General features: G+C 44.3%; 50 protein-coding genes (1 of these 50 running past the window's edge). 3 read left to right on the top strand and 47 right to left on the bottom strand.

All coding sequences use genetic code 11. The features are described 5' to 3' along the window. Positions 1-564 (top strand): AI-2E family transporter (locus tag C7Y66_RS05740; RefSeq protein WP_146149740.1); only part of this gene is annotated, 564 nt, incomplete at its 5' end. A gap of 159 nt (positions 565-723) precedes the next feature. Then, positions 724-2,412: a glycosyltransferase family 39 protein gene (locus tag C7Y66_RS05745; protein ID WP_106544825.1), complete on the top strand. Its 1,689-nt coding sequence runs from the start codon at positions 724-726 to the stop codon at positions 2,410-2,412. Between the two features lie 858 nt (positions 2,413-3,270). Here the strand turns inward: C7Y66_RS05745 and C7Y66_RS05755 are convergent. From C7Y66_RS05755 to rfbF, 39 genes are all read right to left on the bottom strand, one after another. After that, a complete protein-coding gene (locus tag C7Y66_RS05755) occupies positions 3,271-4,227 on the bottom strand; it encodes an NAD(P)-dependent oxidoreductase (protein ID WP_106544826.1) in 957 nt (318 codons plus the stop codon). A gap of 169 nt (positions 4,228-4,396) precedes the next feature. After that, the gene (locus C7Y66_RS05760) at positions 4,397-5,716 is read right to left on the bottom strand and encodes an NAD(P)H-dependent oxidoreductase (RefSeq protein WP_106544827.1); all 1,320 of its coding nucleotides are present in this window, start codon (positions 5,714-5,716) and stop codon (positions 4,397-4,399) included. A 91-nt stretch (positions 5,717-5,807) separates the two neighbouring features. After that, complete coding sequence (locus C7Y66_RS30895; protein WP_158265872.1) at positions 5,808-5,975, bottom strand: hypothetical protein; 168 nt, start codon at positions 5,973-5,975, stop codon at positions 5,808-5,810. Positions 5,976-6,460: 485 nt separating this feature from the next. After that, positions 6,461-7,795: a GDSL-type esterase/lipase family protein gene (locus C7Y66_RS05765; protein ID WP_146149741.1), complete on the bottom strand. Its 1,335-nt coding sequence runs from the start codon at positions 7,793-7,795 to the stop codon at positions 6,461-6,463. 136 nt (positions 7,796-7,931) lie between these two features. Continuing rightward, on the bottom strand, positions 7,932-9,263 hold the full coding sequence (locus C7Y66_RS05770; protein WP_146149742.1) for a GDSL-type esterase/lipase family protein: 1,332 nt from the start codon (positions 9,261-9,263) through the stop codon (positions 7,932-7,934). A 2-nt stretch (positions 9,264-9,265) separates the two neighbouring features. Further along, a complete protein-coding gene (gene rfbC / locus C7Y66_RS05775) occupies positions 9,266-9,814 on the bottom strand; it encodes a dTDP-4-dehydrorhamnose 3,5-epimerase (RefSeq protein WP_106544830.1) in 549 nt (182 codons plus the stop codon). Positions 9,815-9,902: 88 nt separating this feature from the next. Then, positions 9,903-10,652 carry a DapH/DapD/GlmU-related protein gene (locus C7Y66_RS33225; RefSeq protein ID WP_106544831.1) on the bottom strand — a complete coding sequence of 250 codons (750 nt, stop codon included), beginning with the start codon at positions 10,650-10,652 and terminating at the stop codon, positions 9,903-9,905. Between the two features lie 191 nt (positions 10,653-10,843). Further along, positions 10,844-12,025, bottom strand: coding sequence for a glycosyltransferase (locus C7Y66_RS05785; RefSeq protein WP_106544870.1), 1,182 nt, complete (start codon positions 12,023-12,025; stop codon positions 10,844-10,846). Positions 12,026-12,177: 152 nt separating this feature from the next. Continuing rightward, complete coding sequence (gene hepA, locus C7Y66_RS05790; protein WP_106544832.1) at positions 12,178-14,028, bottom strand: heterocyst formation ABC transporter subunit HepA; 1,851 nt, start codon at positions 14,026-14,028, stop codon at positions 12,178-12,180. Between the two features lie 160 nt (positions 14,029-14,188). Further along, positions 14,189-15,016 (bottom strand): class I SAM-dependent methyltransferase, encoded by an 828-nt coding sequence (locus C7Y66_RS05795; RefSeq protein ID WP_015152801.1) that lies wholly within the window; start codon positions 15,014-15,016, stop codon positions 14,189-14,191. Positions 15,017-15,059: 43 nt separating this feature from the next. Next, positions 15,060-16,757 (bottom strand): GMC oxidoreductase, encoded by a 1,698-nt coding sequence (locus C7Y66_RS05800; protein ID WP_106544833.1) that lies wholly within the window; start codon positions 16,755-16,757, stop codon positions 15,060-15,062. Between the two features lie 65 nt (positions 16,758-16,822). Further along, a complete protein-coding gene (locus tag C7Y66_RS33230; protein ID WP_015152803.1) occupies positions 16,823-17,590 on the bottom strand; it encodes a DapH/DapD/GlmU-related protein in 768 nt (255 codons plus the stop codon). 4 nt (positions 17,591-17,594) lie between these two features. Continuing rightward, complete coding sequence (locus C7Y66_RS05810) at positions 17,595-18,437, bottom strand: beta-1,6-N-acetylglucosaminyltransferase (protein ID WP_233222544.1); 843 nt, start codon at positions 18,435-18,437, stop codon at positions 17,595-17,597. 285 nt (positions 18,438-18,722) lie between these two features. Then, entirely contained in the window at positions 18,723-19,583 is an 861-nt protein-coding gene (locus C7Y66_RS05815; protein WP_106544835.1) for a glycosyltransferase, read from the bottom strand. A 173-nt stretch (positions 19,584-19,756) separates the two neighbouring features. Further along, a complete protein-coding gene (locus C7Y66_RS05820; RefSeq protein ID WP_106544836.1) occupies positions 19,757-21,400 on the bottom strand; it encodes an FAD-dependent oxidoreductase in 1,644 nt (547 codons plus the stop codon). After that, complete coding sequence (locus C7Y66_RS05825) at positions 21,390-22,556, bottom strand: thioesterase domain-containing protein (protein WP_106544837.1); 1,167 nt, start codon at positions 22,554-22,556, stop codon at positions 21,390-21,392. Before C7Y66_RS05825 ends, C7Y66_RS05820 begins: the two co-directional genes overlap by 11 nt. A 93-nt stretch (positions 22,557-22,649) precedes the next feature. Beyond that, positions 22,650-24,287, bottom strand: a complete 1,638-nt coding sequence (locus tag C7Y66_RS05830) for a class I adenylate-forming enzyme family protein (RefSeq protein WP_106544838.1) — start codon at positions 24,285-24,287, stop codon at positions 22,650-22,652. 92 nt (positions 24,288-24,379) lie between these two features. Further along, entirely contained in the window at positions 24,380-26,071 is a 1,692-nt protein-coding gene (hutH, locus tag C7Y66_RS05835) for a histidine ammonia-lyase (protein ID WP_106544871.1), read from the bottom strand. 507 nt (positions 26,072-26,578) lie between these two features. Then, positions 26,579-26,767 (bottom strand): hypothetical protein, encoded by a 189-nt coding sequence (locus C7Y66_RS30435; RefSeq protein ID WP_106166118.1) that lies wholly within the window; start codon positions 26,765-26,767, stop codon positions 26,579-26,581. Between the two features lie 99 nt (positions 26,768-26,866). Further along, on the bottom strand, positions 26,867-27,850 hold the full coding sequence (locus C7Y66_RS05840) for an alpha/beta hydrolase (protein ID WP_233222545.1): 984 nt from the start codon (positions 27,848-27,850) through the stop codon (positions 26,867-26,869). Positions 27,851-28,083: 233 nt separating this feature from the next. After that, positions 28,084-28,932 carry a polysaccharide lyase gene (locus C7Y66_RS05845; protein ID WP_106544840.1) on the bottom strand — a complete coding sequence of 283 codons (849 nt, stop codon included), beginning with the start codon at positions 28,930-28,932 and terminating at the stop codon, positions 28,084-28,086. Between the two features lie 120 nt (positions 28,933-29,052). Continuing rightward, a complete protein-coding gene (locus C7Y66_RS05850; RefSeq protein WP_106544841.1) occupies positions 29,053-30,288 on the bottom strand; it encodes a polysialyltransferase family glycosyltransferase in 1,236 nt (411 codons plus the stop codon). A 23-nt stretch (positions 30,289-30,311) separates the two neighbouring features. After that, complete coding sequence (locus C7Y66_RS05855) at positions 30,312-30,878, bottom strand: HAD family hydrolase (RefSeq protein WP_106544842.1); 567 nt, start codon at positions 30,876-30,878, stop codon at positions 30,312-30,314. A gap of 1 nt (position 30,879) precedes the next feature. Then, positions 30,880-31,716 (bottom strand): 3-deoxy-8-phosphooctulonate synthase, encoded by an 837-nt coding sequence (kdsA, locus tag C7Y66_RS05860; RefSeq protein WP_106544843.1) that lies wholly within the window; start codon positions 31,714-31,716, stop codon positions 30,880-30,882. 149 nt (positions 31,717-31,865) lie between these two features. Beyond that, complete coding sequence (locus tag C7Y66_RS05865; protein ID WP_106544844.1) at positions 31,866-33,266, bottom strand: nucleotide sugar dehydrogenase; 1,401 nt, start codon at positions 33,264-33,266, stop codon at positions 31,866-31,868. 71 nt (positions 33,267-33,337) lie between these two features. Beyond that, positions 33,338-34,105, bottom strand: a complete 768-nt coding sequence (gene kdsB / locus C7Y66_RS05870) for a 3-deoxy-manno-octulosonate cytidylyltransferase (RefSeq protein WP_106544845.1) — start codon at positions 34,103-34,105, stop codon at positions 33,338-33,340. Between the two features lie 114 nt (positions 34,106-34,219). Next, positions 34,220-35,215 (bottom strand): SIS domain-containing protein, encoded by a 996-nt coding sequence (locus C7Y66_RS05875; RefSeq protein WP_106217418.1) that lies wholly within the window; start codon positions 35,213-35,215, stop codon positions 34,220-34,222. A gap of 131 nt (positions 35,216-35,346) precedes the next feature. Next, on the bottom strand, positions 35,347-36,612 hold the full coding sequence (locus tag C7Y66_RS05880) for a glycosyltransferase family 4 protein (RefSeq protein WP_106544846.1): 1,266 nt from the start codon (positions 36,610-36,612) through the stop codon (positions 35,347-35,349). Positions 36,613-36,643: 31 nt separating this feature from the next. Further along, on the bottom strand, positions 36,644-37,510 hold the full coding sequence (locus tag C7Y66_RS05890) for a 2OG-Fe(II) oxygenase (RefSeq protein ID WP_106544847.1): 867 nt from the start codon (positions 37,508-37,510) through the stop codon (positions 36,644-36,646). 86 nt (positions 37,511-37,596) lie between these two features. Then, a complete protein-coding gene (locus C7Y66_RS05895; RefSeq protein ID WP_106544848.1) occupies positions 37,597-38,712 on the bottom strand; it encodes a DUF563 domain-containing protein in 1,116 nt (371 codons plus the stop codon). 139 nt (positions 38,713-38,851) lie between these two features. Next, positions 38,852-39,826 (bottom strand): glycosyltransferase family 2 protein, encoded by a 975-nt coding sequence (locus tag C7Y66_RS05900; protein ID WP_106544849.1) that lies wholly within the window; start codon positions 39,824-39,826, stop codon positions 38,852-38,854. A gap of 105 nt (positions 39,827-39,931) precedes the next feature. Then, a complete protein-coding gene (locus tag C7Y66_RS05905; RefSeq protein ID WP_106544850.1) occupies positions 39,932-41,587 on the bottom strand; it encodes an FAD-dependent oxidoreductase in 1,656 nt (551 codons plus the stop codon). Positions 41,588-41,622: 35 nt separating this feature from the next. Next, positions 41,623-41,805, bottom strand: a complete 183-nt coding sequence (locus C7Y66_RS05910; RefSeq protein WP_106544851.1) for a hypothetical protein — start codon at positions 41,803-41,805, stop codon at positions 41,623-41,625. Positions 41,806-41,843: 38 nt separating this feature from the next. Continuing rightward, positions 41,844-42,878, bottom strand: a complete 1,035-nt coding sequence (locus C7Y66_RS05915) for an NAD(P)-dependent oxidoreductase (RefSeq protein ID WP_106544852.1) — start codon at positions 42,876-42,878, stop codon at positions 41,844-41,846. A 43-nt stretch (positions 42,879-42,921) separates the two neighbouring features. Beyond that, positions 42,922-44,196: a DUF563 domain-containing protein gene (locus tag C7Y66_RS05920; RefSeq protein ID WP_106544853.1), complete on the bottom strand. Its 1,275-nt coding sequence runs from the start codon at positions 44,194-44,196 to the stop codon at positions 42,922-42,924. Between the two features lie 157 nt (positions 44,197-44,353). Next, positions 44,354-45,580, bottom strand: a complete 1,227-nt coding sequence (locus C7Y66_RS05925; RefSeq protein WP_106544854.1) for a DUF563 domain-containing protein — start codon at positions 45,578-45,580, stop codon at positions 44,354-44,356. Between the two features lie 54 nt (positions 45,581-45,634). After that, positions 45,635-46,837 (bottom strand): DUF563 domain-containing protein, encoded by a 1,203-nt coding sequence (locus C7Y66_RS05930; protein ID WP_233222547.1) that lies wholly within the window; start codon positions 46,835-46,837, stop codon positions 45,635-45,637. A gap of 143 nt (positions 46,838-46,980) precedes the next feature. Further along, positions 46,981-47,811, bottom strand: a complete 831-nt coding sequence (locus tag C7Y66_RS05935; protein ID WP_106544856.1) for a heparin lyase I family protein — start codon at positions 47,809-47,811, stop codon at positions 46,981-46,983. A 10-nt stretch (positions 47,812-47,821) separates the two neighbouring features. Next, positions 47,822-48,595: a glucose-1-phosphate cytidylyltransferase gene (gene rfbF / locus C7Y66_RS05940; protein WP_015152830.1), complete on the bottom strand. Its 774-nt coding sequence runs from the start codon at positions 48,593-48,595 to the stop codon at positions 47,822-47,824. 893 nt (positions 48,596-49,488) lie between these two features. On the opposite strand from rfbF, the gene C7Y66_RS05945 reads away from it, so the two are divergent. Continuing rightward, positions 49,489-50,307, top strand: a complete 819-nt coding sequence (locus C7Y66_RS05945; protein WP_106544857.1) for a polysaccharide lyase — start codon at positions 49,489-49,491, stop codon at positions 50,305-50,307. A gap of 115 nt (positions 50,308-50,422) precedes the next feature. On the opposite strand, the gene C7Y66_RS05950 is transcribed toward C7Y66_RS05945, so the two are convergent. The 8 genes from C7Y66_RS05950 to C7Y66_RS05985 all read right to left on the bottom strand — a co-directional run. Next, a complete protein-coding gene (locus C7Y66_RS05950; RefSeq protein ID WP_106544858.1) occupies positions 50,423-51,100 on the bottom strand; it encodes a class I SAM-dependent methyltransferase in 678 nt (225 codons plus the stop codon). Positions 51,101-51,136: 36 nt separating this feature from the next. Next, the gene (locus C7Y66_RS05955) at positions 51,137-51,628 is read right to left on the bottom strand and encodes a glycosyltransferase (RefSeq protein WP_106544859.1); all 492 of its coding nucleotides are present in this window, start codon (positions 51,626-51,628) and stop codon (positions 51,137-51,139) included. Between the two features lie 30 nt (positions 51,629-51,658). Beyond that, entirely contained in the window at positions 51,659-52,108 is a 450-nt protein-coding gene (gene pssD / locus C7Y66_RS05960; protein ID WP_106544860.1) for a PssD/Cps14F family polysaccharide biosynthesis glycosyltransferase, read from the bottom strand. Between the two features lie 152 nt (positions 52,109-52,260). Further along, positions 52,261-53,520 (bottom strand): glycosyltransferase family 4 protein, encoded by a 1,260-nt coding sequence (locus C7Y66_RS05965; RefSeq protein ID WP_106544861.1) that lies wholly within the window; start codon positions 53,518-53,520, stop codon positions 52,261-52,263. Positions 53,521-53,531: 11 nt separating this feature from the next. Next, positions 53,532-54,566 (bottom strand): glycosyltransferase, encoded by a 1,035-nt coding sequence (locus C7Y66_RS05970; RefSeq protein ID WP_106544862.1) that lies wholly within the window; start codon positions 54,564-54,566, stop codon positions 53,532-53,534. Further along, positions 54,563-55,771, bottom strand: a complete 1,209-nt coding sequence (locus tag C7Y66_RS05975; RefSeq protein ID WP_106544863.1) for a glycosyltransferase family 4 protein — start codon at positions 55,769-55,771, stop codon at positions 54,563-54,565. The genes C7Y66_RS05970 and C7Y66_RS05975 overlap by 4 nt, the downstream gene beginning before the upstream one ends. Then, complete coding sequence (locus C7Y66_RS05980; RefSeq protein ID WP_106544864.1) at positions 55,756-57,114, bottom strand: O-antigen ligase; 1,359 nt, start codon at positions 57,112-57,114, stop codon at positions 55,756-55,758. Before C7Y66_RS05980 ends, C7Y66_RS05975 begins: the two co-directional genes overlap by 16 nt. 14 nt (positions 57,115-57,128) lie before the next feature. Then, positions 57,129-57,671, bottom strand: the 3' portion of a protein-coding gene (locus C7Y66_RS05985) for a tyrosine-protein kinase domain-containing protein (RefSeq protein WP_106544865.1). It continues 1,527 nt past the right edge of the window; only the last 543 of its 2,070 coding nucleotides appear in the window; its start codon lies off the right edge, out of view — the gene reads right to left on this strand; the stop codon is at positions 57,129-57,131.

A 57,671-nucleotide genomic window follows, 5' to 3' on the forward strand; every position in this document is an offset into this window, starting at 1 on the left:
AATTTTCTCAATTTAATTCTGATTGCGGTAGTTTCCTTTTTTATGCTGCTCGACGGTCAACGGCTTTGGAGCCTAATCTTAAAGTCTGTACCGAAAAATCGGCGGGCAAGATTTGAACTTATTGTGAAGCGGAAATTTTCTGGTTTCGTACAAGGTCAACTCATTTTAATGTTATTCTTAACGACTTCTAGCTTTATAGTTTTCTTAGTATTAAATGTACCTTTTCCTTTAATTTTAGCAGCAATTGTAGGGGTATTTGATGCAATTCCTGGGATTGGAGCAACTTTAGGAGTTGGAATTATTTTTCTAATTGTTTTATCTCAAAATGTCTGGCTGGCATTAAAAGTATTAGCTGCTTGTATTATTTTGCAGCAGATTCAAGATAATTTAATTTCTCCTAGAGTGATGCAAGGTTCTTTAAACGTTAATCCAGTCGTCATCTTTTTTGCTTTATTAGTAGGAGCAAGAGTAGCAGGATTATTAGGTGTTTTTCTAGCTATTCCGATTGCTAGCGTGATTGTCAGTTTGTTTGAAATTGATGAAATGAAAGCAGAAGTGTCTTGAATGTCATTGGTCATGGGTCATTTGTCATTTGTGACGAGTTTTTATCGTAGGATGGGCATCGTCCACGCTACCAGTAACATAAAGATTTTTAAACTAGGGGATGTGACAACATGAAACCATACGTCTTTAGATGAAAATCTAATATATAACGGTTTTTTAATGCATCGTTCCCTCACTAGCAAAAATTCCACTTGGTTGCAGAGGTTTCTCGTAGCTATTTTAGTTTTAGGTATATTTTTTCGCTTAATTAACCTCGATCGCAAAGTTTACTGGTTTGACGAAGGCTTTACTTCTTTAAGAGTTGGCGGTTATGTGATTCGAGAAGTCGTACAGCAGACTTTTAACGGGAACATTATTGATGTTAGCGAATTTCGGCAATATTTAAGTCCAAATCACAACCGCAATTGGCTAGATACGATCGAATCGTTAGCAATAGAAGATCCACAACATCCACCACTTTATTATTTAATGTTGCGTCAGTGGATGCAATGGTTTGGTAATTCGGTGACAGCTATCCGCAGTTTGTCGGCTGTTACTAGCTTACTTGTATTTCCTTGCATCTATTGGCTGTGCCGAGAATTATTTCCATTATCGCCCTTAACGGGATGGATGGCGATCGCTCTAGTGGCTATTTCTCCGTTTCACGTCCTCTATGCTCAAGAAGCGCGACAGTATAGTTTATGGACTGTAACAATCTTACTTTCTAGTGCTGCTTTATTACAAGCAAAGCGCTGCTACAGTCGGTTGAATTGGGGAATTTACGCGATCGCGATCGCATCTGCTCTATATACATTTTTATTTTCTGCTTTTGTAGCGATCGCGCACGGAATTTATATATTTGTAAGTGAAAATTCGAGTCGAAGGTGGCGCTGGACAAAAACAGTTCGAGCTTATTTATTTGCGACAAGTATAGCATTAGCAATCTTCACCCCTTGGATCGCGATCGCCATTCATAACTATGGCAGATTGAGAGATTCAACGAACTGGATATCCGCAGCTAAAATATCTGCTTGTCAGCTAGTCTTTTCGTGGGGAAATACGGTAAAACTAATTTTTTTCAATGTCACTAATTTAGACTTTTTAATCTTGCCATTGACTCTGATTTTAGTCGGATATGCAGCCTATTTCACCTATCGGTTTTCCGAACGTAAAGTTTGGTTGTTTCTGTTCACTCTATTTGGAGGTACAGCCTTATGTCTGGCAATTCCAGACTTTATCACTCAGGGACAAAGAACGCTACAAGCTCGATTTTTAATTCCCTGCTATCTCAGTATTCAAATTGCTGTTGCTTATCTTTTTACTACTAAAATTGCTTCCCCCCATTTTCCTCAATGGCAAAGAAAAATGTGGTTATGGATAGCGATCGCTGTCTTCACAGGTGGGATATTTTCTTCTACTAAAATTGCTTACTCAGAAACTGCATGGAATAAAGGTAAAAATCAAAACGATCTTGAAATTGCTCGAATTATCAATCAGGCTGCTCGTCCGCTAGTCGTTGTCAGTAATTATCAATCTCTGTACGATTGTAATGCTACTTATTTATTTTCTTTTAGCCATTTTCTAAATCCAAACGTTAAGCTTTTGCTAGTCAATCAAAAAAATATTGAAATCAATGCAGATCAATTCAGTAATGTATTTTTATATAATCCCTGCGGTTTGACAGATTTTAAATCTAGCTTTGCCAGGGAGTTTTTAGCGCTGATAGCTCAGCTTAAAACAGAGCAAAATTATATAATAGAGCCAATAAATGTCGAACAGTCTAATGTTATTTGGTCATTAAAATCCGTGCAACGAACTATAGAGGGCGCACAGCCGTGCGCCCCCTACAAATGTATTTTACCTGCATAAGAAACGCTATAATTATAGCCTAGCCCTTCTTAAAAGATTCAGCCCCTAGATTTGACTTTTAACCTTGTAATCTGTCCTCAAAACTTCCGAATAGCCAGTTGTTAATTTTGCTGTATTGATTGTCTGTTGTTTTGTAGTTTTTGGCATGTTGAAAAAAAAGTTTGTGAAAAGCCTAAAGCAGTAAATAGGAATTAGCAAAACCCAGAAAATAGTTGCTACAATTAAAATTGTAAAAGCTAAAAATCTATCTTCCACTGAAGGATTGGGCTGGCGATGAAAGAAGGTCATCCAATTCATCAAAAAGTAGCAACTGCCAGCTAAGAAAATGCAAATTGATGCTGCAATGATAGTGTTCATGCCAAATTTCACGGTTTTAGGTTAAACAGCGGTCACAAATAGTTCTTGAGATTTGCTATTTTGACGGTCATGCGTCATTTGCTAATTGCTCATATATTTCTCATCAGGGCTTTTCAGCTTAAATGAGACGTTAGACTTAGCAATCTGAGATAACTTGAAAATCGCTAGCAATCGCGTTATTGAATACACGTCATCGGCTTTTTATATTGTTTTTATTATTACTAACAACAATCGAGCGATAACTCTCCTTGCAAACAGTTTATGACAGATGAAGTTGCGATCGACTCAAATTAACTTCAAATTAACTATTTTATGATTTGGCAGCAACCGCAAATTTGCCGATCGGTGAAATTATCTATATTTGTAATCGGGTGAAATTACGGAAAATCTAAAATTTTTAGAAAGATTGCTGAAAATTGACATGTGTGAACTCAGGGAATAACCGTAAGGGAGCAGAAAGATAGAAATACTCGCTACTCCTTCACGAAAACCCTCATTGCTTTAGGCTATTGACACAGTATGGAAAGGATAGTTGTCTGACCGATGGTAGGGCGATCGCGTCAATGTAAAGTGACTTTGGATCGAATCGGTAAGAGTAAAGAAATTTAATAATTGTTCCGCACCTTGCCGAGGATTCCAACCACATTGAAAATCAGGGAAAAACTGATGAATCTTGTCAAAAGTCATAAATAGACCGCGATCGCCAAAACCATGATGCCCAAAGCTAAAATTCTCAACTTGAAAAACTTCTGCTACCATAGCAGCAATTTCTATCAGTTGATAGTTATGATTTGTATCACCAACATTAAAAATTTGTTGATGAACGAGAGGACGCGGTGCTTGGAGAATGCAATTGATAATTTGGCAGATATCTAGAACGTGGACGACAGGACACCAAGATAGACCCTTGCCAGGAATATTAATCTTGTTAGCCGTCCAAGCTAATCCTGCCATATTGTTGAGAACGACATCGAAACGAATGCGGGGAGAAGCACCGAAAGCTATTGCCGGACGGAGAATTGTCGGCGAGAATTCTGCCGAGGCGATCGTCAATAGATCGCTTTCAATCGCAGCTTTATAAGTAGCAGAAGGAGTTTGAGGACGAACGGGAGATTCTTCCGTGACATATTCTTCCTCACCCGCACCATAAACGCTACAGGACGACAAATAAATAAAGCGACTGACTCCAGTAGCTTTGGCTAAGTTTGCCAAGTGCATAGCATCTCTGTAGTGGATGTTACAGGCGATTTGCGGATGCAAGGCTGGATTCCCGCAGATTTCTCCCGTATGTATGACTGCGTCAAAATTTTGCAAGTCGGTGACTGCCAGCTCAATCAAAGATAAGGCAGCGCCACCGTTCGCTTGACTGACGCTAATCACCTCATGACCTTGTTGTGTGAAGCAGGCAACAACAAGGGAACCTACATATCCTTCAGGATCGGTAACGAGTATTTTCATGGTTTTCCGATAGCACCCTTGAATATCAGTTGTCAGTTGTCGTAGGGGCGGGTTTAACAAATAGATAGACAACTCAGGCAGTTTTTCTTCAGTCAAAACCCGCCCGTACAGTCGTAGTCGCAAATCACAACTAATTCCGAATTCCGAATTCCGAATTCCGAATTCTCCTTTACACTGCTACAGGAGATTTTGCGGTTGGCTGAATGCCGAAATACGCTTCTTGTTCTGCCCGTAATTGGTCGCACAGTCTACCTGTGGGGAGTTCTACATCGTCGTAAGTGAGAACTTTATCTTTTGGCAGATCTCGCTTCAAGCGACAACCAACAGCCAAACCCATCGGTAAAAGATTTTGCGATCGCACCACGTCGGCATTTTCGCATTGTCCGTAAGTCATGTACTCGCCAATGCCATCGAGAGTTTCTCCAGCTTTGAGGTCGATCTTGGCAGTGGTAACAACTTCGACTACAGCACCAGCAATCGGAGCCATAACAGGATCTTGACATAAAACCGCCCGCGCTACTGACAAGGGAACTTCAAAGTGGCAGAGATGGTAGGGAGTGTAAAAACTGTAGAGAGGACCTTCACCCAACTTGTAGAGATTGAGATAGTGTCTCTGTTTTGGGTCGTCGTGGGTTCCAAAGACATATACCCCTGGACCAGGTTTAGCACCAACGGCATAATCGACAATCCCACCTAATGCTTTTAATTGGTCAAGATCGTATTTATTGGTCATTTCGTCTACATGACCGTCATGATAGTAGCCCAACATCCCGCGCTTGGCAACTTGCATACCTGTAGCATTAGCCACGATCGCCTGCTCGAAAGAAATCTTGGTTCCGTCAGCAAAACTCGTTACCATACAAGGGTTTTGTCCCCAACGCTGAGCAAAACCAGCTTGGGTGGTAGGATTGCGGTAAGGATCTTGCAGTCCTTTAATGTTGCCGCAGACGAGCGGAGTTAAACCGATACTCTTGACAAAACGGTAAAGATTCATCTGCACGCCTGGTTGGTCGCCATCGCAAGCAGATAAGATAACCCCAGCGCGATCGGCATAGACTTTGAGGATAGGACCGATCGTCCCGTCGAGTTCCGCATTCATCATAATTACATGCTTGCGGTGGGCGATCGCCTTCATGACGACATGCGCCCCAAATTCTACCGCGCCCGTGACTTCAATCAAAGCATCAATGCCCGTAGCTTGACACAACAGCATTGCGTCATCTGTGACGGCATACTGTCCGGCGGCGATCGCTGCTTCTAAGCCAGATACAGTCTGGACGGCTTTTGCGTCATCTATTCCCGCTTCCCGATAAGCACGCATGGCTTTATCGACATCGCGGTTAAAAATCGCCACCAGTTCCATACCTGGGACGGAATTGATAATTTGGTTGGCAATACCTCGTCCCATAAAGCCAGCACCAATCATCCCCACCCGAACGGGGTTACCTGCTTCTGCCCGTGCTTGTAAAGCGCGATCGACAATGATCATGATGTATGTTCCTTAAGTCAGTTATCAGTTATCAGTTGTTGTAGGGGCGGGTTGAGCCAATCGATGAACGACTGAGATAGTTAGTCTTCGGTCAAAACCCGCCCGTACCAGTAGGGGTGGGTTGAGCGACAAGACTCACACTCACAGCGGTAAATTTTTGCTCATAGCGGTTTTCAATTGGATGCAATACACGTCTGGTAGGGGCGCACAGCTGTGCGCCCCTACAAATGTCATCCACACAATCGAGAATTGCTATCAAAACCCGCCCTTGCAGTAATGTAAAGGAATATTTTCATAGTATTTCTACAGGAGATTTTGGCATTCCGGTCTTACATGAAATTGCATTATAGTTATCGTTTACACGTCTCTAACATAGACAGGAGTTACGCACTTGAAGTTACAGATCTCGACGATCCCTCCTAACCTCCCTTAAAAAAGGAGGAATAAAGCCCCCTTTTTAAGGCAATACGGTTCAGTTAACCGCGATCGCTCCTCGAAGATCCAAACTTGTCCTCCTTAAAAAGGAGGGAATCATCGCCCCCCAATTTATCGGGGGGTTGGGGGGATCGTCTTATCTGAACCGTATTGCTTTTTAAGGGGGTTGGGGGAGCGACTGCGTAACTCCTGATAGATTGAAAGTGGTTTTTGGTTTATGGTTCCCAGGCAGTGTAGCTTTAATGATGAAATACAAAAAAAGGAGCAAAAAGCCCCTCCTGTAAGAGTTTTACTCAGCGATCGCCTCAATTACGCCACTATACTAATTTGAGTTGGACTGAGGTTAGGCAAGCCACTGAACTGAGCGATGGTGACAGCTGAGTTCACTCCAATACCATCCGCATCAAAACTCAATATGCCCGTAGCGGTATCGTATAAAAAGTTAGCATTATTGCCGAGAGATTGGGGATTATTGCCACTAACAAACGTACCAGTAGCAGCAGCAGTTAAACTTAACATTGCCCCAGCTGTTAAACCACCACCGAAACCGCTAGCAGAGAATTGAATTAAATCGTCGGTGGCGTTAAAGTCAGTAATCGTATCGCCGCCATCTGTATAGGAGCGATACACGAAAACATCTCTCCCACCGCCACCAGTTAGCACATCCGCCCCAGCGTCACCCGCGATCGCATTTCCCACCGCATTCCCGATCAGCGTGTCATTGTAGCTAGAGCCGTCAATGTATTCGATATCAACGAGCGTGTCGCGATCGACCGCGAACGTGCCTTGGCTGATACCTAAATCTTGTAGGGCTTCGTACCATAAACTAGCAATCTTACTGTAACCCGTCGTTGTGGGATGCAGCCCGTTATCATCTGGTGGTCTAGAAATATCGTCCGTCGTCAGAGAACTCATATCGACGAACTTAACTTTTTTGCCCTCTGCTAGCTTTTGCTCTACAATCCCAGGAATGGCTGCATTATACTCCGCTATCTTTTGTACCCGTTCCTGATTGTTAGCTGGTGGAATGGTGGCTACAAATACATAAGTATCTGGGGAATACTGGACGATTTTGTCAATTAAATTGCTCAGTTCTTGGGACATTTGCCCTACAGAATCTCCGTAGGTGTCATTTGTGCCAATTGTTAATAGAACAACATCTGGTTGGGCAGTATTCAGCCACTCATTAACTTTGCCGTCGATCTGGTCAATCGTCCAGCCACCATGTCCTTCATGGTCTTTATCGCGGAGAGTTGTAGGTCCATTAGACAGGGAACCAACAAAATCTATACTAATTCCATTAGCCTGCAATAACTCCGACAACTTCAGGCGATAGCCGCCTGAATCAGGATTGACATCACTGACAAAACCATAAGTAATTGAGTCACCCAGGGGCATTAACTTGGCTGTGCGCGTCGCTATGCCTGCATTGAGGTCAACAGTAACACCACTGGTAGCGTTGAAATAACTAACCGTGTCGATCCCCGCGCCACCATCTAAAGCGTCTTTGCCCGTACCACCAATTAAAATGTCATTGCCAGTTCCTCCAACCAGCGTGTCATCGCCTTCCCAGCCATAGATGATACTGTCCTGGGCATTGCCTTGTAAATTGTCAGCAGTTTTAGTACCAAATATTTCCGGCAAAACTCTACTCCCCACACTAACTGGTTGACTGTTCTATCCGCACAATTACACCTATAGATAGATGTAACAGCTAGATAGCTACAGAATCAACACGGCGAAGAGTATTTCCGCACCTTATGCTTTAGTTTTACCGAAATTAAGCAATAATTTGGATTTGCTGCCAATTCAAACTAGGTAAGCTCCTGAGTCTGGCTATGGTAATAGCTGCATCAATCCCAACTCCATCTTGGTCAAAACTCAGGATGCCCGTGGCAGTATTGTAGAGAAAGTTGGCGCTTGTACCCAGAGCGAAGGGATTATCGCTACTGACAAAAACACCTGTTGCTGCTTCTGTCAAGCTCAAAGGCGTACCTGCAATTAAGCCACCACCAAAATTAGCAGCAGAGAATTGAAAAAAGTCATCTGTACCAAAATCGGTAATGGTGTCGCTACCATGATGAGACGAGCGATAGATAAAGGTATCTATACCCCCACCTCCAGTCAGAATATCCCTACTTGCACCACCTTCTAGGACGTTATTACTAACATTACCTAATAATTTATCCCTATAAGCCGTACCAATAACGTTTTCGACACTGCTTATGGTGTCGCGCTCCACGATCGCGTCATACCATTTATTCCCAATTTTTTTGTAGCCTTGAGAACTGGGGTGAACGCCATCTGACCCGAGATCGTCAATGGTTAAACTACCCTCTGCATCTACAAAAGCGACTTTTTTACCTTGGCTAACTTTATTGTTAACCAGTTGGGGAAGCAGAGCGTTAAAGTCTTCAGCGTTTTCTGCTGCTTCTGGTTTTACACCTTTAGATCCATTTGGATCGATCGGTGCAATGGAGGAAACAAAAATCTGCGTGTTGGGTGACTGTTGCGCAATGCGATCGATCAGGCGGCTCAGATCGCCATACATTTCATTGACAGAACTCGATCCCGTATCGTTCGTGCCAATCGTTAGTAGTATGATGTGCGGCTGATAGGTTTTGAGTATACCCGTGTCGAGTAAAGCAGAAATCTCATCAGTCGTCCACCCGCCATGTCCCTCATGGTCTTTATCGCCAAGACTAGTAGATCCATTGGATAGCGAACCCACAAAATCTATGCTCAAACCATCCGCGACAAAATTTTGCCATAACTGAATTCGGTAGGCTCCTGGAGTCGGTTCGACACTGTGTCCGCCTGCGGTCTTGGAATCGCCAAGAGGCATAATTCTCGGCGTTCCTGACGTTCCATATATCGGTGCTAAAATAACACCTCGATTGAGATCGGCTACAATCCCCCTGGTGGATTGGCTGTAGTCTACGGTATCGATACCGTCACCGCCAATCAGACGATCTTTTCCCTTACCTCCGATGAGAATATCGTTACCTGCTCCACCATCAATAGTATCGTCACCCCCAGCTCCATTGATGATGTCATTTTGGCGATCGCCACGCAAAGTTTCGGTAGCTTCAGTACCGTTAATCGCGCTCAACTCTAGACTCCTACACTCACGGGTTCTAATAGTAAAGACCAAGTTGCATCCTTAGGCGAAATCTCGGTCACAGGTAAGCGCCACTCAATCGCCAGCGCCGGATCGTTGTAGCGCAGTCCTTTTTCGTAACCTGGAGTGTAAAATTCGCTCACTTGATACACGACTTCAGTATTAGGCGTGAGGGTCTGATAGCCATGAGCAAACAAATCCGGTACGTATAAAGCTCTGCGATTCTCTGCCGAGAGTTCTACGCCAATATGTGACAAATATGTCGGAGAATCAGGACGCATATCGATAATTACGTCGTAAATTGCACCTTGAGTACACCGGACTAACTTAGTTTCTGTAGCTGGGGGAGTTTGATAGTGCATCCCCCTGAGCGTGCCTTTTTTGTGGTTAAAAGACAAATTACACTGAGCGACAGTTGGCTTTAATCCGTGGTCGATAAATTCCTTCATGCAAAAAGTTCGAGCAAAGAAACCTCTGCTATCAACTCGCTCGTCTAAGTCAATAATGAATGCGCCTTTGAGTTTTGTTTCGATAAATTTCATGAATTTCTCCAAAAAAATTGCAATGAATGTCTATAACTAAACCCGAACTCTCCGTCCTCATCTTGAGATTTAAAGCAGTGCTTTATCTCTACAATTTGTTGTCAGCATCATGTCGTTGAGAAATTACCTTAGCAGGTACACCCACTGCCACAGAGTAAGGTGGAATATCTTTAGTTACCACAGCTCCTGCTCCAATGACACTTCCTCTACCAATGGTTACTCCATCAACAACTCTGACTCCACTACCCAGCCAGCAATCATCCTCAATGACAATTCCCTTTTCTTTGTAAATAATTCCTTGTCCTCTGATGGGACGAGTGCAATCCGAAAAATTATGATTGCCAGCATAAATTCCGCCATGAGAAGCAATCAAACAGTTGTTGCCAATGCTGATAGATTTACCAGACAAACAGGTATAGGGACCGATGTGAGTATTTGCGCCAATCTCAATCGTACCCATACGATGAACTTTGATATCAACTCCACGTTCAATTAATGTCCCATCTCCGATCCGAATTCTGCTGTTGTGAGCGGAGCTTTTTAAGCGAACGCCAGACTCAAGGGTAACCGAATCTCCAATCCAGATTTTGCTCGTTTTCCCGACGTTTTTTAAGATAACTCCAGACTCAAGCGTAGTTCTGTTTCCAATTTCGATTCCATGAGGACGTAGAAGTTGAACGCCTCGATGAATTTGAGCAGATGTACCTAATCGCGCAAAAATAGTGCGATAGATCGGCATTTTTAAGATCGAAAATGGAATCCATTCTATTAATTTAGTTGCTAAAGCTTCTTTCCTATAGAGCCACTTTGAAAAAGACAGATCGTTGACGAAATCCATGATGCTGTATCTCTCTACTGAGTTCTAGTTTGCCTATTTTTCCCATCCAATCTTTCACCATTGAAATTTTTCGTTGCCTGACAGCGCATTTATGATTGGAATAGCTAGTGAGAAATTCTATAACTTTGCTTCAAGATACTACATAACTCTTTAATTTTAGGCAAAGAAGCATTGACAAACGAACACTTAATTTAATTAAGTGCAGCCCGACCAGTTGTTAATTCTCCACTTTCAGAATTTTGAGTTTCTTTCGGTGACAACTTAGGAGTAGCCTTGCTTAATACCTGTTTCAAGACTTCTTGATACCGCACAGCATTGAATGTGTTTGTAACTTTTTGACGACTCTGTTCCCAGTCCACAGGATAAGCTACACCGTGAATAATATTTAAAATTGACATGACAATAGAGTCAGCCGAAGGTTCGCACGTCCAAAAGTCTACTTCAGGGTCAAAAAATTCGGTCAAGGCAGGAGCATTCATAGTTAAAATTGGAAGTCTCATAGCAAGAGCTTCATTCAATTTATTTGGGAGAGCATGGCGTGCTGCATCTCCATCTCCGAAGATACCTAATGCTAGATCGCAGTTCTCGACTAAATATTTAGGTAAAGAGCCATCAGCAAAGTTGAGATCTTTTCTGAGAAAAACACAATCTCCAAGATTGGCTTGCTGAATCTTCTCAGCATAAGTGGAAAAAATAGGTCGATCTACACCAAATAAATTGCAAGTAAACTTAACTTCTTTTTCCTTTAAAGTTTGCATTGCTTGCAAAATTTTGTCTATGCCGTGCAGTGGAATAAACGTTCCCCACCAGCAAATTCTAAGTACGCCATCCTGCATAAAACTTCTTTGATGCAGTAGCGTGGTAGAAGTATTGCAGTTAGGAGCGATAAAAACCTTACTGCGATCGACCTGAATGTCGAGTAGTTTTTCCCAATATACTAATTCGTAATCGGCGCTATGGATCAAATAATCCGATTTAGTAAGAGCCAAAATATCGAGTTCCTTAAAGGTTTTGGCTCTTCGATCGTCAACTTCAATCATCTTGTATTCTTTTACATAATTGTCGTAAAGCGAGATATGCATTTCTACGATTAATTTTTTACGCAGCAGCTTAGCAACCCAAAGAACATTTTTGATATAAATGGTATTTTTGGGCAGCAAATATATCGCATCGGCAAAGATAGCCTTAACAAAAAAGTCGATCCAAGAAAATAGAGTTAAGAACTTGTTGCTCGTCCAATAAAAGTCGGGATTAAATTGAGCAATACAATATTGCGATCGCTGAAGCAGATCGATTAAGACCTTAGAACGATAATTGACCGGAAAAGATTTTCCATATAGTAGAATTTTGATTGCCCTTGTGTTAGTTGACACAGTTGTTTCAGTCCTGAGTTGAAATAGAGTGTAGGGTGTGAGGACAAGTCGCTCTTTCGCAAGTCGCAAGTCGCAATTAATTGATAACTGATAACTGTTAGCTAACCACCACCAATTACCAATTACCAATTACCAATTACCAAAATCTGGTGTTAGCTCATCTGACTGACTTCATGTTGCATTTGGTGATACTTCCAGAGATTGCCGCGCTGTTGCAGCAACTCTTGATAAGTTCCTTGTTCGAGAATTCGTCCTTGTTCTAGCACGACAACCTTATCGGCGCGAACGATAGTAGAAAGCCTGTGAGCGATCGCAATCACCGTGCGCCCTTGAGATAGCTTTTCTAATGATTCTTGAATCAGCCGCTCGGAAACGGAGTCTAAAGCACTTGTCGCCTCATCTAAAATCAAAATATCTGGGTCGCGTAACAAGGCACGGGCGATCGCCAATCGCTGGCGCTGACCTCCAGATAATCGTACTCCCCGTTCTCCCAATTGAGTATCAAAGCCTTCAGGTAGTTTATGGATAAATTCCAGTGCGTTAGCGAGTCGAGCCGCTTCCCAAACCGCTTCTTCATCTACTTCTTCTAAAGCGTAGGCAATATTGTCTCGCACGGAAGCATTGAAAATAAATGTATCCTGACTGACTACAGCTAGCTTGCGACGCAGCGATTTAATATCATATTCTTTCAAGTCAATGCCATCAATGAAAACTTGCCCTTGAGTTGGGTCGTAAAATCGCGGAATTAAATCTGCCAACGTCGTTTTGCCAGCACCAGAAGATCCAACTAATGCCGTCATCTCACCACGGTTAATTGTCAGCTTGATGTTATGCAATACTGAATGTTGCTTGTCGTACCCAAAATCTACAGACACAAACTCAATTGCTCGCTGTAACTTGGAAAACTGAAGTTTGCCATTGCGTAAATAGGTTTTGTTATCAGTCCGCAATAGCTCTTTAATATTGCTGAACGATCCCTGAAAACTACTGAACTTCGCCCTGGCTCCATCTAATTGACGGCGAATTGGCATTAGACGTAACAAGACAAACAGAAATGTCAGCAAACCTGCTGGTTGCAGTTGTCCGTTTGGGATTAAGACAGCAAATGCTAAGAACAAAATGCCAAACAGGATAAAAGTAGCTATCCCTTCCGAGACAGGTTCTACTAATGCTTGGGCAGCTCTAGATTTAGTACTAGCTTGCAATAGTTGCAAACTCGCATCGTGAAATCGCTTGCGCTCGAAGTCTTGGGCAGCGAAAGCTTGAACGGTGCGAATTCCATTGATAAATTCCAACGCTACTGAAACATACCAGCGTCGAGCCTTTGTGGTAGCAAAACTCGCTTCTCGGATCTGCCCTAATAGACTGGTTATCCCCACCGATAGTAAGCCGAACAGCATGGCTGTAATTGCCGTCAGCTGCCAGGACAGCATGAACATGGAGATCGTATATGCGATGAGAGTCGAACCCCGCGTGAAAAAAGTAGCCAGGACATCAAAAGCCAGCGTAATTTGATTGACTTCGCTCGTCAGGCTGTTAACTAAATTTCCCGCACGGGTCTTGGTGAAAAAACTCAAGCTGAGTGCTTGCAACTGCTCGAAAACTTGCAAGCTTAACCGATATCCTAAAGTATACTGAGCCGTAAAAACGTAAAGCCGTCCTAAGTAGGTCAAGCCCAACCGCAGTAGAGTTGTGAGCAGAACTAAAGCAGACGAGCGGAAGAGTCGCTCGCTAGTAGAAGCATTGACCGCTAAAATCCACACATCAAACCAGCCCACCCCAGTTTGAATTGGTTTGGCGTTGGGATTGAGTACGCTATGTAAGACAGCTAAGATAAACCCAACTCCAAAGCCCTCCAATACTGCCGCTGACAAGGTGAAAACTGCTGCCAGAATTGCAATTTGTCGAAAGTGCTTGAACTCGCGCAGGATAAAATAATATTCTTTCCAAAAGCTCGTAGCTACTAGAAAATTGCGAACTGGCGTGGGAAGTTTGATGTGCATGTGCTTTCTAGATATAAGTCAGAAGTCAAAAGTCAAGATGGTAATGGGTAATTGGTAATGGGTAATTGGTAATGGGTAATTGGTAATTGGTAGTTGTGCGTGGTGCGTGCTTCAATTGCGACTGCGAAAGAGCGACTTGCGACTTGATAGCTGCTCCCTGCTATTTAGCTATTAGCCAATTAGAAAAAAGCCTACGTAGTTTATTCAAACCATGCTGCGGCTGAGCAAGATAAAGGGTTGTATGGTAAACAAAGCTCACCATGCCGCGTTCGTCTGCCCAACGAGCGTGTAATTCCTGCAAATCCACAAGTAGTTGTCGATGCGCTGCTCCCTCTTGAGGGACAAATGATTTACTGAGCGCGTAACCGACTGTCCCCACCAAATCTAACTCGTGCTTGTAAGTAAAAGTATGGCGACGGACGCGCCCGAAATGCGAACTCGACATCAAGATCCGAGCGACTGAGTTTTGCGGCTTGGTCGTTGGTAGCTCGCTCATTGATGCTTTCACGAGGCGATCGAACTCTACAGAAAATTCGTCATCTGCTGCTCGTTGATTCCAAGCGATCGCCAGTCGTCCAGATGGTTTGAGAATGCGGTGAAACTCTGCTAGGGTTGGCTGAGGATTAAACCAGTGAAAAGCCTGAAAAGATGTAATTAGATCGACCGATGCGGTTGGGAGATGAGTTTGTTCGGCGCTAGCATCGCAGAATTTCACCAAAGGATGATTTTGGGCGGCGGTTCGCATTGAAGTATTCGGCTCGATCGCCCAGACGTGGATACCGCGCTCTGCTAGCAACCGCGAGGCTATACCCGTACCAGCTCCAACATCTGCTGCTGCTAGCTGCGATGGTTCACCCAGTTCTCTCAAAATAGTATCGATGACGTTGGGTGGGTAAGTCGGTCGATACTTGGCATAATCTACTCCGCGCTCGGAAAATGCGCTGAGTGGATCGATCTCGTAATATGCTGAATTATTTGCAATCGTCATGAAATTGCTTAGTTTGTAAAAATGTAGTTGTATTTGTTGTTCGCTACTGGACGTGCAACAACTGCTCGTTGCCTATGGCGATCGCATCTAGTTTCATCACATGTTTAATCCGATCTGCCAGTCGCATTGCTAAAGCAACAATAGTCAGAGTTGGATTGGCAGCACCCCCAGTAGGAAAAACAGAACTGCCTGCGACGTACAAATTAGCAATGCCATGAATACAGCAGTTTTCATCGACCACACCTTGTTTGGGATCGACGTGCATTCGCGTTGTTCCCATGTGATGCATTCCACCGTAGTACTTGGGTTTAGTACGTCCGGTCAGTTCGCGCCATGACTGAAACTGACCGAGATCGGCTTGAGCAATTTCTGCTCTAAGGATTTCTTCTACCTGCAAGTTGCTCTGATTTTCTAGCTCGCTCGAATGCCAGCGGATGTGTTGTATTCTTCTGAGTCCCAGGCGATCGCGTTCCTCGCCTAGCGTGACTCGAATGTCTGGATTCGGTATTTGCTCCGTAGCAGCCCAAACTTCAAACGCACCAAATCTTTTTTCATTATTTTGAAAGTACGACCAACCGCCCTCGCTAATGCTATAGGGCGTTTCTTCGATATTAAAAGTGCGTCTATAAATATGAGACTTGATTTCATCTATACCATCAATTGCTACTTGCAAATGCGATCGCGCCTCTGGTACTTTGCCCCGTCGTATTGATGAGAGAAAAGTTTTCAGAGACTTGACAGCAGGTGACTCGTATGATAAAGATTTCGGTACGATAATTAGACTCGTATTTAATAATTGCTGCTGGCGCATCACTGCGTCTGTCAGACTCAGTTTGCCCATAACTAAAATGTTATTTGCCCAGCGGAGATCGTATAATGCTGTTGAATTAAATAACTGTCGATCTTTCGGTCGAAACACGCCAATTTGAAAAATTGGATGTTCCATAAAAAATCTGCCAACCAGATCGTTTTGGTTGCCTAATCCAACATTTTGAGTCTTGTTTGACAGCAGCAACAAGCGAGCATTTTCAATTCCACCCGTGGCAAGAACGAAGATTTTGGCGGCTACCCAAAATTGATTTCCCGACAAACAAGCGACTCGAACGCGAGTTATCGCTTTAGCCGTATCGTTAGTTTCAATCTCGACAACATTCGCATTGAGATAAGTTGTAATGTTTGGCGATCGCGCAATTTCGCTTTTGAGTTCGTGCGTGAAGACGTTGCGCGGTCCAAACTGATACATGGTCGTTTCAAGTCGCCCCTCAGCTAAAGGTAGCCGTGGAGTGCGATCGTCTTCCCAGTCTTCTGCATGGTAAGCGAAGGGTCGCAGTCGGCACAGGTGTTGAGCGCGTTCGTAAAACGGATCGAGGTGAGATTTATCAAACGACCAGCCACTATATGGCAACCAATTTCGCTGTTCAAAATCGATTTTGTCTAGCGGCAGCAGTCTGACGCTGTAGTGGTTTTCTCCGGTGCGATCTCTCCAGCGGTTAGCAGTGCCACCAAACTGACGACAGCGAGACCTGTCAAGCTTTTGTTTAATTTCTTCAACTATTCTGCCCTGGGAGAGAGACTGCGTGGCTTCATCCAACTCGGTTCCCCCGCTTTCGAGCAAACAAACGCGAAAGTTTTGCGATCGCAACTCATGTGCCAGCGTAGTTCCAGCGGGACCAGTACCGATGATGCAAACTTCGCTGTCAATGACTGTATCTTCTGGTAATGTCCTAGCATCAACAAACATAATAAATTTGGCGAATCAAATTCGCGGCTACACAGACAAAACCCGCCATGCGGGTTGAATATCTTCTAATTGCTGGGGCTGGGTACGAGATTTGACTCTGCTAAACTACTGCGCAGTTTCACGACACGGGCAGGCACGCCCAAAGCGATCGCGCCTTCCGGTATATCTTGCGTCACAACTGCACCAGCACCAATGACAGCACCCTTACCAATGCGTACCCCATCTAGGACGATGACCCCAAAGCCTAACCAGACATCATCTTCGATCGCGATACCTCCTTTGGTTTGTAAAGGTTGCTTCGCGATCGGCAGATCTGGTGCGATCGCATGATCGTAGGGATAGAAAGCACAATTGGGGGCAATCAAGACATTGCTGCCAATTTGAATTGCTGACTTGTAGGCTGAAAACTGGCAGCGGGGTTGAACGGATGTATTCTCTCCGATTTGCAAACTGCCACCATTCCCCGTCTGAATGCAAATATCCTGATGCAGGCGCACCCGATCGCCTAACTGAACTGAACCACTATTGCGATCCTCAAAAATCAAAACGCGATCGCTAATAAAAACGTTAGCGCCGAGTTTTAATTGGGAGTGATACACGGTGGCACTAGGCGCGATATATCCTTTTGAGTTGTATTGAGCTAAACGACGACGCTCGTAGTAAGGTGGAATGAACCAGGTAGCAAGCCAAGTAGCAAATCGCCCAAAATAGCCTAATCCAGCAAATTTCATCCAAAAGCGCGACCAGATAGTTACAAGAAAGCTGAGTAATTTATCTGGTTGTCTTATTTTGCCAATTTGAGTCCAGATATTTTGAGTTAAACTGCGATCCATATATTCAGTCACAACTGTTACTCTTTTGAATACGTTCGGGTGCAAGTGGAGAATTATTTAAGGCTTGAGCGTCAAGCAAATCTAATATTTCACTATCTATCTCGGCATCAAATTTTCTGGCAAAATGAAAATTACCGTTGGTGACGATCGGATAATCTTTAACAGTTAGCAACCTAGCATAACCGCCAAGTTCTAGAGGATAGTCATGATAACGCTTGTCATCATTACAAAGATTGAACTGCTGACTATTGACTAACACAGTTTGAACTAGAGATTCTTCAGGACCGATCGTTCTTTTGTAATACCTCAATATGTCAGGATGTTCGTTCAAGTAGTTCATTAAAAACTTGATACAGGCTTGAGAAAGAGTATTCCAGTGCCATCCTCTGTAACATTTAAAATTGCGATTGAACGGAGTTTTTGTTTTCAGTCCGATCATAGAGTATCGCCATTTTACAATCAGCGGTGTGTAGTGTTCAATTTTTCCAGAATACTTTCTTAGTAGCCAAGCGGCTGATTCTGGAAGTTGGATATACTGATTGAAAAATCGCTGAATACTCTTCTCATTCCAAGCGGACTTTTCTGCCAGCGGATCGTAATAGCGGATAAAGCCATCGTATTCAGTTTGAGCCAGAAACTCCTCAGTTTTAGATATGGGTTGAGTTGGGTAATCTTGACCGGAAAGACAAACTAACCAATCAAAATCAGATTTACGAGCGAGTAACCAATTAATTGCATCTAAATAAATTTCTAAAATTGAGGAATTACCTCTTGCAGCCGATTTATTTCTTTTGATTATCTCAACTTCCGAGTAATTACCTACATCTCTTATATCTAAGTTAGACACACTAAAGTCATGATTAACCAAGATTATAGAGTTAGGGCTTTGTTTTTTAATAGTCCGAATTAGACGATAAATTTGCTGTGGATTTCTGTGACTTTGAATAAAGTAACATACCTTCATTTTTCTGCATGGTTAGATAAGTGAACGATGCAGATTGCCCCCCTGACAGAAGCCAAAATAACTTCGCCTTATTTGTGATTTTCATTCTTGTTTGTAGATGCTTACCGTGTAATTAAAATACTATTTCGACATGTAAGGGCGCACAGATGTGCGCCCTTACCCTTTAAACTAAAGGGCTAAAACTTGATACTTGATACAACCTTGCAAGCGTCCCCAGCGGCGAGCAAAATGTGCCACCCATTTCATTCGGTTTTGCTGAGAAAAAATTTGCGGAGATTGCTTTAATATGCGCCACCAAGACTTTAAGCCTGCTTTCCAGGAAAGTTTAGGCATCCCTAGCGCTTTGTATTTTTTGTACAGCAGCACGTTGTACTCCCCTGCAAGGCGCGCCTGACGGTAGATAGCTCTTAAGCGATCGCGCAAGCGGTAATGAACCACTGCTTCTGGGACAAAATGGAGTTTTATGCCAGCAAGTTGCACCCTCCAGCAATAGTCAGTGTCTTGCACTTTGAGCATAGTTTCATCAAATCCACCAACAGCTTCATGGATCGAGCGCTTGATCCCAAGGTTACTACTAGAAGCATGGGGTAGATAAGGGGGATGGCTAGTAAGCAACTCATCTACCTGAGTCAGCGGGCGATACGTGAGCGTCCAAGGTTCGTTGAGTTTTGTGTACTCGCGCTTGCCAGCCACAAAATCGTGCTGGGAGAGCGCTTCGCCCATAGCCGATACCCATCCAGCAGCTACCTCATCATCGGCATCGCAAAACGCCAATGCCTCACCCGCAGCCACAGATGCACCCACATTTCTAGCGTGTGCCGCACCTTGCCGATCGGATGAGTCCACAATCTGTAGGTTAGGTAATCTTTCCTGATATTGCTCGGCGATCGCGACTGTTTCATCTGTCGAACCGTTATCGGAAATAATAATTTCCCAAGGTTGATACCACTGTTGGGTTGTCAGTGCTTCAAGTTGACCGGAAATAGTGCCAGCTTCGTTGTAAGAGGGAATGATTACACTTAGTTTCATAACTCTTTTTAGATGCACCCAGTTTGCGTTTGACGTTTAATCTTGTGCTAGGCGACTTTAAATAGCGATTCTCGTTAGATCGCCATAAATCGTAGGGGCGCACATCTGTGCGCCCCTACTTGCGGATCTCATCCTATGGAATAAGTCGCCGACACAACAACGGGTCGAGCAAGTTATCCGATCGCTCCTGCTGTGGCTTCAGCACGACTCATCTGCTCTTGAATTCGATCTGCTAGCCGAATGGCTAGAGCCACAATCGTGAGTGTAGGATTGGAGAGTCCGCTGGTGGGGAAAACGGAACTACCAGCGATATATAAGTTGTGAATTCCATGCACTTGACAATGCTCGTCAACCACACCTTCCCTGGGGTTGTGACTCATGCGAGTTGTGCCGATGTGGTGGTATGAACCGCGCAGCGATCGCCAGGAAGCGTCATCGTCGCCCATTTCAATTTGCATTTTGCCAAGTCCAGACCGCTCGAATTCTGCCGCAATTAATTGCTGCGATCGCTTAATCGTATACTTGTCAATTGGACTCAAACGCCAGTCAAGCTGGACGCGATTCATCCCTAATTTATCGCGATCGCGGCTGAGGGTAATTCGGCTATCGGGATTCGGTGCTTGTTCCCCAATTAAATGGGTATCGCAACTATTAAATTGTCGCGCCGCAATGGATTGCTGAAACAGTTTTTTCGTCATTCTGTCAGCAAAGCGATTGGGACGGCTAGCGACTTTGATGAAATCTGCGATCGTCGAAGCCTTACCAACGTTCTTCCGTCCTTCTGCAATGGAGGGAAAAGCTTTATGTCGGACTGTCTGTTGAGTTTGCGATCGCAATCGCTTGTAAGCTTCTAACCATTCATCAATGGCTAATAATCTCAAGCCAAAATTCAGAATCTGTTCGCGTTCTTGCACTTCTTTGGACAAGCCTAAGCCTGTTGCCAGAAATGTTTCACCCACGGGAAACTTAATTCGCGTATATAACTCAGCTGAATTGGACAATTCGGCTTTGCCAGAAATTAAATAGGGATGCTCCATGAAGAATCTGCCTACCAAATCGTATTGGTTGCCGACTCCACCACTTTGCACCCGGTTGGAAGCTAGGAGCAAGCGAGGATTTTCAATTCCACCCGCCGCTAGCACGAAGATTTTTGCTGCTACCGAGAACTGTTTGCCATCCGAGCTTGCCACCCGCAGCCGCGTTACGGCTTGAGCGCTGTCGTTGGTTTCAATCTCCAGCACGTTAGCGTGGAGATAGGTAGTAATATTACTCGCCTGCTCGATCTCGGCGCGATAAGCTTCGCCAAAGCGTAAGTGGGTTGATGGAATAATCTGCCACAAATAAGTAGCCAGCTGCTCTGTAGTTGCGGGGACTTGACATTGTTGCGCTAACGCCTCTTGCCAGTATGCCAAATCATATTCAAACGGACCCAAATGACAAGCAGCTTGCGCCCGTTCGTAGTAGGGGTCTAGCTCCGCCTTCGGAAAACACCAACCGCTATAAGGCATCCAGGGACGATGCTCGAAGTCAATTTCATCCATCGGACGGCTCCAACCGCCCCACAAGTTGGTCGAACCGCCGAAATAGCGCCCGCGTGCTTCTTTCAAGGGAAAATAAGCTAGACCAGTATTCTCGCCCGCATACAGCGATTGAATCTGTTCCTCATAGTCAAATCCGCCACTTTCGAGCAAACAAACTTGTTCGGGGCGATCGCGTAATTCGCGTGCGAGCGTAATTCCTGCCGCACCAGCACCGATAATACAAATATCTGTTTCTACCAGACTTTCTGCTGGTAATTTCAAAGCATCAACTAACATGATTACTCCCAGTCAATTCTGCTATATTTAATGCGGCATCTAAGCTAGCTCTTAATTTCTCGGTCAAGCCTGCGACATGAGGCTCTTTGAGCATAGAGCCGTGATGACCGGAAACGTCGTGGCTTTCCACTTCTCCGACGAGATTCCCCCAGCCGTATTGCGGATCTCGGTCGTACCAATCATCGGGTGTGGGAAAATCTCGTCCCATGTAGTACCACCCCATCGGCGGTTCGCTAGCGCGAAACAAAGTCACCTGACCTGGGTATACTTGCGGTACGTAAGCTTTGACTGCACGCCTGATACAAATTCCTATATATCTTCTTTTCCGTTCGTAGGGCCAGTTCAGCCAGTTAATTCTGAATAATTGATATAGCCGACAAACATTTTTGTTGTATACTCTCAGCCATGCACTTCTGAGCATTTTTAAAGGATATTTGGCTCCCAGTCGGAAAAAGTTGCGCCAGTGACGCGCCAGTCTTTCTGAAATTGATACTGGTGGGAAACTGCCAGGCACAAAGGTATCAAACAAGCCTAAAAAAGCGACTTGCTCGCCTTCTGCGTGCAACTGCTGGGCGATCTCATACGCCACCAAGCCTCCAGAAGAAAAGCCGCCTACAAAGTAAGGTCCTTGCGGCTGGACGGTACGCATTTCTTGAATGTAGAAAGCCGCCATCTCTTCAATTCGATCTAGGGCTTCTTCTTTACCATCGACTCCGCGCGCTTGCAATCCATAAAAAGGCTGCTCTGCTCCCAAATGGTTAGCTAATTCGTTAAATACAAGTACGTTTGCGCCATTACCATGAACGCAAAAGAAGGGTGGTTTCGAGCCATTTGGTTGAATTGGCACGAGGGAAGACCAAGAGGGTGATGTTGTTTCACCGAGAACGCTTGCTAGTTGTTCCACCGTGGGAGACTGGAGCAAGGTAGAGAGGGAAAGACTTTTGCCAAATGTTTGCTCGATTTGAGCGAATAAACGGACGGCGAGTAGCGAATCTCCCCCAATCTCAAAAAAATTGTCTCTGATGCTGATGGGCGTAATTTCTAAAAGCTGTTCCCAGATCTCGACCAGTTGAGTTTGGGTAGAATTCTGGGGTGCTACATAGTCTGCTTCTAAATCGGATTGGTCTAATCTAACTGTTTGGGCAGAATGGCTCATAATAGCTGTTGGCGATGGGATGAGATACACGACTTGTAGGGGCGCACAGCCGTGCGCCCCCACAGATGTATGGCAAAAACGCGGTTCAGTGGCTCAATTTCGACGTTTGAAAATATTACCCAACGATTTGAGTACGCCACCGCTCGTATCGTTACTAGGCACTGATGTTGTAGCGACTAAAGGAATTGGTTTGGCGCTGGCTGGGACACCAGCACCGCCTTTTTTCAACGCGGCTTCGTTGGCTGCTTCATCGCGCAAAACTCGCTTCAACACTTTGCCTGTGGGGTTTTTGGGAATGGAATCGACAAATTTAATCGTCTTTGGCATCTTGTAAGCTGCCATTCTCTCGGCGCAGAAGGCAATCATCTGTTTTTCGGTGACGTTACAATCCGGTTTCAGAATGATGTTAGCTTTGACGATTTCACTTTTTTCTAAATCGGGAACGCCATAAACAGCAACTTCGGCAACGGCGGGATGTTCGTAGATCGCGTTTTCGACTTCAGTGGGATATACTTTAAACCCAGCCACGTTGATCATGTCCTTAGAGCGATCGACGATGTAAAAGAAGCCGTCTTCGTCCATGCGTCCAATATCGCCAGTGTAAAACCAACCATTTTTGATCGTTTCGGCAGTTTCAAACGGACGATTCCAATAACCGAGCATGACGTTTGGTCCCCGAATTGCGATCTCGCCTACCTCCCCTGGCTCGACTTCTTTGCCATTGTTGACGACTTTCATTTCCACATTTTCGATCGCCGTCCCAACTGACCCAGGTTTGTAGATATAGTCGTGGTTGTAGCTGGCGCAGGGAGATGTTTCGGTTAAACCGTAGCCTTGATGAATGACCAACCCGTACTTGTCGTACCACTTCTGAGCAACTTCCGTTGGGAGGGGTGCGGCGGCGGAAAAGTAAAACCGCACGGACTTGAGTTGGTCTTTAGGCAGATCCATGTTGAGCAGCACCAGGAAAACTGTTGGCACGCCGAAAAACATGGTTATTTGTTCGTCAGTGACAGATTTCAGGATTTGCGTCAAATCGAAATTGCGATGTAATACCAGCGTGGCACAAGCATTGAGTCCGGCATTCAGGACAGCATTTTGCCCGAAACAATGGAATAGGGGCAGATAAAGTAATATTCGATCGTCAGCCTGCATTCCACAACAATGTTGCTGCGAGTAGCTGTTGGAAATTAAATTGCCATGAGACAGGGTAGCTCCCTTCGGAAACCCCGTCGTTCCCGAAGTATAGACGATCGCAGCCGGAGCGTAGCGATCCATTTCCACCCCACGAGCGCTGGGTGAAGCATTCGCCATCAGTTCGGCGAGGCTAGTTCCTTCACTAGCCGTACCTTCGGCAATCAGAACGTGTTTGAGCTGCGGTAAGTCTTGTTGGGGAACATTTTTCACCAGATCCGCTGTCGTCACCACAGCCTTAGCACCGCAGTCGTCGAGGATAAACTTGACTTCACTGCTTTTGAGCATGGCATTGAGCGAAACGGCGATCGCGCCCAGTTTCAAAATGCCCAAATAGGAGATGATAAATTCGGGAATATTGGGCAAAAACAAGGCAATGCGATCGCTGCGGTGAACGCCTAAATCTCGCAACCCATTGGCGACGCGATTAGCTAGCCGATCTAACTCAGCATAAGTATAAGTCGTGCCTTCAAAAATCAATGCAGGTTTATCGGGAAATAAATGACAACCGCGTTCTATGTGCTGTGTGATGTTCATAACGCTGGTATATTCGCAGTGTTTAATATCCGTTTTCAATCAGACGAGATTCACAATCGTGTAGGGGCGCACAGCTGTGCGCCCCTACCAATTTATTTTTTCAAACTAGACAAAACATTCTGTATTGCTGTAACAATTCGACCACCAGATGCAATATCAGCGGCAATGCGAGCAATATGATCGTCTAGCGGTTGCTCGTTATCGTTGCGGATGTAGGGACGATCTGCTGAAGGTGGAACGCCAACGACCTCACGCACGGCTAAGTATAACTCTCTAGTTGTAGGTGAAACGCACTCGCTTGCGTCGTAATGTTCTGCGATTAATTTTGTCCGCAAGTCTACAGCTTGGACTCCAAACATCAGCGCCACTGCCATATATTGCTGGAAGATCTCGATCGATCGCCGTGCTAAATTGGCGGAAGCAAATCCTTGACTGTTGATATTTTGGTTAAATTGTTCGGCGTGGGTGGGGTAGCGATCGGCGATCGAATTGCCATAGAACGATAGTATGGGCATGATCGAGTTGCCAGTAATTTGCAGTGCCTTCAAGCCCATGTTGACACTGCGCTCTCTGTTACCAACTAAAGACGGTGACAGTCCGTGGTTAAATTCTGGAGCGACCAAAAGCGCAATTTGGACATCAAGATGCTTGGCTAACATCCCCATGTGGTAGCGCAGGCGATCCATTCCCATGCCTACGTACTGTCCGAGGAAGTTGCCACCGTGGTAGCTAGCTTGTTGCTCGGCATCGATCAGGGGATTATCAGTCACCGAGTTCATTTCTTGCTCGATTTGAGTCGTAATCTCCGCCAAACCATCGACGATAGGACCCATATACTGGGGCAAGCAACGCAGGGAATAACGGTCTTGGATCGGATCTCCACCGCGATAGTCATGCGTACCATTTAACTCATCGCGGATTAACAGCGAACCCACCAACAGATCGAGCATTTGACTAGCTGCCCACTTTTGCCCAGGATGCGGTTTGCGATCGTGGATAAACGGGTGGAACGATTGATTCGTGCCATGTAAGCCTTGAATCGCCAGTGCGTGCGCCCCCATTGACAGTGCGAGGAGAACTCTTGCGTCGTAAACGCAATTTGCGGCAATCCCCGTCATTACCGAAGTCCCGTTCATCATCGCCAGCCCTTCTTTAGGTAGGAGTGGCAATGGTTGTAGTCCCAGTCGATTTAGAGCCGTGGGAGCATCGACTTCTTCCCCGTTGAAGTCAACTTTATAACACGTATCGAGTCCAGTAATTGCACCAGTGATGTATGCCAAAGGCGTGAGGTCGCCACTTGCCCCAATCGAACCAAATTCATGTACGTGTGGCGTGACATTGGCATTCAGGAAAGTTTCCACGCGCCGGATCAGTTCCAGCCGAATCGCTGACGCACCGTACATATGGGAATTAGCCCGCAAGAGCATCGCCGCCCGCACATCTGGGTTCGACAACTTTTGTCCCGCGCCTGCCTTGTGATACCAAATCAAGTTATTTTGCAACAGTTGAGCGGATTCAGGCGAGATTACGACGTTCGCCATCCCACCAAAACCAGATGTCACGCCGTAAATTGGCGCTCCCGATGCCACAGCCTCAGCAATATAGTCGCACGATGCCTGAACGCCTTGCAAAACATCTTCGCGATCGCTCAAGCACACCTTTGCGCCATGCCGTGCCACGCTCACGACATCATCTATGGTCAGGCTATTGTCACCGACAACGACAGTCTTGTTTGGCTCGTTAACCAGAAGTGTCTTGTTTGTTTGTAAATCGGCTACGTTCATGTAGAAGTTCTCTGTAGAGGACAAAATCAAGTCGTCAGTCGCAAGCTGTAATTCGCAATTAAATTCAAGTGCGTTCGGCTGATTTAACCAATCGCGCTGTCTCCGTTTAAACCAATACGCTTCAGATAAGACGATCCCCCCTAGCCCCCTAATAACGGGGGAATTGTAGCCCCCCAAAGATCGGGGGGTTGGGGGGATCTTCACCTGTGCGAAATTTAGATATGCAAAAAAGGCGCGAAATTTCGCGCCTTCACATAACTAATATTGAAAATTGTTCGAGTCGTGTTGAGAATGAATCTATGATTCGACCAAGCAGCTCATTTTCAAAAAGTAACAATACTTCTAACTCACTAGGACTGTTAAACTGCACTCTCGGTGTCGTTTCTAACAACCCACAATGCCATGCACTGGGATAAGTAAACTAGTAAGTTGTATATGTTACTTATAACGAAAAGTACTGCGATTGTCAAACAATTATTCCTGAAACAGACTCACTGGGAAGATCGTTCATGCGGTTGGATGCTCGATCGGTTGTGACAATATGTATTTTTCGGGATCGTTCGGAGATGAATCGATCGCGGTAGCACCCGTAGTATTGTTCAAGGAAAATATACCGTGAGTGTAGTCCCACACTAGAGCGATCGCGAAGATCGTAATTATTAGTAAAAATCCCACTAGCAGTAAAATCAACAACATTATTACGCCCTTTCAGCAAAAATTATGCAACTGAATATACGCAAACAGATCGTCACCATAGATACTGTATTGTTTTTTACGATCGAACTTAGTAAAGACTTAATAAAGATGTCGATGAAAAAAGTTTTCCAACTGCGCCAGTAGCAAAGGAGAATCAAATTTTTTCCCGTGTCCGCCGCCTTTCACAATTTCTAATGACACCTCCACTCCCGCCTGCTGTAGCGCCTCAAACAATAATTGACTTTGATTGAGCGGCACTATAAAGTCGTCATCTGCATGGAAAATCGCGAAGGGAGGAGCATCTTGATTAATATAAGCGATCGGGTTTGCCCGCATTGCTTTTTCCTGATTTTCTTCCACAATTCCGCCAATCAACAATGCTTCGGGAGCATCGACCGCGCTATGAGAAACCTGGCGAGGAAAATCATTAATTCTCAAAAAATCTGTAGGAGCAAACCAGTCGCACACAGCTTGGACGCGACTAGAAAAGTTCTCCCAGCCCCCCTCGCCTTCCAATTCTTCAACGCCGCCAGTTGTCCCCAAAAGCGCCGCTAAATGACCACCAGCAGATTGACCCCAAACCCCAATGCGATCGCGATTTAGACGCAACTCTTTCGCATGAGCGCGCAAGAAACGCACCGCACATTTACAATCTTCAATTTGGGCTGGGAAGATAGCTTCATGACTCAAGCGATACTCAATGCTAGCGCATAAATAGCCTTGGCGGGCAAAAGGAAGTAACAGTTCGATTCCTTGCTCTTTATTTCCTTCCAACCATGCTCCACCATGTATCCATATCAGAGCAGGCATGGGCATTTCAGGTAAGATTTTAGAGTGAAGGATGTCCATTTTTAGCAGGCGTTGTCTACCCCGAGTAAACACGATGTCCCGCCGATGAATTAAGTCATGAGGAATTTTAGTTTTCTTGAGTTTGTGGTGAAAAAGAGCGAATTTGGGGAGTCGTAGGGGCGGGTTTCTACAGGATATCCCTGAAACAACCCAGAATTGTGCGGATAAACCCGCCCGTACGGGAGTTGGAAGTCGGAAATTGCTTATTAAGTTAGCTTTTAGATAATTCATCATTAGTAGGGTAGGTAATGTCCACCTTACGCTTATTAACTGTGTTTCCGGTGGGGCATTACCCATATTTAATACTTCAATTTCAACGCTTAAATTTTACTGAATATATATTTTCAACTTTGCCGATTCAAACAATAGTAGTTTGAATCATATTAATTCATCAAATTGGTAGATGCAGCCCGTGAAACTGAGCCATCTCAATCATAGTCTTTATTCGCTCCTGAGTCATCTTCTACTCAATCGCGCGGAGCAATATCTTCGTATCTAGCGTTAGCATCTCCAACCCTAACTTCATCAAAATAAAGTTCTCTTTCGCTAACGATCGATTTGTCTGGCTGGTTTTTCCAATCACCCTTATATATTCCAATTTTGAGATATGGTCCCCTCGCATCATTATAGTTATTCGGTCCATTTCTACTCACAACTAATTTGCCATCTTGCCAAACCTTCAATCGACCATTTGATCCACTAGACCACTTAACATGAAACACGAAGTCTGTCCACTTTCCAGTTTGGTAAAGACCTAAATCTATCGTCTCTTTATCTTCTGGTACATTATTTACTGTGAGCCGCTTTGAATCCCATCTTCTGTTAACAAGAAATCTACCGTTATTTGTACTGAGAGAAAGAGCTGGAGATTTCCATTTTTCTCCTAAGTTCTTATCTGGTAGATCGTGCCATTGAGCGATGATTTCACTAGATGGATCTTGATGATAGTTAGTAGGTAAGAAAACACTAAAACCGTACCATATTTCTGAATCTGGCGGAACTTCTCCCAGCCTCAATTCCGCACGCTTCACACCATCAATACGAGTGTCTGCTTTTTTCAAAAGAAACTTAATAGCCTGTTTTCCGGCGCGTACGGGAGAGTTCACAAGCTGAGCTGAGTATTCGTAGCGAAATTCTGCTCCCCACTCAGAAAATCCTGATTCAAAATCACTCAGAAAAACTAGAGTATCGCTGTTGACTTTGCTACTGAAAGGAATTAACCAAACTGATATAAAGACTAAAAGTAACGTAGTGGCTGAACTTAAAGTTATAAAATCTAACCACTTTCGATATTGTTTGTACTTATTTTGAGACATTCTCTAACCTCTAAATGATTGCAAGTGAAATGACTCCACTTTTTCAATGGATTAGTAGAAATGCTGAGGTGATTTGACATAATTCCTCTCCCTGATTTGTAATCGTAGGTTCAAATGCGATTAGACGAGAACGGAATTTAAGTTTCTAATTTCCTGAATTGTAGATAGGAGATCGGCTTCGTGTTGGCTTCTACTTTCTACATGGTCGGGATAAAAGAATTGTTGTACTATGTCGCTACCAAAGCCCAGAGTACAACGGGTATCTAAAACAAATTCCAGCGTTAAACAAGCAGAACTAAACGTAAAAACTCTAGGATTTTGCAGATTTTTCAAGTCTGTGTTTAAGAAAACTTCCATGAAAATTAATTCAAATGGAAGATAAAACAAAAAGTCTTCAGCTAGCAGAATTACATCTGCATAAAGAGTGCTAAGATTAGACTTTAATTGCAGTAACTTCTCTCTGGAATTTCTAGGGTGTGGTTTAATTAAGAGAACTTCATCGGGACGAATTCCTCTAGTGACCAAAAACTCTCGATAGGCAGCAATTTCATTTTCTGGCGATATTCTACCCGACTCAGAGAAATTACTCGTGAGTAAAATTGACGTGGAAGCAGTTTGGATGCGATCGCGTAGGTTTTCGATATAACTAATATCGATAAACTCAGATAGCTTGGCGCTTAACTTTTGAAAAGTTTCTCGGTAAACATCTCTGTCAAGAATAATCGTTGGAATTGCCGGTGCTTGTCCAAAAGCAAATGGTAGCGAGAAATAACCAATGTCTAGCTTTTGTTCGCTCAGCGATCGCTTGCGAGGGAGAAATTCTCTGAGTTTGTCCTTTGACGACTTATAGATAAAGTCTAGATAATTACGCGAATCTCTCAATAAATTAGCTTTAGGGAAAGCCGATTGTGCCGTGTAAACTCCAATGCCGTTACCGTAGCAAATCTTTTCGGCATCTTGATAGAGATTCATCACCAACTGGTCTTCAAAATCGTATTCATGCGCTAGAAAAATTTCATCAAAATGCTGACTCCCGGTTAATGCATGAACTAAGTCAGTCACTTTAGATAAACCAGACTGCTTCACTTTTTGGGAAATTGCTTGTTTTTGCTCCAAGGGCATATAAGCAACTTTTTCCCAAGTGCAAATCGATCGAGCCATTTTTTCAATCAAAGCAGCAAATTCCTCACTTTGTCCTTGGGGAGCAAATAGAGGAGTAATTAGCAGGTAGTTTTCGTACTGCAAATTCTGGTCTTGTCGCGTCTTTTCTCGATAATTCATGACTGACAAAACCGTGACGAGTTGAATGCTACCAAAACATACGACAAGCCGCTTAATTGTTTTTGATGTTGACATACTTGATTTCTATGCGAGTGAATTTATTTCACCGTTTGGAGGGCAACAATAAGATCGCAGATCTCGCGAACTGCACCTTGTCCTCCTGGTAATTTAGTGATGTAAAGAGCGCAGTCTTGATTGGCACGCATGGCATCAGCTACCGTTAAAGGACAGCCAACAACGTGCATGACTTCTAGATCGTTAATGTCATCACCAACATATGCCACCTGAGACAAAGATATGTCTAAGTTTTGACACAGATGAATTAGAGTCGGTAATTTATCTTTAATCCCCAGATAAGCGCGATCAATTCCTAAATCTTTGGCGCGATGAAGAGTGGATGAAAAGGACTTAGCTGTAATAATGGCAACTTCTACGCCAGAGTACATCAATCGCTTTAATCCTTGACCATCCTTAATGTTAAATCGCTGTTGAACCTCACCGCTTTCCGAGTAGTAAAGACCCCCATCTGTGAGGACACCATCAACATCAAGAACTAGTAATTTGACTTGCGACAAGCGTGAATTTCTCTCAGAAATATTGTGCGAATCTCCTTGAAAGCTGCTATGCGATCGCACTTCGGGTTCAAATTCAAAAATGGTGGTCATGTTAAACAAGAGCTGGAGTCACTTCTAAACAGTTACGGACGTTGATAATTTGTCTCAACACGGTTTCCAATTGAGCCAGAGGAATCATATTCGGACCATCACTCGGTGCATTGTCTGGATTTTCGTGAATTTCCATAAATAGAGCATCAATGCCAATGGCGGCGGCGGCTCTTGCCAAGTAAGGTACGAATTGGCGCTGTCCGCCAGATTTATCACCTTGACCCCCCGGCATTTGGACGCTGTGAGTCGCATCAAAGACTACGGGATAACCCAGCGATCGCATTTGTGGTAAAGACCGAAAATCTACTACCAAAGTGTTATAGCCGAAACTCGTACCGCGCTCGGTTAAAAGAATGCGCTTGGTTCCAGCTGCTTCTAACTTGCGCACGACTTGCCTCATATCCCAAGGCGCAAGGAACTGACCCTTTTTGACATTGACAACTTTGCCTGTTGCTGCTGCTGCCAAAAGCAGATCGGTTTGCCGACACAAGAACGCAGGAATTTGTAAAACATCAACCACTTCTGCTACCGTCGCCGCTTGGTGGCTTTCGTGAATATCGGTGAGTACTGGGACTCCGACTTCCTCTTTTACCCGTTGGAGAATTTTGAGTCCCGATTCTATCGGTTGTCCGCGAAAAGAATTAATTGAGGTGCGATTGGCTTTATCAAAGGAAGACTTGAAGATAAAAGAAACACCTAAGCGATCGCATACTTTAGCAATTTCCTCTGCCATTTTCAGCGTAAAGTCCCCCGACTCAATCACGCAGGGACCACCAATTAAGGTGAGGGGACAGCCATCACCAATGGAGAGCGTTTTGGAAATTTGGGTTTGAATCATTGTGATTACTGATGGATGAGATACACGATCTGTAGGGGCGCACATTTTTGTAGGGGCGCACATTTTTGTAGGGGCGCACATTTTTGTAGGGGCGCACATTTTTGTAGGGGCGCACAGCTGTGCGCCCCTACGATTGTTTCAAAAACATACTACCTAGCAATGGGCGCAACGTCTTTATTGTTAGCGCGATCGCTGCCCGCAAATGGCAAGATTTTCTTAGCAGGTTGTTTTTTCTGCCAAGAAATCCCTTCATAGTTAGCCAAGCCTGTAACGGCAGACTCGTTGCTCAACCGCACCAAGTCGAGAACGGCAACGTGACTCTTGAGTCCTTGTATGTTGCTGAATTCCGGTCGTTTTTGAGTAATGACTAGAGTTTGGCATTCATTCAACACGCGATCGATATCCGTGCGCAAAATGCGATCGATTTGCGGTAGCTGGCGTTGCAGGTATTCTAAGTTACTGCCCAATAGCACTTCTAGATTTACATCTGGATCGTAGACCGATATTTCTAAGCCATCCTGCCACAACTGACGGATGAGGCTGATAACGGGACTTTCACGCAGATCGTCCGTACCTGCTTTAAAACTCAAACCCAAGATCCCGACGTGCTTAGCACCAGTTTCGTGAATTTTGATCCGCGCTGCTTCAATTTGCAACGTGTTGCTGGGTAGTACTGAGTCTAGAATCGGAATTTCAACCCCCAACTGCCGAGCGTTGAATATCAGAGAGCGCAAGTCTTTTGGTAAACAGGAACCACCAAAAGCAAATCCAGGCTTGAGATAGGCAGGGGAGATGTTGAGCTTAGTATCGGCACAAACGAGCTGCATCAGAACGTGACTGTCTATCCCCAGGCGATCGCAAATCCGACCAATTTCATTACTAAACCCGATCTTGAGGGCGTGAAACGTATTGTTAACTACCTTTAACAGTTCCGCTTCCTCTAGCGCTACGCGGTATAGAGGAGCTTCGATATTGCTGTAGAGTTGGGCGATCGCATCACCCGATTTTTTGTCTAATTCGCCAATTACGGTATAAGGAGGCGCGTGAAAATCCGTGACTGCTTCCGTCTCGCGCAAGAATTCTGGATTGACTACTAAACCAAAATCCTCGCCAGCAGAACGCAGCGAATGCTGTTCTAGCAATGGTAGGAGAAAATCGCGGGTTACGCCAGGAAAAACCGTACTGCGGAGAACGACAACGTGATAGCGTTGCGAATGCTTCAACCCGCTACCGATCTGTTGGGCAACTCCTTTTATATAGTTGAGCATTGGACTACCATCCGCCATGCTAGGCGTACCAACGCAGATGAGCGAAGCATCAGCCTCAGCAACGTATTGTTCGCCATCCGTTACAGCCCGCAACCGTCCTTGAGCGATTCCTTGCTGAATTAACTCATCAAGATCGGGTTCTTTCAACGGACTGCGCCCGCTATTAAAAACTTTTACCTTTTCTGGGTTGAGTTCTACACCTATAACATCATGTCCGGCTTGCGCCAAGCAAGCAGCAACAACTGTACCGACGTAACCTAAACCCCAAACGATAACGCGCATTGTTAATTTCCTATTAAGTGAGTAGGGAGCAGGGAGCAGGGAGCAGGGCAGGGAGGAGTGTGTTTTGACTTTTAACTTTTGACTTTTAACTTTTGACTTACGACTTCTTTAATGGTGCTTTGAGCAATTAAGGCTTGCGCCTGTAGCAGATCGCTCGGCGTGTTGATTTCCAACACGGCTTTTTGAGTTTGACAAACGACGATCGCGTAGCCGTGTTCGAGTACGCGCAACTGTTCTAAACCTTCGCAGTGTTCTAATGGTGTCGGGGTCAACTGAGCGTATTTGGCAAGAAAATTGCGGCTAAAAGCGTAGAGTCCGAGGTGGTGAAATACTGGTGCAGAACCCGCATTGCGATAGTAAGGGATGGGGGAGCGGGAGAAATAAAGCGCCCGATCGCGGCGATCGCACAAGACTTTTACGGCGTTGGGATCGTTGTAGCTCTCTTCATGCAGCGGACAGGCTAGAGTCGTCATATCGGGTGACTCTCCTTGCAAGTAGGGAGTCACAAGCTGCGTCAGCATATCTGCGGTGACGAAGGGTTGATCGCCTTGAACGTTGGCGATCGCCGTCATTTCAGGATATCGTTCTGCGACTTCTGCGACTCGATCCGTACCTGTTTGATGGTCGCTGCGGGTCATTTCTACCACCCCACCAAACCGACGCACGCAGTCAGCGATCGCCGTGCTATCTGTCGCCACCACAACTTGACTGAAAGCCGGACAACGTTTAGCCGCTTCATAAACCCATTGCACCATTGGGCGATCGTCAATTCTGACGAGTGGTTTGCCAGGAAAGCGTTGCGAGTTGTAGCGCGCTGGAATTACAGCCAAAATATTCATAATTTTCAGTTATCAATATTGGGGAACAGGGGAGACAATTCAATTCGCAATTCACAATTGAGACAAGAGGGACAACACAACTACCAATTACCAATTACCAACTACCACTCCCAATCAAATGCCGCTGCGAACTATATCGTGTACCCGAATTAAACCGATGCAACGTTGTTCCTCAACTACGGGCAGGATAGAAATTTGGGAAGGGCGATTTTCCATCAATTCCAAGGCATGGTAGGCAAGTATATCGGGGGCGATCGCAATTGGATTTGCTGTGGCGATCGTCCCTGCTGTCAGCGTTTCCAATTCTTGATGTTTGACTTTTTGCAGCAATCGTCGCAAATCGCCATCTGTAATAATTCCGACTAAATAACCTAGATCGTCTACCACATTGACAGCACCCAAACCACCTTCGCTAATTGCACTCAAGACTTCAATCCAAGCGGCTTCAGGCGAAACAACGGGATTGTGCGCGCCAGCGTGCATTAAATCTCTTACCCTGAGAGTCAAACGTTTGCCCAATCGTCCCGCAGGATGGTTAAATGCAAACGCTTCTGGGGTTAAACCTTTGACGTGCATCAGGGCGATCGCCAGTGCGTCTCCAATTGCCAAGGCGACGGTTGTACTGCTGGTGGGGACTAAATTAAACGGACAAGCCTCGCGATCGACTGCTGCATTGAGACTTACATCAGCATTGTAAGCAAGCGTGGAACGCAGTCTGCCGACGATCGCAATAATTGGGATCTGCCGACATTTAAGATAGGGCAACATGGCAACCAATTCATCGGTTTCGCCACTGTTACTCAAGATCACAGCAACGTCACCTCCAGCCACAATTCCAATATCACCATGCAAGGCATCAGATGGGTGCAGAAAAACCGCTGATGTCCCCGTACTGGTTAGAGTTGCTGCAATTTTCTGGGCGATAATTCCTGACTTGCCAACACCCACCAAGACAACCTTACCGTGACAATCAGCCAACAGCTCAACTGCTCGTTCTATACCTTCTGGTTGTAACTGATTTGCTGTTTTGATAATTGCGTCTGCTTCTTGTTTGAGCAGTTCGACAACTTGTAAAACATAAGTTTTAGGCTCTGGCTCTATGCATTGCATATTTTCAATACCTCGATCGGGTGCGTGGTGCGTGATGAATGGGGTGTAGGGTGTAGGATGTGGAGATAAGTCACTAGTCAACTGATAACTTTGTACAGACGTTACATGTAACGTCTGTACACTGATAACTGTTAACTGTTAACTGTTAACTGATTTAATGCTTCGCTCAGAATTTGCCGTCCTTCATTCCGCCATGCTGTATAGGTGGTTAATCCTGCATTCGCTGCTTGTCGGCGTGTGTTTGTATCTTGTAAAGCTCTAAAGGCTGAGACAAATTCCTGCGTGCTGTGGCAGGCATAGTAAGCTCCTGGTGTTGGTGGTACGCCGCGAAAAGTCTGAGGTAAACCAATCACAGGCAATCCAGAAGCCATTGCTTCTAAAACTTTGATTTTGCATCCCCAACCAATTTCCACTGGCAAACAAGCAATATCAATGTTGTCACGCATGAAAGCTGACAAATCGTCAATAAAATCGTGAATGACGATCGCGTTTGAGGCATACTGGCTTAAATGCTCGGCACAACCCTTGCCGACAAAGTGAAAGCGAAATTTACCTGGCATGGCTTGCTCGACTGCCGGAATGACTCGTTGTAGCAGCTGTCTCACTCCCGATAGATGGGTTGGACTGACGTAATTGCTGCTAATGTATACAACATCGAGCGGTGACTTGTTATCTTTTACCGGAATGCGTTCTCGTTCTAAAAAAGGAACGACCCAATCTTTACGCACAGTCCCACCGTAGAGGCGCGACATAAACTGCATGTCGCTGTAAGCGTTGAAGAAGATCCGGTCGGAAATTCGATGCATTTGGCGCTCGGAAGCAAAGGATTGGGTTGTTTGTTGTAAGAGTTTTTTGCTCCACTTAACGGTTTGTTTAAAAGTGTTTTGGTTCCACCCAGTTTTCCAAGGTCGAGAGGCGATCGCTGTTTCTATGTTATGCGCTAGTTCAAAATCGTGCGGTCGAAACCAGAGATGCGCTCCTTTTAAGTCGAGTTGAGAGACTAGCGGTACGAGATCGGAATAATTACACCAAACAACCTGGGGTTTGCAATCGTCAATCAGCGTTTGTAACTTGTGCAGATTTTGTGCTGTATGCGGATCTTTCGCTACAGAATAACGAAAACTGCGTTCAAATAGGTGAAATTCTATATCTATTGGTAAGTCAATTCCAGGTTCACCATCGGCTTTAAAACTTCTCTGTCCGGGCCAATTGTATGCAGCAACAACAACTCGCCAGCCAGTTTGTTTGAAGAACAGAATTAATCCCCAAATATGAACTCTAGTACCGTTGGTTGGAGGGTATGGGAGAGGACAAATGACTAAAATAGTATTTGTCGCAGGCGTGGTAATAGTATTTGTGATGTCAGGGGCAACCTTTTCGGTTTCGCTATAGATCATGTGCTGAATAAAACCTCTTTATATGAGTCGCTTACTTGGCTGCCAGAGCTACTTTTTTGATGGCGTTTTCTAGTTTTCTGATGTATTTCGTTTTGAACGAAGGTAATTCTTGATATTGCTTAGGATTGAATAAAGGCTGTTTGACTTCGCCAACTAAATTCACAAAATATCGAGGCGACTCTGTTAGCGATCGCACGCTGACACCATGTAACGAATAAACTGAGTTCAGGAATAATATAAGAACGTTGCGATCGTACTCAATTGTTTTTACATGCTTGATATAAGAATCATCAATTGCACTGCTTCTAAATCCGTAGGGCTTGCCGTTCTTAAATTTATAAATTTCCAGATTGCCTCCTGTCGATGTATCTTGCGGATCGCGCAGATAGAATAGTCCGGCGAATAGTTTATCTGGTAAATCTATGTGCGCGCCTCTGACTGCATTTGGTTTAGTAATAACGGGTGTATTTATACAAATCAGTGCGTCGAGTAATACATCTACACTTTCAAACGTGTCAACTTTTCGCAATCCAGACTTTAGCGTTGCAAACGAGCCATATTTTTGCTCAAAGTCAGGATACATTTGGAGAATATAGTCTTTAAAGATAGTCAGAAACTCTTGAAAGAATGTATCGGATGTATGTAAAGCAATAAACTCTTTCCAGAAAGGAGTAATTCGCTCGTCATTTAAACTTTCTTGTGCTAAATAATGCAATCTTTTATTGCTAGACAAATCTGTTCCTTTGTTGTCTTCTCCTTGCCTTAAAATTTCAATATCAGCCCATTCTGATTTCAGCTTTGAGTAGACTTCTTCATCCAAAGCATCTTTAATGACAATATGAGGGAATGGTTCTGAAAAGATATCGGTTGGCTTAATTTTAGATAAAAGCGATTTCATTGCTTGACTCCTCTTAAAACTTGCGACTACAACAATTTAGAGCTAAAAATAAATAGCTCTGTTTCTAATGTCTATCGATTACAATATTAAGTTGAACACATTTCTTGACTAGCTATCATTCTGGCAATCTCTGATACATTAACCACAAAATTGCTGTTTTTGGATGTTCCCTGACCGCACCAGTATTCATAATTATGATTCAGAGATTTTGCTAAGAAGTAAAAATGTGGCAAAATCTCCTGTGTAGGAAATATTTCTAAGACATTAACTCCTTCGGCAAAAATAATATTAGCAAGTCCAGCACCATGCGAACCTATAACGTATTCGCTATCACTAAAAAGATCGATTTGATCTTCAATTGATATCTGTTCAAGTAGGTATTTCTTGAATCCGTACTTACTCAACATATCAAATAGTTCATCTTCATTCAAAATATGTCGTCCCTTTTTTGAAGCTTTTCTAGAGATGAAAATACGATTGATTTTCTTTCGCGGTCGTTGTGGCGTTACTTTCTCTGTGAAAAATCTTAAATAATCAGAGGGTAAGTATCCTGCATGACGACGAGTTAGAAAAGAAGGAAAGATTAGATTTTCGATCGCATAATTTTTATCTGGACTTACCTTGGTAAGTTTTACATTGTTTGGTAGTATTTTTGATAGCAAAAACTCTTCCGATTTCGTAATCTTGTTTGAAGCTAGCAATTTAATTTCTTCTATGTCTTTATATTGCAATTGATTCAGTAAAAAAATTCGCGGAATGTTATCGATTAGCTGGTGATAATAACCATTGGCAAACGAACGAAAAATAGCACAAACGCCCGCAATTTTTTCTGTTTTATTGAAATAAGTATTTTCTGCAATATCGTATTTATTCTGCTCGATAGTGGTGTTTATGGAGTTCGAGATAACTTTGCGCGTTTTTGTCAGCAAAATATCAAATTTTGTACAGTAAATTACGTCATGTAAAGTAGTCGTGTATATATCTGGAAGAGAATAATTTGCTGCTTGCAAATGCTTAATCTCGCGGAAAAAATTCATTTGTTGAGTTTCTGGTATATAAATATTTTGACCAGAACATGATAAATTTTCTCTTTGAGAATTCTTATAATGCTCCTCAAGTTTGACCTCATGCACCAATAAATTGGTCAGATATTTTCTTGCTGTTAAATTAGATTTGTGAGAAATTTTTTCTAGAATTCTCATTTTTTGTAGCCCATCCCGTTTTGAGTATGTCTAACTTCACGAAAGTGATTTAAGACCCTTACCGTGAGGGTTGCACGCCTGAAACTTAAAGCAAGACGTTATGATTTAATAGATGACCAATCGCTAATGACAGTTATAATCAACTTGATGGAATTTCAGCTTGGTGTTGTTGTACTAACATCTGACGATGTTTAGAAAAATAAATAGACCAGACAGATGCCTTAATTAATTCTTTAACTAATTGCTCCCAGTTCTTGTTTTTTCCTAACCAAGTCCCGAGAACTAAATAGCAACGAATTCGTTCGGATAGGCTGAGAGGTACATCTTTAATAGCACTTAAATAATCTAAGAAAACACTCCATCTAGGAAAGACAGGTTTTTCTCCTTTGGTATCAGGGTTAAATAACCGCATACGTAGGTAGGGACTATTCATCTCCTTACTAGAAGAACGCTGAGAATGTTCTCTGTTAAAGAACAAATATTCAGGAACTTCATAATATTTACCTAATAAAGTCATGCGAGCCAGAAAAGGCTTATCCCCACCAGAGTAATCGCCTAAAAGAGGAGTTGTTGCAGCAACACTATGACGCATGACTCCAAAAAGTTGCTGACCGCGATAACGTCGAGAAAAAGAGTCAATTATCAAATTCCGAAAGCGAATATGAGCGTGTGGTGAATTAGTAAGTAGGGGGTTTTCATCGTAGTTTTGCTCCAAAATCGTGCCATGCTCGTTAATTAATTTAGTCTTGGTGTAGCACAATACGACATCTGGATTTCGATCTAAAACTTCAACGCATTTTTCAATCCCTTGTGGAGCGCAAATATCATCGTGGGTAGCCCATCTAAAATATTCGCCTGTCGCTAATTGAAAGGCGCGTCTGTAATTTCGATGAACGCCAATATTGCGATCGTTCCGATAGTATTTGATCCGCCGATCTTTTGCTGCGTATGCTTGACAGATTTCCTGAGTGCGATCGCCCGAGGCATTGTCTGAAATAATCAGCTCAAAATCTGTATAGGTTTGAGCCAAAATTGCATCTATTGCTTCTGTGATAAACTGCTCGGCATTATACACGGGCATACCAATGCTGAGGCGCGGTTGCTGGTGATTCATTTAATTGGTAGTTGGTAGTTGGTAGTTGGTTGTAGGGGCGAGTTTTGACCAAAGATTTACCACAATTGCCAATCTATTCGCTAAACCCGCCCCTACGATAACTGGTCACTGTTGAATTAGGACGACTGCTCGATCGCTGGTAGTAGAATTGTTCATACGATCTTTCAGGCGATCGGCAAGTCGGATCGCTAAAGCGACAATCGTGAGAGTAGGATTGGAAAGTCCGCTGGTGGGAAAAACCGAGCTACCAGCAACATATAAATTGTGAATTCCATGCACTTGACAATGCTCGTCAACCACGCCTTCCCTGGGGTTGCTACTCATGCGGGTTGTGCCGATATGATGATAGGAGCCAGCTACCGATCGCCAAGTCGCTTCATCGTCAGTTAGTTCGATGTGAATTTTACCCAGTCCAGAACGCTCGAATTCTGCTGCGATTAACTGCTGCGATCGCGCAATTGTATACTTGTCAATTGGACTCAAACGCCAGTCAAGCTGGACGCGATTCATCCCTAATTTATCGCGATCGCGGCTGAGAGTAACTCGACTATCGGGATTAGGTGCTTGCTCTCCAATTAAATGGGTATCGCAACTATTAAATTGTCGCGCCGCAATGGATTGCTGAAACAGTTTTTTCGTCATTCTGTCAGCAAAGCGATTGGGACGGCTAGCGACTTTGATGAAATCTGCGATCGTCGAAGCCTTACCAACGTTCTTCCGTCCTTCTGCAATGGAGGGAAAAGCTTTATGTCGGACTGTCTGTTGAGTTTGCGATCGCAATCGCTTGTAAGCTTCTAACCATTCATCAATGGCTAATAATCTCAAGCCAAAATTCAGAATCTGTTCGCGTTCTTGCACTTCTTTGGACAAGCCTAAGCCTGTTGCCAGAAATGTTTCACCCACGGGAAACTTAATTCGCGTATATAACTCAGCTGAATTGGACAATTCGGCTTTGCCAGAAATTAAATAGGGATGCTCCATGAAGAATCTGCCTACCAAATCGTATTGGTTGCCGACTCCACCACTTTGCACCCGGTTGGAAGCTAGGAGCAAGCGAGGATTTTCAATTCCACCCGCCGCTAGCACGAAGATTTTTGCTGCTACCGAGAACTGTTTGCCATCCGAGCTTGCCACCCGCAGCCGCGTTACGGCTTGAGCGCTGTCGTTGGTTTCAATCTCCAGCACGTTAGCGTGGAGATAGGTAGTAATATTACTCGCCTGCTCGATCTCGGCGCGATACGCTTCCCCAAAGCGCAAGTGAGTACATGGGATAATCTGCCATAGATAGGTAGCCAGCTGCTCTGTAGTTGCGGGGACTTGACATTGTTGCGCTAACGCCTCTTGCCAGTATGCCAAATCGTATTCAAATGCACCCAAATGACAAGCAGTTTGCGCCCGTTCGTAGTAGGGGTCTAGCTCCGCCTTCGGAAAACACCAACCGCTATAAGGCATCCAGGGACGATGCTCGAAGTCAATTTCATCCATCGGACGACTCCAACCGCCCCACAAGTTGGTCGAACCGCCGAAATAGCGCCCGCGTGCTTCTTTCAAGGGAAAATAAGCTAGACCAGTATTCTCGCCCGCATACAGCGATTGAATCTGTTCCTCATAGTCAAATCCGCCACTTTCAAGCAAACAAACTTGTTCGGGGCGATCGCGCAATTCCCGTGCTAATGTGATTCCTGCCGCACCAGCACCGATAATACAAATGTCTGTTTCTACCAGCGTTTCTGCTGGTAATTTCAAAGCATCAACTAACATAATTACTCCTCTAACCGATTGAGGCAAGATCCCCCCTAACCCCCCTTAAAAAGGAGGGAAACAACGCTTGCTTTTTCCAGAAAAGCCCCTTTTTTAAGGAGGGAAACAACGCTTGCTTTTTCTAGGAAAGCCCCTTTTTTAAGGAAGGAAACAACGCTTGCTTTTTCCAGGAAAGCCCCCTTTTTAAGGGGGTTGGGGGATCTCCAAGATCTTTGCATCACTCATCAAAATGTAGTGGTTTGTCTAGCCGCGATTTCTAATCGCCTAGCTTCTTCCAAAAGAAATCGCGATCGATTTGCTGAGTCTGAATTAAATATTCCAACTGCTTCAACCGAGTAAATCCTCTGAATAAAAACGTGTCCGCAGTCATATCAATTTGAGTAAATAAATCGAATAATTGTTGAGCGCCGCGTCGTGCATCCCACTCGCATTTGAATCCCGGCAGTACCGTATTAATCTTCTCGAAACTGACGCGATAGCTGCGGTTATCCGCCCCATTTTCACCAAAACTTAACTGACATCCTGTAAAGGTTTCAGCAATGATTTCAGCAACTTGTTTGACGCGATAATTTTGCGCCGTGTCACCGACGTTAAAGATTTGATTGTGAATAATATCGCGCGGAGCTTCCAGCGTGCAGGCGATCGCCTTAGCAATATCGAGTGCGTGGACTAGAGGTCGCCAGGGTGTACCGTCACTGGTCATTTTAATTTCTTTAGTCGTCCAAGCCAACCCTGCCAGGTTATTTAAGACGATATCAAAGCGCATTCTGGGGGAAGCACCAAAAGCTGTCGCATTTCGCATGAATGTAGGCGAAAAACTATCATCAGCCATTGTCGTGACATCTCGCTCTACAAGTGTTTTACACTCGGCATAAGCGGTTTGCGGGTTGACAGGAGATGCTTCAGTCACATCTCCTGCGGTTGCAACTCCGTAGACGCTACAGGAAGACATGTAGACAAAGCGCCGCACTCCAGCTGTTTTAGCTAAGGTGGCGAGGCGGACGGAACCTTTATGATTAATGTCGTAGGTGATGTTGGGATAAAGTTGTCCGGCTGGATCGTTGGAAAGCTCTGCCATATGGACGATCGCTTCCACCCCTTCTAGATCTTCAGTTGAAATCTGCCGCAGATCTTTATTGAGTGTTTTAGCAGTCAGTTGAGTGCCGTTGTACAACCAACCAACTTTATAGAATCCCGTGTCTACGCCGATAACTTCATGCCCGCGTTGCATCAAAATTGGAGCTAGTAACGAACCGAGATAGCCTTCTGTACCAGTAACAAGAATTTTCATGTTTGTAAGCTTGAATTTGTGTATATGGGGCGATCGCTTTTTTTTAGACGGCACTGTCGCCAGTCAGAAATAGTGTGTCTTCTACACTGGCAACTTGGCGATCGCTATCTCTAACAGTGAACATTTCTTGCAGTAAAACTTGCAATTTGGCAATATCTACCGTAATCCCTTTGTACTTTCCAGTTTTATTCTTTGGATCGAAGCCCTCTCCCAGGCAACCGTAGTAAAAACCTAATGCTTGTGCTAAGGCAAAGAAACACGGCGTACCAAACGAACCAAACAGATCGATAACAATTAATTTCTGGAGTGCAAAAATTATATTTGTGAGACCAGCACCGTGAGGAGCGATAACTATTTCTGCTTGAGAAAATAGTCTAATTTCATCTGCAAAACTCAGTTCCTCCATCGTATAAGCGACGAAGCCCAAAGGAGCCAAAATCGCCATAACATCTGCTTCATTAATGATATTTCGTCCGGCTGATTTGGGTCGAGAAATATATATTCTAGGCGATAAAGAGATGCTGGTATTATCAGACAGATTGCTCAATAACCGCTGGCGCAACCACTGACAGGCTGTAGGCGATATGATGTTGTGTTCTCGTCGAAAAGAGGGGACAACTAACTTTTTAACTTTAACGCCGGAGTCGTTCCATTCAATACAATCATCTGGGTTGTATCCTAAAAGTCTGAGAGACTCTTTTTGCCATTCTTGAGGATTAGCATGAATAATTAGAGTTGGTTTAATTCCAGTTTGTGCTTGATAGTACTCAATTCCTTCAAGTCGGGTTAAACAATCGATCAACCAGTGGAAGTAACCGCTATTCCAGTTAGTTAACGAACAAGCCGCTTCTAACTGAGGTGCTGCCCAGTTAGACAACTTTTCCAAAAGTAAAGTTTGAGCTGGAATATATTTAATGCAGTCTGGATTTCCCGAGATCGTTTCTGCAATTATGTTGCCAGCCTCGTCAAAACCAATAGCTATAGTTCCAACTAACTTAGCATTTTCCACCTCTATGACAAATGGTTGTGACAAATTATGTTGACCAGTTGTATTTAAAATTTCTCGAATCTGGTCAGAACCGTTACAGGGGTGATTAATGACAATTGCTTCTTCGGCATTAAATTGAAGAACTCGATGTTTGATATTTCCCTCAAAAACTTCCTTTCTCGTGATGACTTTCAAACCGATCTTTCTAACAAAATGAAATGTTTGTTGCTGAATTGAGCGTCGGATTGCTCCACCAATTGTTCTACGATGAGCAGCCGAAATCTTTTGCTTGAGCAAATTCCTCAAAGGCGCGACCAAAAAATTTACCACAGCATCTTTCCTGCAAAGATTAGAATTTTTGTTAGTTGGAGTTGAATCAAATTAATTAAGTACAACAGGATTTATTGCTGTACTCAAGGTAGTGCTGCCTTTCTCTGAATAAAATTGCGATCGCCAAGCAATCTAGTAGCCAGCTAGTTGTTGCCAATCAATAAGTAGTAATTACAGGTTGGCGATCGCCACTAGCGGATAACATCTCTTCTACCAAAGCTTGTAGTTTCACAACATTTACCATCATGCCTTGGTACTTGCCACTTTTGTTTTTCGGATTGAAATCAACTCCTAAGCAACCGTAGCGAAAACCTAATGCTTGCGCTAAAGCAAAAAAGCACGAATTGCCAAATGAACCAAAAAGTTCAATCAGTCTGAGGTTTTGAGCAAAAACGATATTTGTGAGACCAGCACCGTGAGGAGCAACGATAAATTCAGCTTGTGAAAATAATCTCACTTGGTCTGCAATACTTAACTCTTCCATTTTGTAAGCGACGAATCCCAACGGAGCTAAAACTTTTAGAACGTCATCCTCATTAATGATATGACGACCTGTTGTTTTGGGTCGAGAAATAAATATCCTGGGTGAAAAAGCAAGATTGCTACTAACAGCAGGAAGATTGCTCAACATGCGCTGACGCAACCACTGACAAGCTTGAGGTGATATGATGTTGTACTCTCGCCGAAAAGAGGGGACGACTAATTTTTTAGCTTTGATTCTCCCTCCATTCCACTGAATACAATTATCTGGATCGTATCCTAGAAGTCTGAGAGATTCTTGCTTCCATTTAGCAGGATTAGGATTAATAATTAAAGTTGGTTTGATTCCAGTTTGTGCTTCATAGTGTGCTAGTCCTTCAAATCGAATTAAGCAATCTACTATCCAGTGAAAATAGCCACTATTCCAATTCACTAACGAACAGACTGTATCAAGTTGAGAAACTCCCCAGTTAGGGAGTTTTTGTGAGATTAAAGTTTGTGCGGGTATATATTTTCTACAATCTGGGTTACCTGTGATTGTTTCTGAGATGATGCTGCCTTCGCGATCGAAACCAACAGCTGTAGAACCAACAAGTTCTGCATCAACTGCTTCATGTACAAAAGATTCATTTAAGATGTAAGTGCCAATTGTACTGGCGATCGCTTTTATATCATCTGAGGATTGACTTGGTTTGCCAAGGATAATTGTCTCGCGATCGCTAAATGGAAAAACGCGATCTTTTGTGCGATCGGCAAGTAACTCTTTCCGCGTTACAACTTTCAGTTTGAATTTACTTATGAGAGAAAACGTCCACTTTTGAAATATTCGTCGTACCGTTCCGCCTAATGCTCTACGAGAAACAACCAGGAAATTTTTCTTGAGTAGATGCGTTGAAAAAATCACAAAACCTTCCCTGAAGAAACTAGTGTTTGCTGACTGAACGCAATCTAAAAAGGCTTATGACGACATACTTAACAACGAGCGATCGCTAGATAGAGATAACATTTCTTCAACGAGAACCTGCAATCTTGCTACATCTACTGTTACGCCATTATACTTCTGACTAAACTCATTCTTGCCACTGTATCCTGACGCAAGGCAGGCGTAGCGAAAACCTAATGCTTTTGCTAAGAGGAAGAAAGAGGGACTACCATAGGAACCAAAAAATTCGATGACGCTTAAGTTCTGTGAAAATAGCGTATTTGTGAGTGCAGCACCGTGAGGTGAAACAACTATTTCTGCCTGAGAAAATAATCTAACTTGATCGGCAAAGCTCATTTTCTCCATTGTGTAAGATACAAATCCTAATGGAGCCAAAGCTGCTAAAACTTCCTCTTCATTAATCACTTGACGACCAGTTGTTTTGGTTCTAGAAATATAAATTCTAGAAGAAAAACTGTCACTTTGACTTTTGACTTTATCTAGATTACTGAGCATACGCTGCCGCATCCAGTGACAGACAGATGGTGGTATGATGCGCCGTTCGCGCCGCCAGGAAGGAATAACTAATCGGTCAACTTTTAAGCTCGATCCATTCCAGGGTAGACAATTCTCTGGCTCATATCCTAAGAGTCTGAGAGACTCTATCTGCCACTTAGCAGGATTTTTATCTATAATTAAAGTCGGTTTTCTTCCAGTTTGTTCTTGATAGAATTCAAGTCCTTGAAGCCGAGTTAAATAATCTGCAATCCAGTGAAAATAATTACCGTTACCCATCACTATCGAACAGGCTGTATCTACTCGATCTTCCCAATTAGGGAGGTATTTAAGAATATGAGTACGGGTAGGTATAGCTCTACTTAAATTTAACGGATTGAGTGTTTCTGCAAGCAAGTTTCCGGCTGCATCAAATCCTACGGCTGTAGAGCCTAATAGCCGAGCATTTGCAACTTCAAATACGCCAGGTTGGTTTAAGGTGTTCGCTTTACCAATTCTGCTAGAAATGATGCTGGGAATTTCATTGGGGTTCTTGTTGTAAGGCTCGTCAACTAAAATTGTTTCCTCTGCGCCAAATTGAATTAAAGAATAGTGTTCTTTGTTTTTTAAAATATCTTCCCTAGTTACTATATTTAAGCCCAGCTTTTTTGTAGCGATGGAAAACATCCATTGACGGAGCGGAAAACGAATCATTCCAACCGCCGACCTCAGACGACCGGTCATAATTTTTTTCTTAAGTATGTTTATAACAAATGACATAAGAAATAACTCCTTAAATAACTTCAGCTTCCTGAATGAATGTAACTTTCTCGTGTAGTTAGAAGGTCGATCTAATCACAAGTAACTTTTAAGCTAAAATATAGTAATTATTCAACTATTTTTTGCTTAGAGAGGCGTGGCATTACTTGTTTAAAGCTGGAATTAGCATCTCCTAAACGATATTCAGCAGTATATAAAAACCGAGGGGCGGGACCCTTAAAGTTAGGCTCGCCCTTATACAATCCCATCTTGAAGTACGGTCCCGTATTTTCATCGTTCCAAAAGGTAGCTCCCTGATAGTTTATTTTTTGAATGTATTTACCATTACCTGTTTTCAGCCAAAGTTTAAGGAATCCATCTTTGTTGCCCGTCCATTTGACATGCATGACAAAATCAGTCCATTTGCCTTTGATCTCAGAAATCTTCGCTAAGGTGTGTTTGGTACATAAGACATCCACGTTATCACCCTTACGTTGGAGATTAAACACCAAACCTTTATTGGCTTGGCGAGAAATTGTAGACCCAGAAGCACCACACCCACTTTTAGGAAATCTACCGTTGTGGCTGGGATAAGTAGGAAATTGATTGACGATATCAAATCCTGCATCTGTATCTTTCCAAGTAGAAGGAACGAACATAGACCATCCATACCAGTAGGTGCTACCAATCTTGGTTCTTTTCGTTGCCATCTCAGCCCGTTCGCCACAACGGTTTACCCAATGCTTGAAAACCCTCTGTCCGTTCCCTCTAGCAGGGGAAATAGCTGCTAGCTTTTGGCAAGCAGAACCCCCCTTACCAAATTCTGGATGCTTAACATCTGTAATCACTGAATCAATGATTTTTGCATCAGATTTATGCACTCCTTCTGTCAAGCAAAAGAAGGTCGTACACAACGCTAATGCACTTAAAACGAAATGATTACACCCTTTAGTCTTCATATTCAGTGTCCTACCATACTTTCCAAGGAGCTTTACCGCTCTTCCAAAGATCTTCGAGATAGTTTTTATCTCTCAAAGTATCCATTGGTTGCCAAAAACCATCGTGTTTGTAGGCAGATAATTGCTCGTTATAAGCTAATTTTTCTAATGGTTCGCTTTCCCAAACCGTGGAGTCATCTGCTATGTAATCAATAACTTCTGGCTCCAAAACAAAGTAACCACCATTAATCCAAGCGCCATCCCCTGTAGGCTTTTCTTGAAAAGAAGTAATTTTAGTTTGTTCCTGTTCTAGGCAAATTGCACCAAATCTTCCTGGTGGTTGAGTTGCTGTTAAAGTAGCTAAAGTTTTTTGTTGTTTGTGAAATTCAATTAGCTGTTTAATATTGACACTACTTACACCATCACCGTAAGTAAAACAGAAAGTTTCACTACCAATATGCTCTTTGACTCGCTTCAGCCGTCCGCCAGTCATGGTTTTATCACCCGTATCAACTAGCGTGACTCGCCAAGGTTCGGCATAACCGCAGTGAACGTTCATTTGATTAAAGCGCATATCAAATGTGACATCGGACATGTGTAAGAAATAGTTAGCAAAGTACTCTTTAATTACATAGCCTTTGTAGCCACAGCAAATAATGAAATCATTAATGCCATAGGTAGAATAAGTCTTCATAATGTGCCAAAGAATTGGTCTACCACCAATTTCAACCATTGGCTTTGGCTTAATGGTAGTTTCTTCACTTAAACGAGTGCCAAGTCCGCCAGCAAGTAGAACAGCTTTCATAGCTTTACCTCTTAGTTTTGTAGTAGTTTAAGCAAATTTGTTTGAGACAGAAGATATACATTTGAAGTTAGAGATTTCGATCCCCTAACCCCCTTAAAAAGGGGGCATTCATTAGATCTGCATTTGAAGTTAGAGATTTCGATCCCCCAACCCCCTTAAAAAGGGGACTTTAATTTCCCCCCTTTTTAAGGGGGGTTAGGGGGGATCTTTCGCGTAACTCCTGCAAGAATTAGCTAGTACCAGTGTTTTTACTGAGTCATAGCTAAATCGTCGATTTGAGGATGTTTGAGTCTTAGTCATAAGAGATGAATTTTGTAGTTTGAGTCAACTCAAGTCTCCGTTTTTCTACCGATCGCGTGCTGATTTTCAGTAGAATTATCTAACAACAATCGCACTAAATTACTAGTATTCCTGCTTTTACCGATATAACAGACAAGAATTGAGTCTTCAAGCAGCGATTAGTTGAAATTAACAACATTGTTCATCCAAAATCAGCGATCGCTTGCCAGGGATAGTTTTAGAGGAAATCGTTAATCGAGAGATAATTGAACTCTCAAATCTCGAACTAATTTTTTAAAGTGTTAACGCATTGGTTAGTCCCTTTATTTGCAGCATTAGTTAGATTCACCAACGTATTTTTACAGAAGTTATAGCTACACAAAAAGATCGGTGGAATTACGGTTTTCAGAAAAATCAGTGTTTTTTCTCCTAGAAATAGCTGGGAGCAAGCATTAACTTGAGTTCACCGCTGATTTGTAGGAAAACAACGTGCAGTTAACCTCTGCCAATTGATTCAGTTCGAGTCATTCATTTGAGAAGTATTTAGATGTTTTGATTCGATAGGAATTACTCAAATTAGCGTTAAAAATTCTGCATCTACGGAGAACTTCAATATGACCGTTGAGAATTGCAATAAGTTTGCCAAAGTTTGGAAACGGCGATCGCTACGCACAGCTTTAGGCACGATATTCTTGGGTACGGCTTTGTTTGCTTCAGTAGGAATACATCAATCTCATGCCGGAATCATTGAGTCATCGACTGAAATTACGCAATCTAGAAACAAAGGTTGTTCTGGAATCGAGCCTTCCTACAATATTAAGAGAGCTGGTCAGACAGCTTTCAAACATTGGATCAATCGTTGTGGTGAGCGTGCCGAACTGGAAAAGAAGAAAACCAAAATTGGCGAAACCTACTGGTATGGATGGTCTTTATTCGTTCCTACAGACTGGCAAGATAGTGACCCAGGATTTGATATCGTCAATCAATTTCCTGCTTATCCCAGCCACAACGGTAGATTTCCTAAGAGTGGGTGTGGTGCTGCCGGGTCTACAATTTCTCGCCAAGCCAATAAAGGCTTGATGTTTAATCTCCAACGTAAGGGTGATAACGTAGATGTCCTATGTACTAAACACGCCCTAGCGAAGATCTCTGAGATCAAAGGCAAATGGACTGATTTTGTGATGCATGTCAAATGGACGGGCAACAACGATGGATTTCTCAAAGTCTGGGTTAAGGTAGGTGATGGACCATACGTTCAAAAAATAGACCACAAAGGAGCTACCTTTTGGAACGATGAAGGCACGGGACCGTACTTCAAGATGGGATTGTATAAGGGCGATCCCAACTTTAAAGGACCTGCTCCTCGGGTTGTCTACACTGACGAATATCGCTTGGGTGATGCCAATTCCAGTTTTGGACAGGTTGCTCCTTAGTAGTCAGCTATGTTGAGCGCTCGACTTTTAATTCCGTCAAGGGTTAAATAGCCGCTAAAATGAGCCTGCACTGAATTGTAGACATTCAGTGCAGAAAGCTTCTGGCTCTTTTTACTCAAGCTACCTGAACTGGGAAGCCGCTATATACAGTGCAAGACTTCACAAGTCCGCAGAAACGCTCTTCCCAAATATGTGCGTTGGGAAACAGCTGGCGAAGCTCTTTGCGAGTCAGCAGTCTGATTTCGCGGACGTTTTTTCTTGCCTGCTCCAGATCTGGGTATGGACCACGCCGCCCACAGGCATAGCGTCGAAGAATTTCAACCCTTACTGTAGTAGGTAGCCACTGCCATCCTATAAACTGAAAGTGGGGTTCGATTGGAAACCAATAATTAGGAGTTTGCACCCAGTAGGTACGCCCCACTCGCTTAACTTCTCTAGCCATAGCTGCCTGATTTTCAAATGTAAACAGGTGTTCGATTGCAGAATTACTAAAAGCAATATCAAAGCTTCGATCTGAGTAATCAACTAGATTTGTTGCATCACCAATCTTTATTTTGATATTTGAATGTTTACACTCGCTCATTTTTAGATTAACAATTGTAATCTGAAAATCGTCTACACCTGCCCAACCACATTGCTCCCAAAACTTTGGAGTGCCACCAATATCGACAATCGATAGTGGTCGCGGTAAAGTTACTACTAATTGCTTAAAAAATTCAAAGCGCTTTGCCCTCATTCGATTGGAAAGGGAATTAGAGTTATTGACATCCGTAATTGTATACAAGTTCAGCATTGACTGACCTCTAGTGCAGAAACTCCCTGATTTAATTTATTTCTGAAGTTCCAAACTTCTATATCGTTCAATTAGATGCATCACGAGTGAAGGAGCGTTAAATAATTTTCCTTGAAAGGGAGAAGGACGCTCCTTTACATATTCAAGTAACTGCTGAAGTTCGATACAGTGTTGTATGCCATATTTCTCTACAGCACGAGCGAATAAGAGTTGATGGTCGTCTACATGTTCTCCATAACGTTTCAGTCTTGGAAGTAGGACAAAACAAGCACCCATTTCTGCCAGCATTCGTGTAGAACCTTGCCCTGCATGTGAAATAACTAATGAAGCCTGCTGTGCCGCTGCATACATTTCATGGCGACTGAGTGAAGGCACGCTAGTTAACAGGGGATGGTTCAACCGAGTCGATGTCGCACCATGCTGAAGTAATACTGGTTCGACAATGATTTCTTGTTCGAGTAGTATTTGCAACCAATCAACAGCGCGATCGAAAGGAAAAAAGATAGTTCCAAGCGTGTAAACAATCATTGAAATCAACCTTCGTAAGCTTGGAGAAAATTACACAACTACACCTTTGTATTGAGCCTTGGGATAGCGTTCTACACACTCGGGCCATTGGACGTAAAATTCATCTACTAAGTGATAAACAATTCTGCCAGTGAGGCTTAAATTACCCGAGCGCGAGATACTTTCAATAAAAACTGTTTTAATGCCATACAATTTGCTAGCTATGATAAACGGTACGGCTATGCTAGCTCCCGTGGAGAGGACTAAATCGGGTTTGCTTTGGTGCAGAATAATTAAGGCTTTAAAGAAGTTGATAAATGCTCTAACTAACATCCGAGCTTCCTGCATTGCTACCCAATAAACCCGTTCTTTTTCGCTTAATTTTTGCGTGTCATAATGCCGATAAGTCACCCACTCCCTTTCGTAGGTAGACCAAAAGCTTTTCAAACCCATCATGGTAGAGAAATGACCCCCTGGATTGCAGACCAATAATAATTTCATTGCGTTGAACTCCGGTGTGTGTGAGGAGAGGTGAGAGGCGAGTGGCTGGTGGCTAGTGACTGGTGGCTGGAAAATTTTGATTGTAAGTTGATTGGTTGATGTTAGAAGTTAGGCAGAAGAGATCCCCCAACCCCCTTTTTAAGGGGGCTTTATCATCCCCCCTTTTTAAGGGGGGCTAGGGGGGATCGAGATCTCTGGATCTCCTGTACGTAAACCAATCGGTGCAGGGGTTTGCGTTCTGCTAATTCCTTACCCCTGCTACCAAGCCGTTCGCGTAACTGTCGGTCTTGACACAAACGCAGTAGAGCATTAGCAAGTTCTGTGGGAGAATTTGGGTCTACGAGCAAACCATTTTCTTCGTGGCGAACTGCATCTGTTACTCCACCCAGCCGTGCCGCGATCGCAGGTTTACCAAAGTATCCAGCTTCGAGGTAAACAATCCCAAAACCTTCGATACTTTTGGCTGCGGCATCAAAAAAGGTTGGCATGACAAATAAATCGCAGGCTGCATAGTAGCTAGCCAATCGCTCGTCAGGAACGTATCCGGTAAAGAACACGCGGCGATCCACACCCAATCGAGTTGCGAGGGACTTTAGCTCGGACTCCATTGGACCTCGACCGCAGATGAAATAGTAGACATCGATGCCTTCAGCCACCAGTGCGGGCAAATTCTCGATCGCGCGATCGAATCCTTTACGACGAACCAGCCGCCCCACAGAGAGAAGGACTACCGCTGTTTCAGGAATGCCGTGCTGAGCGCGCAACTCGGCGCGAAGGCTGGGAACGCGGTCGAGATTGCCAAACTTCTCAACGCCGATCGCGGGATTGATAATATATGTAGGCGTATTCAACTGACAGCGATCTTTTAAGTAGTCCTGGGTAAAACGACTATTGCAAACAATACCCTGCGCCCGCTGGAGCGTGTGCTGGAATAAAGCCTGAAAAATGGGATTGCTTAAAGGACAGAGCAGATCGTTTCCATGTAAATAGATAAAAAACCGGATCGGTAGCAAATAACTCAGCAGTAATAGCACGGGAAAATCGAAGCCGTGAAACCATTCAATATATCGATAGCGATAGCGACGATAGAGTAAGAGGGCAACAATAAACGACTCGATCGCGTAGAGCAGCTGCTTGAGGACACCACCCAACCAACCAGCGCGATCGAAAAAAGTGTGGAGAAATCCAGGCACTAACCAACGATGGACTGGAAATGGTTGCAGGCGATCGAATTCCTTGTCTCCTGGGTGAGCGGCGGTTAAAACGATCGCGCGATCGGGGTCTTGCAAACAACGATTGTAGGTGTAATCTTGAATTCCGCCTGGATCGGGGGGAAAAACGCGAGAGACAATCAGAATATCGGGTGCTTGACTGGCTGACGCAGCATCTAGAGCAAGACTTTGTGTAGTCATTGGGGTTTGCTTTATGTTTTTGGTGCTTGACCCAAGAATTTCCAACGCACGTAACCGCGCAACCCATATCGCAGCAGCAAGATACCCTGCTGTGGAAATAGAGTGCAGGTACTACGAAACACTAACCTGACGAGGGTATCCTTCATACTCCGCCCGATTGCCTGACTTTCTTGCCAGGACAACCACGCGACTTGCAATGCTCCGATCCAACTGCCTTTACCTCGCTCGATAGCTTTGAAACTGCGATAGTCTACATCCTGCTGGAGATTAGAGCGCTCGACGAGTCCGACTTTGGCAGCTGCGCGATCGACGTAGGCAGCAGTTAACTCGCGCTGATGCAGCATCCGCGACCAGTTACCGCTGTGGGCTTGTCGATTTTTGCCGTGAATGCGATAGAACATGAGTGGTTCGTTAATACTACCCACTTCGCCATAAAAGGGAACGGTTGCCGTCAAATAAGTATCTGCTGCTTCAGTTCGTTGTGTCGGAATCGGTAGGACTTGCTGGAGAACTGTACGGCGATATGCCAGTGCAGAAGTAATTGCTGTAGCGTATCTTCCCCATTGCAATAACAAATTGCGGACATCTCCTTGGTTGAGAATACTAGAAGTGCTGCTGCCAATTGGGACTCCCTCGGCATCTACAGAAGTCCAGCAGTGACCGAGCTGCACCCATTCAGGATGCTCGGCAAACGTGGCGACGACTCTTGCTATCTTTTCGGGGTGAAAGAAGTCATCAGCATCTAGAAAACAAATAATTTCGCCTTTAGCTCGGGCAATTCCGGCATTCAATGCGGTTCCTTGCCCGGAATTTTCCTGAAAAATGGCAATTAGGCGATCGCCATAAGACTCAATAACTTGCCGCGAATTATCCGTAGAACCATCATCAACGACGATTAATTCAACGTTTTTGTACGTTTGTGCCAAAACGCTATCAATGGCTTTAGCAACAAAACGTCCGTAGTTATAGTTATTAATGATGACACTGACGAGCGGAGATGTTTCCAACTGGCTAGAACGCTCGTGCCGTTGCAGATGAGTTATCATATCCCAGATGTTGGGGCTAAAAAACAATTTTCATCGCCAGAGCGCAAGCGATCGCTTGCATCTAGGGAAACTAAACCCGTAATTCTGGCGATCGCGCGGGCGTATCCCACAGCACTACAGTAAGTCTCCACCCATCGCCTGCCCTGAACGAGCGTAGTCGGGGTGTTGAGGTCGGCACTCAGGCGCACGATCGCCTCAGCCGCAGCAACAGGATCGTGAGGATCGACAGCCCATTCGGGCGCGAAGTTCTGTAAAATTTCACCGATGCCACCAGTATTGCTTCCGACGACTGGTACGCCACAGGCGATCGCCTCTACCACCGTGCGACCAAAAGGCTCTCGCGGTGCAAGGGTGACGACGACATCGGCATACTTGTAGTAGTCCTCGATCGCAAATGTGGCTGGTAAAACCGTGAAGCGGTCTGCCACTCCTAAACTTTGGGCGCGATCGAGCAGAGCGCGAGTCAGCGACTGACCAGGGGAAGCATCCTCGCCAATCACGACTCCGTGGTAGTTGTGACCGAGAGTTTTGAGCTGAGCTAAGACCAGAGGTAGCGATCGCAGATTTTTGTCGTTCACCTGCTCGGGTGCGGTAATTCGCGAAGGTGTCAGCATCAGCCGCGCTCCTGAATTGAGGATAGGCTGTAAATTTGCTGGCGGCGAGCTAGTCGCGGGGCTATCGTTAAACCGTTGCGGATCGATGGGTGGATAAAGGATTTCCTGAATCTCGGACACTAAACTCTTAACGTGCGCCGCCGTGAAGTGTGAATTACAGATGGCGCGGGGAGAGAGGCAGGCAAAAGCTAACTTTCTAGCCAAGTTACCCAGTAATTTAGGCGATCGGGTTTGGTCGCGGAAGACATGGTAAACCGGACGACCGCTCAAACGCAATGCGGGTGCAGCCAGGATCAAGCTCGGCAAAATTTTCCGCACGACACAGTTTTCCAGTAACAGGGGATAATCTTTAGGTTGCTCGCTCACCCAACGCAGCGCGTGCTTCATAAACTCCCGTTCTTGGATGATTTGCAGATAAGATGTTTGACCGACTTGCCGCAAATACCGCTCCATCAACGAGTTAGATTTGACTAAAACGCATAACTGCTCGGAGATGCCACATTGTTCAAATCCCTTGAGCATCAAAGATAGGGAAACTGTCGTACCCCCTAAGGTGTTTTGACATCCTGGTAGAACTAAGAGCTTAGCCACGATCGCACCTCTCCAGCAGGTTTGAGTTTAGGTTGCCGGATGGCAATGCATAGCAACAGAGTCAACGCTGGAAAAGGTGAAAACCACATTGCTCCTAACGTAGCAGCGGCAAGGGTGAACATGATCATCACGCAAAAAACTGTTAGAGGTCTTCCCGAGCGGGTCTTGTACAACCACGCAAACAAAGATATCCAGAAAACTGCAAAAATTCCCGTACCGACTATGCCGTTGCCATACAACAAGTTGCCTAAAATGACGCTGTGGGAGCCGACGACGTTTGCCTCGCCGCCAGCCATACTGACGGGCTGCCCCTTGCCGATTTGACCCCAGATCGGCTGTTCTAGAAATGCTTCCCAAGTCTGTCTGTAAATCTCGGCACGCCATTCAGTGGATGATGCCCGAAACTGAGAAACGTGGGCTGTAATGTCTGTATAGCTACTGACTAAAAAGTGGGTGAATGGCGCAATTGATAATACAGTGAAACTGGCTATAGCCATCACCGCAAACAAGATGAGACGATTTCGAGGTTGACTGTAGGCGCTAAAGAGGTAGCGAAACCAAATAGCGATCGGAAAAGCTATCCATATACCCCGACTCAAACTGATAACGATGAGGAAAACACTGCCTAAAAGTAACAGCAGCGACCAAATCCGATTTTTGATTTCCAAGGCAATTAAGCCAATACATCCTACAATCAAAGCAAAAAGTTGTGCGGAGACAAAAAATAAGCTCGGACGGTAGTACCCCGATATATCGCCCTGATAGGGAGCTAAGAGGTTTTCTCCTGCTGCTTTACCCGTAACCAATCCAAACAAGTTAGGTATGCTAGGAGGCTGGAAAAGGCTGATTGGCAAGACATATTGCAGCAACAACCAAAACCCAAGCATTTGCACTATGCTGACCGTACAAGCCCAGGCGATCGGTTCTAAGCGCAATCTCACGTTATTGCTTTGAATGTACCACAGCAGCAATGCGTAGCTAAACCATGTAATCAGGAGACCAGATATGCTGCCTTTGTTGGGAGCATCAAAATTGATCAGCATTTGGGCTATTCGATAGATGCAGAAGATAAACACGGCAACGACTGCCGTAATCGGGGGCTTGAGACGTATTTCTCCATGCTTCCACCATTCATAAACAGCAATGCATACGATCAGGAGAGATGTCATGTACTTGTAAATGCCTACTACCCACAGCACTGGTATGAGAATGATAAAGGCACAGACAAAACGTTCTCCTGCTGTTAAAGCTTCCCAGCGCATCCAGCCCCAGAAAAACAGCTGGCGATCTGATGCTGATGCCGTTGTCGCGATCGTGGATTTAGGTCTGTACAGCTGAGTCATGATCTCCGCAACACCTAAGCTTCGTGTTCTAGTAATTCTCGTTGTCGTCCGTACCCGTAGCGGTAAACTGAGGTATGGGAGTCCGATCCGTTGACTACCAGACCCATAATCCGCGCGTTATACCGCGTCAGTTGTTCCAAGCTATTCATCACGGGATAGCGATCGCTCGTGCCAGAACGCAAAACAAACAAGACGTTGCATACCACTGCGCTCATTAAATTCGTCTCGCTGGCTAGCCCGACTGGAGGGCTGTCTACTAATACGTAATCGTAGCCACCGGACTCGCGCAGGGCTTTGATATTGCGCTCAAAACTACCACGGGCAAAGAATTCAGGAATTTTCTGCTTGGGGATAGATAACGCTGGTAGCAAGTCAAAACCTGGGGAAACGGAAACTGGCATTGGAGGACTAGCATTTGCTGCGCTCTTGATCCGATTTTTCCCTAAGCGCCGACTCATTTCTGCCTTGCGCAGATCGCCATCGATTACCAACACCCGAAAGCCGAAGTTCACTAAGGCTAGAGCCAGCCCCAGAGTAACCGTGGTCTTACCCTCGCC

It is taken from the genome of Chroococcidiopsis sp. CCALA 051 (assembly GCF_003015105.1).
In the GTDB taxonomy this organism is placed as follows: domain Bacteria; phylum Cyanobacteriota; class Cyanobacteriia; order Cyanobacteriales; family Chroococcidiopsidaceae; genus Chroococcidiopsis; species Chroococcidiopsis thermalis.

Coding starts and splice junctions, on each gene's coding strand:
- C7Y66_RS05845 (WP_106544840.1), bottom strand. CDS start 28,932: ATGTCTCAAAATAAGTACAAACAATATCGAAAGTGGTTAGATTTTATA.
- C7Y66_RS05905 (WP_106544850.1), bottom strand. CDS start 41,587: ATGTTAGTTGATGCTTTGAAATTACCAGCAGAAACGCTGGTAGAAACA.
- C7Y66_RS05965 (WP_106544861.1), bottom strand. CDS start 53,520: ATGACTACACAAAGTCTTGCTCTAGATGCTGCGTCAGCCAGTCAAGCA.
- C7Y66_RS05945 (WP_106544857.1), top strand. CDS start 49,489: ATGACCGTTGAGAATTGCAATAAGTTTGCCAAAGTTTGGAAACGGCGA.
- C7Y66_RS05850 (WP_106544841.1), bottom strand. CDS start 30,288: ATGTCAACATCAAAAACAATTAAGCGGCTTGTCGTATGTTTTGGTAGC.
- C7Y66_RS05840 (WP_233222545.1), bottom strand. CDS start 27,850: ATGATGAATTATCTAAAAGCTAACTTAATAAGCAATTTCCGACTTCCA.
- C7Y66_RS05915 (WP_106544852.1), bottom strand. CDS start 42,878: ATGAAAATTCTTGTTACTGGTACAGAAGGCTATCTCGGTTCGTTACTA.
- kdsB (WP_106544845.1), bottom strand. CDS start 34,105: ATGAATATTTTGGCTGTAATTCCAGCGCGCTACAACTCGCAACGCTTT.
- C7Y66_RS05950 (WP_106544858.1), bottom strand. CDS start 51,100: ATGCTGAACTTGTATACAATTACGGATGTCAATAACTCTAATTCCCTT.
- C7Y66_RS33230 (WP_015152803.1), bottom strand. CDS start 17,590: ATGGATCGCAGTTTAACTCAAAATATCTGGACTCAAATTGGCAAAATA.
- C7Y66_RS05825 (WP_106544837.1), bottom strand. CDS start 22,556: ATGAGCCATTCTGCCCAAACAGTTAGATTAGACCAATCCGATTTAGAA.
- C7Y66_RS30435 (WP_106166118.1), bottom strand. CDS start 26,767: ATGTTGTTGATTTTACTGCTAGTGGGATTTTTACTAATAATTACGATC.
- C7Y66_RS05900 (WP_106544849.1), bottom strand. CDS start 39,826: ATGAATCACCAGCAACCGCGCCTCAGCATTGGTATGCCCGTGTATAAT.
- C7Y66_RS05875 (WP_106217418.1), bottom strand. CDS start 35,215: ATGCAATGCATAGAGCCAGAGCCTAAAACTTATGTTTTACAAGTTGTC.
- C7Y66_RS05970 (WP_106544862.1), bottom strand. CDS start 54,566: ATGATAACTCATCTGCAACGGCACGAGCGTTCTAGCCAGTTGGAAACA.
- C7Y66_RS33225 (WP_106544831.1), bottom strand. CDS start 10,652: ATGGATTTCGTCAACGATCTGTCTTTTTCAAAGTGGCTCTATAGGAAA.
- rfbF (WP_015152830.1), bottom strand. CDS start 48,595: ATGAAAGCTGTTCTACTTGCTGGCGGACTTGGCACTCGTTTAAGTGAA.
- C7Y66_RS05955 (WP_106544859.1), bottom strand. CDS start 51,628: ATGATTGTTTACACGCTTGGAACTATCTTTTTTCCTTTCGATCGCGCT.
- C7Y66_RS05890 (WP_106544847.1), bottom strand. CDS start 37,510: ATGAAATCGCTTTTATCTAAAATTAAGCCAACCGATATCTTTTCAGAA.
- kdsA (WP_106544843.1), bottom strand. CDS start 31,716: ATGATTCAAACCCAAATTTCCAAAACGCTCTCCATTGGTGATGGCTGT.
- C7Y66_RS05815 (WP_106544835.1), bottom strand. CDS start 19,583: ATGAAACTAAGTGTAATCATTCCCTCTTACAACGAAGCTGGCACTATT.
- hepA (WP_106544832.1), bottom strand. CDS start 14,028: ATGCACATCAAACTTCCCACGCCAGTTCGCAATTTTCTAGTAGCTACG.
- C7Y66_RS05755 (WP_106544826.1), bottom strand. CDS start 4,227: ATGAAAATACTCGTTACCGATCCTGAAGGATATGTAGGTTCCCTTGTT.
- pssD (WP_106544860.1), bottom strand. CDS start 52,108: ATGAAATTATTATTGGTCTGCAATCCAGGGGGTCATTTCTCTACCATG.
- hutH (WP_106544871.1), bottom strand. CDS start 26,071: ATGAACGTAGCCGATTTACAAACAAACAAGACACTTCTGGTTAACGAG.
- C7Y66_RS05830 (WP_106544838.1), bottom strand. CDS start 24,287: ATGAACATCACACAGCACATAGAACGCGGTTGTCATTTATTTCCCGAT.
- C7Y66_RS05935 (WP_106544856.1), bottom strand. CDS start 47,811: ATGAAGACTAAAGGGTGTAATCATTTCGTTTTAAGTGCATTAGCGTTG.
- C7Y66_RS05820 (WP_106544836.1), bottom strand. CDS start 21,400: ATGTTAGTTGATGCTTTGAAATTACCAGCAGAAAGTCTGGTAGAAACA.
- C7Y66_RS05855 (WP_106544842.1), bottom strand. CDS start 30,878: ATGACCACCATTTTTGAATTTGAACCCGAAGTGCGATCGCATAGCAGC.
- C7Y66_RS05760 (WP_106544827.1), bottom strand. CDS start 5,716: ATGATCATTGTCGATCGCGCTTTACAAGCACGGGCAGAAGCAGGTAAC.
- C7Y66_RS05980 (WP_106544864.1), bottom strand. CDS start 57,114: ATGACTCAGCTGTACAGACCTAAATCCACGATCGCGACAACGGCATCA.
- C7Y66_RS05865 (WP_106544844.1), bottom strand. CDS start 33,266: ATGCGCGTTATCGTTTGGGGTTTAGGTTACGTCGGTACAGTTGTTGCT.
- C7Y66_RS05910 (WP_106544851.1), bottom strand. CDS start 41,805: ATGCAAAGATCTTGGAGATCCCCCAACCCCCTTAAAAAGGGGGCTTTC.
- rfbC (WP_106544830.1), bottom strand. CDS start 9,814: ATGAAATTTATCGAAACAAAACTCAAAGGCGCATTCATTATTGACTTA.
- C7Y66_RS05745 (WP_106544825.1), top strand. CDS start 724: ATGCATCGTTCCCTCACTAGCAAAAATTCCACTTGGTTGCAGAGGTTT.
- C7Y66_RS05930 (WP_233222547.1), bottom strand. CDS start 46,837: ATGACCGGTCGTCTGAGGTCGGCGGTTGGAATGATTCGTTTTCCGCTC.
- C7Y66_RS05880 (WP_106544846.1), bottom strand. CDS start 36,612: ATGATCTATAGCGAAACCGAAAAGGTTGCCCCTGACATCACAAATACT.
- C7Y66_RS05800 (WP_106544833.1), bottom strand. CDS start 16,757: ATGTTTGTTGATGCTAGGACATTACCAGAAGATACAGTCATTGACAGC.
- C7Y66_RS05795 (WP_015152801.1), bottom strand. CDS start 15,016: ATGACGATTGCAAATAATTCAGCATATTACGAGATCGATCCACTCAGC.
- C7Y66_RS05895 (WP_106544848.1), bottom strand. CDS start 38,712: ATGAGAATTCTAGAAAAAATTTCTCACAAATCTAATTTAACAGCAAGA.